Origin of the sequence: Allobosea sp. OK403, assembly GCF_900113835.1 — a bacterium.
Taxonomy (GTDB): domain Bacteria; phylum Pseudomonadota; class Alphaproteobacteria; order Rhizobiales; family Beijerinckiaceae; genus Allobosea.
The window spans coordinates 112,924-168,992 of sequence record NZ_FOQV01000003.1 but is presented as its reverse complement, the minus strand read 5'-3'; the positions used below and the strand labels follow the sequence as shown (position 1 = coordinate 168,992).

The 56,069-nt window shown below is 65.8% G+C and carries 52 protein-coding genes and 1 tRNA gene (2 of these 53 only partly in view); 29 read left to right on the top strand and 24 right to left on the bottom strand.

From position 1 onward, the window contains the following. On the bottom strand, positions 1–3,030 hold the 5' portion of the coding sequence (locus BMZ97_RS12140; RefSeq protein WP_092169440.1) for an ATP-binding protein. Its footprint begins 108 nt before the window's first position; 3,030 of the gene's 3,138 nt are visible here — the first part of the coding sequence; the start codon lies at positions 3,028–3,030; its stop codon lies off the left edge, out of view. Positions 3,031–3,261: 231 nt separating this feature from the next. Between BMZ97_RS12140 and BMZ97_RS12135 the strand changes: the two genes are divergently transcribed. From BMZ97_RS12135 to BMZ97_RS12110, 5 genes are all read left to right on the top strand, one after another. Beyond that, positions 3,262–3,657, top strand: a complete 396-nt coding sequence (locus tag BMZ97_RS12135) for a phasin (RefSeq protein ID WP_092169438.1) — start codon at positions 3,262–3,264, stop codon at positions 3,655–3,657. Positions 3,658–3,819: 162 nt separating this feature from the next. Continuing rightward, a complete protein-coding gene (locus BMZ97_RS31225) occupies positions 3,820–4,998 on the top strand; it encodes a hypothetical protein (RefSeq protein ID WP_175525532.1) in 1,179 nt (392 codons plus the stop codon). A gap of 149 nt (positions 4,999–5,147) precedes the next feature. Then, a tRNA-His gene (locus BMZ97_RS12120) sits at positions 5,148–5,224 on the top strand. 180 nt (positions 5,225–5,404) lie between these two features. Then, the gene (locus tag BMZ97_RS12115; protein WP_092169430.1) at positions 5,405–5,833 is read left to right on the top strand and encodes an Hsp20 family protein; all 429 of its coding nucleotides are present in this window, start codon (positions 5,405–5,407) and stop codon (positions 5,831–5,833) included. A 94-nt stretch (positions 5,834–5,927) separates the two neighbouring features. After that, a complete protein-coding gene (locus tag BMZ97_RS12110) occupies positions 5,928–6,194 on the top strand; it encodes a BQ00720 family protein (protein ID WP_244546373.1) in 267 nt (88 codons plus the stop codon). Between the two features lie 89 nt (positions 6,195–6,283). Here the strand turns inward: BMZ97_RS12110 and BMZ97_RS12105 are convergent, their stop codons facing one another. Next, complete coding sequence (locus BMZ97_RS12105; RefSeq protein WP_244546372.1) at positions 6,284–7,060, bottom strand: alpha/beta hydrolase; 777 nt, start codon at positions 7,058–7,060, stop codon at positions 6,284–6,286. 109 nt (positions 7,061–7,169) lie between these two features. On the opposite strand from BMZ97_RS12105, the gene BMZ97_RS12100 reads away from it, so the two are divergent. The 3 genes from BMZ97_RS12100 (at position 7,170) to BMZ97_RS12090 (ending at position 9,950) form a co-directional block, all read left to right on the top strand. After that, complete coding sequence (locus tag BMZ97_RS12100) at positions 7,170–8,387, top strand: glycosyltransferase family 4 protein (protein WP_092169427.1); 1,218 nt, start codon at positions 7,170–7,172, stop codon at positions 8,385–8,387. A 140-nt stretch (positions 8,388–8,527) separates the two neighbouring features. Beyond that, positions 8,528–9,070 carry a translation initiation factor IF-3 gene (gene infC / locus BMZ97_RS12095; protein ID WP_092171296.1) on the top strand — a complete coding sequence of 181 codons (543 nt, stop codon included), beginning with the start codon at positions 8,528–8,530 and terminating at the stop codon, positions 9,068–9,070. 133 nt (positions 9,071–9,203) lie between these two features. After that, complete coding sequence (locus BMZ97_RS12090; protein WP_210188247.1) at positions 9,204–9,950, top strand: aldolase; 747 nt, start codon at positions 9,204–9,206, stop codon at positions 9,948–9,950. A gap of 52 nt (positions 9,951–10,002) precedes the next feature. On the opposite strand, the gene BMZ97_RS12085 is transcribed toward BMZ97_RS12090, so the two are convergent. The 6 genes from BMZ97_RS12085 to BMZ97_RS12060 all read right to left on the bottom strand — a co-directional run bounded on the left by BMZ97_RS12085 (position 10,003) and on the right by BMZ97_RS12060 (position 15,689). Continuing rightward, positions 10,003–10,662 carry an aspartate/glutamate racemase family protein gene (locus BMZ97_RS12085; RefSeq protein WP_092169424.1) on the bottom strand — a complete coding sequence of 220 codons (660 nt, stop codon included), beginning with the start codon at positions 10,660–10,662 and terminating at the stop codon, positions 10,003–10,005. A 20-nt stretch (positions 10,663–10,682) separates the two neighbouring features. Next, positions 10,683–11,705, bottom strand: a complete 1,023-nt coding sequence (locus BMZ97_RS12080) for an amino acid ABC transporter substrate-binding protein (RefSeq protein ID WP_092169422.1) — start codon at positions 11,703–11,705, stop codon at positions 10,683–10,685. A gap of 35 nt (positions 11,706–11,740) precedes the next feature. Further along, complete coding sequence (locus tag BMZ97_RS12075; RefSeq protein ID WP_092169419.1) at positions 11,741–12,673, bottom strand: LysR family transcriptional regulator; 933 nt, start codon at positions 12,671–12,673, stop codon at positions 11,741–11,743. Position 12,674: 1 nt separating this feature from the next. Beyond that, positions 12,675–13,388 (bottom strand): cysteate racemase, encoded by a 714-nt coding sequence (locus tag BMZ97_RS12070; protein ID WP_244546371.1) that lies wholly within the window; start codon positions 13,386–13,388, stop codon positions 12,675–12,677. 61 nt (positions 13,389–13,449) lie between these two features. Next, a complete protein-coding gene (locus BMZ97_RS12065; RefSeq protein WP_092169416.1) occupies positions 13,450–14,799 on the bottom strand; it encodes an aspartate aminotransferase family protein in 1,350 nt (449 codons plus the stop codon). Continuing rightward, positions 14,796–15,689, bottom strand: a complete 894-nt coding sequence (locus BMZ97_RS12060; RefSeq protein ID WP_092169413.1) for a MurR/RpiR family transcriptional regulator — start codon at positions 15,687–15,689, stop codon at positions 14,796–14,798. Before BMZ97_RS12060 ends, BMZ97_RS12065 begins: the two co-directional genes overlap by 4 nt. 376 nt (positions 15,690–16,065) lie before the next feature. On the opposite strand from BMZ97_RS12060, the gene BMZ97_RS12055 reads away from it, so the two are divergent. Further along, complete coding sequence (locus BMZ97_RS12055) at positions 16,066–18,660, top strand: chemotaxis protein CheW (protein ID WP_092169410.1); 2,595 nt, start codon at positions 16,066–16,068, stop codon at positions 18,658–18,660. Positions 18,661–18,867: 207 nt separating this feature from the next. Here the strand turns inward: BMZ97_RS12055 and BMZ97_RS12050 are convergent, their stop codons facing one another. Together BMZ97_RS12050 and BMZ97_RS12045 are read right to left on the bottom strand one after the other, a co-directional pair. Further along, complete coding sequence (locus tag BMZ97_RS12050; protein WP_092171287.1) at positions 18,868–19,695, bottom strand: 3-oxoadipate:acetyl-CoA acetyltransferase; 828 nt, start codon at positions 19,693–19,695, stop codon at positions 18,868–18,870. A 117-nt stretch (positions 19,696–19,812) separates the two neighbouring features. Then, on the bottom strand, positions 19,813–20,808 hold the full coding sequence (locus tag BMZ97_RS12045) for an aldo/keto reductase (protein ID WP_092169407.1): 996 nt from the start codon (positions 20,806–20,808) through the stop codon (positions 19,813–19,815). A gap of 96 nt (positions 20,809–20,904) precedes the next feature. Here BMZ97_RS12045 and BMZ97_RS12040 point away from each other — a divergent pair, with 96 nt between their 5' ends. Next, complete coding sequence (locus BMZ97_RS12040) at positions 20,905–21,789, top strand: LysR family transcriptional regulator (RefSeq protein WP_092169404.1); 885 nt, start codon at positions 20,905–20,907, stop codon at positions 21,787–21,789. Between the two features lie 126 nt (positions 21,790–21,915). Then, positions 21,916–22,065 carry a hypothetical protein gene (locus BMZ97_RS31220; protein WP_175525531.1) on the top strand — a complete coding sequence of 50 codons (150 nt, stop codon included), beginning with the start codon at positions 21,916–21,918 and terminating at the stop codon, positions 22,063–22,065. Between the two features lie 82 nt (positions 22,066–22,147). Here the strand turns inward: BMZ97_RS31220 and BMZ97_RS12030 are convergent, their stop codons facing one another. Next, on the bottom strand, positions 22,148–23,176 hold the full coding sequence (locus BMZ97_RS12030) for an amino acid ABC transporter substrate-binding protein (RefSeq protein WP_244546430.1): 1,029 nt from the start codon (positions 23,174–23,176) through the stop codon (positions 22,148–22,150). A gap of 275 nt (positions 23,177–23,451) precedes the next feature. On the opposite strand from BMZ97_RS12030, the gene rpmI reads away from it, so the two are divergent. The 4 genes from rpmI (at position 23,452) to BMZ97_RS12010 (ending at position 25,987) form a co-directional block, all read left to right on the top strand. Then, positions 23,452–23,652 carry a 50S ribosomal protein L35 gene (gene rpmI, locus BMZ97_RS12025; protein WP_066609790.1) on the top strand — a complete coding sequence of 67 codons (201 nt, stop codon included), beginning with the start codon at positions 23,452–23,454 and terminating at the stop codon, positions 23,650–23,652. A gap of 28 nt (positions 23,653–23,680) precedes the next feature. Next, positions 23,681–24,058 (top strand): 50S ribosomal protein L20, encoded by a 378-nt coding sequence (gene rplT, locus BMZ97_RS12020; protein WP_092169395.1) that lies wholly within the window; start codon positions 23,681–23,683, stop codon positions 24,056–24,058. 234 nt (positions 24,059–24,292) lie between these two features. Further along, positions 24,293–25,522: a M20/M25/M40 family metallo-hydrolase gene (locus BMZ97_RS12015; protein ID WP_092169392.1), complete on the top strand. Its 1,230-nt coding sequence runs from the start codon at positions 24,293–24,295 to the stop codon at positions 25,520–25,522. A 105-nt stretch (positions 25,523–25,627) separates the two neighbouring features. After that, positions 25,628–25,987, top strand: coding sequence for a hypothetical protein (locus BMZ97_RS12010; protein WP_092169389.1), 360 nt, complete (start codon positions 25,628–25,630; stop codon positions 25,985–25,987). A 519-nt stretch (positions 25,988–26,506) separates the two neighbouring features. On the opposite strand, the gene BMZ97_RS12000 is transcribed toward BMZ97_RS12010, so the two are convergent. The 4 genes from BMZ97_RS12000 to BMZ97_RS11990 are packed head-to-tail and all read right to left on the bottom strand — an operon-like array spanning position 26,507 to position 28,908. Beyond that, entirely contained in the window at positions 26,507–27,268 is a 762-nt protein-coding gene (locus BMZ97_RS12000; protein ID WP_210188246.1) for an LOG family protein, read from the bottom strand. A 55-nt stretch (positions 27,269–27,323) separates the two neighbouring features. Beyond that, complete coding sequence (locus BMZ97_RS11995) at positions 27,324–27,932, bottom strand: SCO family protein (RefSeq protein ID WP_175525530.1); 609 nt, start codon at positions 27,930–27,932, stop codon at positions 27,324–27,326. 10 nt (positions 27,933–27,942) lie between these two features. Beyond that, positions 27,943–28,467, bottom strand: a complete 525-nt coding sequence (locus tag BMZ97_RS31215; protein WP_175525529.1) for a hypothetical protein — start codon at positions 28,465–28,467, stop codon at positions 27,943–27,945. 3 nt (positions 28,468–28,470) lie between these two features. Next, positions 28,471–28,908 (bottom strand): type 1 fimbrial protein, encoded by a 438-nt coding sequence (locus BMZ97_RS11990; protein WP_092169377.1) that lies wholly within the window; start codon positions 28,906–28,908, stop codon positions 28,471–28,473. Positions 28,909–29,036: 128 nt separating this feature from the next. On the opposite strand from BMZ97_RS11990, the gene pheS reads away from it, so the two are divergent. Genes pheS through pheT form a run of 3 tightly spaced genes read left to right on the top strand, consistent with a single transcriptional unit; the run spans position 29,037 to position 33,770 of the window. After that, positions 29,037–30,119 carry a phenylalanine--tRNA ligase subunit alpha gene (pheS, locus tag BMZ97_RS11985; protein WP_092169374.1) on the top strand — a complete coding sequence of 361 codons (1,083 nt, stop codon included), beginning with the start codon at positions 29,037–29,039 and terminating at the stop codon, positions 30,117–30,119. Positions 30,120–30,147: 28 nt separating this feature from the next. Continuing rightward, positions 30,148–31,335 (top strand): ceramide glucosyltransferase, encoded by a 1,188-nt coding sequence (locus tag BMZ97_RS11980; protein ID WP_244546370.1) that lies wholly within the window; start codon positions 30,148–30,150, stop codon positions 31,333–31,335. Further along, on the top strand, positions 31,332–33,770 hold the full coding sequence (pheT, locus tag BMZ97_RS11975; RefSeq protein ID WP_092169371.1) for a phenylalanine--tRNA ligase subunit beta: 2,439 nt from the start codon (positions 31,332–31,334) through the stop codon (positions 33,768–33,770). Before BMZ97_RS11980 ends, pheT begins: the two co-directional genes overlap by 4 nt. Before the next feature lie 268 nt (positions 33,771–34,038). On the opposite strand, the gene BMZ97_RS11970 is transcribed toward pheT, so the two are convergent. After that, positions 34,039–34,632 carry a hypothetical protein gene (locus BMZ97_RS11970; protein ID WP_092169368.1) on the bottom strand — a complete coding sequence of 198 codons (594 nt, stop codon included), beginning with the start codon at positions 34,630–34,632 and terminating at the stop codon, positions 34,039–34,041. A 126-nt stretch (positions 34,633–34,758) separates the two neighbouring features. On the opposite strand from BMZ97_RS11970, the gene BMZ97_RS11965 reads away from it, so the two are divergent. From BMZ97_RS11965 to BMZ97_RS11950, 4 genes are all read left to right on the top strand, one after another. Beyond that, a complete protein-coding gene (locus BMZ97_RS11965) occupies positions 34,759–35,670 on the top strand; it encodes an alpha/beta fold hydrolase (RefSeq protein WP_092169365.1) in 912 nt (303 codons plus the stop codon). A gap of 19 nt (positions 35,671–35,689) precedes the next feature. Beyond that, complete coding sequence (locus tag BMZ97_RS11960) at positions 35,690–36,769, top strand: tartrate dehydrogenase (protein WP_092169362.1); 1,080 nt, start codon at positions 35,690–35,692, stop codon at positions 36,767–36,769. Between the two features lie 191 nt (positions 36,770–36,960). Further along, entirely contained in the window at positions 36,961–37,665 is a 705-nt protein-coding gene (locus BMZ97_RS11955) for a TerC family protein (protein ID WP_092169359.1), read from the top strand. Positions 37,666–37,684: 19 nt separating this feature from the next. Then, a complete protein-coding gene (locus BMZ97_RS11950) occupies positions 37,685–38,425 on the top strand; it encodes a TerC family protein (protein ID WP_092169356.1) in 741 nt (246 codons plus the stop codon). An 8-nt stretch (positions 38,426–38,433) separates the two neighbouring features. On the opposite strand, the gene BMZ97_RS11945 is transcribed toward BMZ97_RS11950, so the two are convergent. Continuing rightward, positions 38,434–39,039, bottom strand: a complete 606-nt coding sequence (locus tag BMZ97_RS11945) for a 4'-phosphopantetheinyl transferase family protein (RefSeq protein WP_092169353.1) — start codon at positions 39,037–39,039, stop codon at positions 38,434–38,436. A 419-nt stretch (positions 39,040–39,458) separates the two neighbouring features. Here BMZ97_RS11945 and BMZ97_RS11940 point away from each other — a divergent pair, with 419 nt between their 5' ends. The 3 genes from BMZ97_RS11940 (at position 39,459) to BMZ97_RS11930 (ending at position 41,590) form a co-directional block, all read left to right on the top strand. Further along, complete coding sequence (locus BMZ97_RS11940; RefSeq protein ID WP_244546369.1) at positions 39,459–40,190, top strand: AzlC family ABC transporter permease; 732 nt, start codon at positions 39,459–39,461, stop codon at positions 40,188–40,190. Then, entirely contained in the window at positions 40,177–40,494 is a 318-nt protein-coding gene (locus tag BMZ97_RS11935; protein WP_092169350.1) for an AzlD family protein, read from the top strand. Before BMZ97_RS11940 ends, BMZ97_RS11935 begins: the two co-directional genes overlap by 14 nt. A 229-nt stretch (positions 40,495–40,723) precedes the next feature. Continuing rightward, on the top strand, positions 40,724–41,590 hold the full coding sequence (locus BMZ97_RS11930) for a branched-chain amino acid aminotransferase (protein ID WP_092169347.1): 867 nt from the start codon (positions 40,724–40,726) through the stop codon (positions 41,588–41,590). 188 nt (positions 41,591–41,778) lie between these two features. Here BMZ97_RS11930 and murJ read toward each other — a convergent pair whose 3' ends face one another. Continuing rightward, positions 41,779–43,305, bottom strand: a complete 1,527-nt coding sequence (murJ, locus tag BMZ97_RS11925) for a murein biosynthesis integral membrane protein MurJ (RefSeq protein ID WP_092169344.1) — start codon at positions 43,303–43,305, stop codon at positions 41,779–41,781. A 99-nt stretch (positions 43,306–43,404) separates the two neighbouring features. Next, positions 43,405–44,439 (bottom strand): glycosyltransferase family 2 protein, encoded by a 1,035-nt coding sequence (locus BMZ97_RS11920; protein WP_244546368.1) that lies wholly within the window; start codon positions 44,437–44,439, stop codon positions 43,405–43,407. A gap of 225 nt (positions 44,440–44,664) precedes the next feature. On the opposite strand from BMZ97_RS11920, the gene BMZ97_RS11915 reads away from it, so the two are divergent. Both BMZ97_RS11915 and BMZ97_RS11910 read left to right on the top strand, forming a co-directional pair. Next, a complete protein-coding gene (locus BMZ97_RS11915) occupies positions 44,665–45,540 on the top strand; it encodes a ChbG/HpnK family deacetylase (RefSeq protein ID WP_244546367.1) in 876 nt (291 codons plus the stop codon). 147 nt (positions 45,541–45,687) lie between these two features. Next, a complete protein-coding gene (locus tag BMZ97_RS11910) occupies positions 45,688–47,382 on the top strand; it encodes a methyl-accepting chemotaxis protein (protein ID WP_175525528.1) in 1,695 nt (564 codons plus the stop codon). A gap of 301 nt (positions 47,383–47,683) precedes the next feature. On the opposite strand, the gene BMZ97_RS11905 is transcribed toward BMZ97_RS11910, so the two are convergent. After that, positions 47,684–48,283 carry a superoxide dismutase gene (locus tag BMZ97_RS11905; RefSeq protein WP_069690232.1) on the bottom strand — a complete coding sequence of 200 codons (600 nt, stop codon included), beginning with the start codon at positions 48,281–48,283 and terminating at the stop codon, positions 47,684–47,686. Between the two features lie 308 nt (positions 48,284–48,591). On the opposite strand from BMZ97_RS11905, the gene BMZ97_RS11900 reads away from it, so the two are divergent. Beyond that, on the top strand, positions 48,592–49,995 hold the full coding sequence (locus tag BMZ97_RS11900) for a hypothetical protein (protein WP_092169338.1): 1,404 nt from the start codon (positions 48,592–48,594) through the stop codon (positions 49,993–49,995). On the opposite strand, the gene BMZ97_RS11895 is transcribed toward BMZ97_RS11900, so the two are convergent. Further along, the gene (locus tag BMZ97_RS11895; RefSeq protein WP_092169335.1) at positions 49,996–52,107 is read right to left on the bottom strand and encodes a S9 family peptidase; all 2,112 of its coding nucleotides are present in this window, start codon (positions 52,105–52,107) and stop codon (positions 49,996–49,998) included. A 405-nt stretch (positions 52,108–52,512) separates the two neighbouring features. Here BMZ97_RS11895 and BMZ97_RS11890 point away from each other — a divergent pair, with 405 nt between their 5' ends. Further along, positions 52,513–52,929, top strand: a complete 417-nt coding sequence (locus BMZ97_RS11890) for a Ros/MucR family transcriptional regulator (protein ID WP_092169332.1) — start codon at positions 52,513–52,515, stop codon at positions 52,927–52,929. Positions 52,930–53,058: 129 nt separating this feature from the next. On the opposite strand, the gene BMZ97_RS11885 is transcribed toward BMZ97_RS11890, so the two are convergent. From BMZ97_RS11885 to BMZ97_RS11875, 3 genes are all read right to left on the bottom strand, one after another. Next, positions 53,059–53,550 (bottom strand): SRPBCC family protein, encoded by a 492-nt coding sequence (locus BMZ97_RS11885; protein WP_092169329.1) that lies wholly within the window; start codon positions 53,548–53,550, stop codon positions 53,059–53,061. 119 nt (positions 53,551–53,669) lie between these two features. Beyond that, entirely contained in the window at positions 53,670–54,959 is a 1,290-nt protein-coding gene (locus BMZ97_RS11880) for an NAD(P)/FAD-dependent oxidoreductase (RefSeq protein WP_092169326.1), read from the bottom strand. Positions 54,960–55,345: 386 nt separating this feature from the next. Further along, positions 55,346–56,069 carry the 3' portion of an ArsR/SmtB family transcription factor gene (locus BMZ97_RS11875; protein WP_092169323.1) on the bottom strand. The gene runs 308 nt beyond the window's last position, so 724 of the gene's 1,032 nt are visible here — the last part of the coding sequence; its start codon lies beyond the right edge, outside the window — the gene reads right to left on this strand; it ends in the stop codon at positions 55,346–55,348.

The following is a 56,069-nucleotide window of genomic DNA, read 5'->3' as shown; positions in this document are numbered from 1 at the left end:
GGTCAGCGGCAGCCCCAGGCCGGTGCCGCCCTTGCGGCGCGTTGTCGGCACCTGGCGGAAGGGTTCGAGCGCGAGCGCGAGCTCGTTGTCGTCCATGCCGATGCCGGTATCGCGCACCCGCAGGATCGCCTCGCCCTGGTCGCCCAGCGCCGTCGAGACGATGACCTGGCCGCCGGCATCGGTGAACTTCACCGCGTTGGAGAGCAGGTTGATCACGATCTGGCGAATCGAGCGCTGGTCGGCGACGACCGGCGGCAGCTTCGGCGCGAGGCCCGAACGCAGCACCACGCGGCCGCGCTGCGCCTCGGGCTGCAGCAGGGCGACCGTCGAGAGGGCGATCTCGTTCAGATTGACGCTGACGAAGTCGAGGTCGAGCTTGCCGGCCTCGATCTTGGCGAGGTCGAGCAGGTCGTTGACCAGGCTGATGACGTAGCCGCCCGACTGATGGATGTCGCGCAGATATTCCTTGTAGCGGTCGTTGCCGATCGGCCCGAAGCGCTCCTCCGCCATCACCTCGGCGAAGCCGATGATGGCGTTGAGCGGCGTGCGGATCTCGTGGCTGATTTTGGCGAGCACATCGGATTTCTGGGCGCTGGCTTTCTCGGCCGCCTTGCGCGCCTCGACCAGCTCGCCCTCGGTCTTCTTCCAGGCGGTGATGTCGCGCAGCACGGCGCAGAAGCGGCGCTCTGAGCCTTCCGTGATCTGGCCCATGGTCATGAACAGCGGGATCTTGCCGCCCTGCCGCACCCGGCCGACGACCTCGCGCCCGTCATTCATCACCGAGGCGACGCCGCCGCCCTTCAGCCCTTCGAGATAGTCGAGCGCCGGAGCATGGCTCTCGGCCGCGAAGAGCAGCGTGAACAATTCGCCGGTGACCTCGCGCTGGTCGTAGCCGAACAGCGCCTCGGCGGTCTTGTTGAGCGACAGCACGCGGCCGCGCTCATCGACGGTGACGACGCCGTCGGTTGCCGTGTCGAGCATCGCGACGAGTTCGCTGATGCGCGATTCACGAGCATCGACATCGAGCCGCAGGGCGTTGACGCGGGCGGCACTCTCCTCGTCCTCGGCCGCGAACTCCGCCGCGAGCTCGGCTTCCTCGGCCTCCTCCGGCGTCAGCACCTTGACCTCGCCGCCGCCATCCGCGTGACGGAATGCCATCAGGGTCGCCGCTTCGCCCAGCCAGGACACGCTCGAGAGCACGGCGTTGACGCTGATGAGATGGTTGAGCCGGTCGATCAGGATCATCGCGCCGCCATCGGTGCGGGAGGCCTCCTTGATCAGGCGGCTGACATTGCCGCCGGCCTTGAGATCATCGAGATCGGCATAGTCGAGCAGGTCGAGCAGCGTGCGGTTGGCGTAGAGCGCCTCGTCGCCGCGATTGACCAGAACCGCGATCGGCAATTTGTCGAGCACGTCGGCATGGGAGTTGGGCTGCCGCTGCCGCGCGGTCTCGGAGCTGGACTCCGCTGCGGGCTCGGTCGGTGCGGCCTCAGTCGGCGCACGCGTCGGGGCAGGCAGGACGGCCGGCGCCAATTCGGCCAGGTGGCGGCCAAGGGCGGCGTCCTGATCCCGCGGCTCCACGGCAGGCGCGAGCGGCTGCTCGCCGCTCTCCTTCAGCCGCAACGGCGCGACGGGGGGCAGGCGCGGGCTGGTTTCGTCGTCGCCGGCGATGCGCGCGCCCAGCGCCTTGGCGATCTCGCGGAAGGCGTTGCGCTCGGCCGAGCTGAGATTGGGTTTCGAGGGCTCCAGCACCGGCCGGACGCTGGCGAGGTGACCGTTGCGCAACGGCACGATATTGCCGCCGGGGGCGGGACCCTCGGATACGGCCGGGGCGGCGGCTTCGGGAGCCTTGGTGTCTTCTGGAACCTTGGTGGCGTCCTCGGCTGCGGGAACCGGTTCGGGCGCCTCTTCTGCGGCCTCGTTGTCTTCGCCTTCAAGCGCCGCCTCGTCCGCCTCCAGCGCGGAGCCGAACTCGGTCTCCGCCAGCTCGGTGGCCGGCGCTTCGATCTCTTCCACAGCCTCAGCGACGGGCAGGGCAGGGGCCTCGACCGTCACGGGCTCCGTGGCCGCCGGGAGCTCCGCCGCGACGACGGGGTTTTGCTCGGCTTCAGGCCCAGCGTTCGCAGCCTCGGCCGTAACCGGCTCGATTGCGTCTGCGGGTGCGTGCGTGATCGCCGTATCAGGAAACGGCTCGCGTTCCGTCAGGCGCGCGAGGCCGAAGCCGCGGAAACCGGCGAACTGGCGTGCCGCGTCCAGGAAGGGCGCGCCCGACAATTCGACGCGCGCCCCCTCCTGCGGCAGCTCGGTGCGCCACAGCACATGGTGGCCGCTCCAGGTCGTGCCGCTGGCGAGACGCTGGGCAAGGCCGCCATCCCTGTCGATCAGGTCGTGGCCGATGATCTGCGCCCAGTTCCGGCCGGGCAGAGCGGCCGCGGCCTGCGGCCCGGCGAGCTCGGCGAAATCGGGAGAGACGCTGGTCAGGCGCCCGGCGGCATCGCTGTTCCAGAGAAAGCGCAGCAGGGCGCGGCGCGGCGCGGCCGGCACGGGAGCCGGGGCAATGAAAGCTGGGGCAGGGGTGGCGGTCGTCACGGCCGATTCGGCGGCGGGTATGGCTTGTGTCTGGTGCGAGCTCGCGGCCGCAGGCACGGCTACGCCGAGCCGTCGCATCTCGCCCACCGGGATGGCGATCGCCAGCACCTCGCCCCCATCCGCTCCTGTCAGCAGCCGGCAGCCGCAGGTGATCATGGTCGCGGAGAAGCCCGAGGTCAGTCGCAGCCGCTCGAGCCTGATGCCGTCGCGCGGCGCAAGGCCTCCAGCCAGCAAAGCGAGCCTCTGCCGCGTCGGCGCCGGCAGATTCGCGGAAAGGCCGTCGCCGCCCAGTAGCGCCTGGGCTCCGGCATCGGCGAAACCCGGCCGGCCGGCCTTGGCATCCCATAGCAGCACGGCCCCGCCGTTCGCGAAGGACACAAGCCCGGCGTCCTGCGCCGCCGCAGCGCCTAGTCGCGCCCAGTCCTGTCCGGCTTCGCTCATGCTTGCCTGCTCGTTTCAGTCCACGCCTTTATGGCTAACAAACCTTTAATAGCGCCCAAATGATAGCAAAGCCATGGAACTGAGACGGGCTCTCCCGCGTCTCGTACAAACAGCGTTAACGTGAGCGGGTGGGCAGAGCCGCGTGCCGTTGTCATTGCGGCGCAACAATGATATTGCACTGCACAATGACCGCGTCTGCTCATGAGTCATTGCAACAGGAGGATGCCCCCGATGAACGGCAAGACACCTTACGAAGTGCCGACTGAAATGCGTGAGTTCGCCGAGAAGAGCGTCGACCAGGCCCGCAAGGCTTTCGACGGTTTCATCGGCGCGGCTCAGAAGGCCGTGGATACCGCTCACGGTTCGGCCGAGTCGGCCCGCGCCAATGCGCAGGACGTGACCCGCAAGGCGATGAGCTATGCCGAGACCAATGTCGCGGCCGCCTTCGACCTCGCCCAGAAGCTGGTGAAGTCCAAGGACCTGACCGAGGTCATGCAGCACCAGTCCGAGTTCCTGAAGTCGCAGATGGCTGCGCTCCAGAGCCAGCTCAAGGAGATGGGCTCGGCGGCGCAGGATGTCGCGAACAAGGTCGCCGAAACGGCCGCCAAGGCGACGAAGGCCAAGTGAAGGCCCAAGTAAGGGCCTGACTAAGGCCCGACCGAGTCGCGACGGGCGCCCTGGCCGCGCCCGGAAGCGGACGAGATGAAGACAGAGCGGCCGGGCGATGAGCCCGGCATGCGTCGTTTTAGCGTTTGCGCGCGTTGTTTTCTCTTTTGATGGAGGATCGCGATGGTCAAATCCACCCCGACCAAGCCTACCCAGGTGAAGACGACTGCCCCGACAAAGACGACTGCCAAGCCGCCGATCAGCCTGGCGCCGGTGAAGGCGTTGCCCCCTATCCCCGAGACGCCGGCTCCCGTCATTGCCAAACCGGTCGAGGCCAAACCGGTCGAGGCCAAGCCGGTCGAGGCCACGCCGGTCGCAGCCGTCGCTCCGGCGATGCCGCCCGCCGCGCCAAAGGTCGAGGCGCCCAAGGAGGCGCCCAAGCTGGTGGCGAGCGCATCTGCCATCATGCGGAAGCCGGAAGCTCCCAAGGTGGTAGAGGCTCCCAAGGCTGCCACTCCCAAGGTCGAGGCTCCCAAGCTCGCCGACAGCAAGGTTGAAGCTCCCAAGGCCGAGATGCCCAAGGCCGAGACGCCCAAGGTTGCGGCTCCCGAGGTTGCGGCTCCCGAGGTTGCTGCTCCCAAGCCGATCGCTCCGCCGGTGAAGGCCCCAGAGCCCGCCGCCAAGGCTGCGCCCAGCCCGGCTCCCGCAATGAAAACGGTCGCCCCGGCGAAGCCGGCCGCGAAGGTGACGAAGCCGGCTGCAACCCGCATCCCGCCGGCCAAGACACGTATCGAGAAGACGCCCGCGATCAAGGCTGCGGCCAAGAGCGCCGCCAAGGCCGGAGCCAAGGTCGTGAGCCCGGTTGCGCCTGTCGCTCCTCCCAAGGCCGTGGCCCCCAAGGCTGTGGCCTCCGCGGTTGTGGCCCCCAAGGTTGCGGCCCCCAAGCCTGCAGCCCCGAAGATCGTCGAGGCGGTGAAGCCGGCTGTCGCCAAATCGGCCGAGATCGTGACGTTCACGGGCAAGACTGCACCTACTCCCGCGACTGCGCCCGCTCCCGTGACCGCGCTGGTTCCCAAGCTGATCCCGAAGCCGCCGGAATTCGCCACCGTCACTGCGGCTACCGTGGTGACGCAGACGCTGGCTCTGGCGCGCACCTTCGGGGCGCTGCAGGCCCGCATGCTGGATTATGCCTGCGCGGAGTTGAAGGCGACGCTGGGCGAGGCCGAGACGCTGGCGCGCACCGACAGCGCGGCCGACGCCGTTGTGCTTCAGACCAAGGCCATCCGCCGTGGCTATGAGGCCTATTCGGCCCATCTCAACGACCTCGCACAGATCGCGAGCACACCCCTGCGCAGGGGTTGAGGGCGAGGGCTGAGGGGAGTGCGAAGCGCCGCTCCAAAATCCGTTGGGCGCGGCGTGAATTCGACGGTTGCAATCGGCTGGCGACCGCACTAGGTTCCGCGCCGCCGCCGATCGTGACTTTTCGACCGATCGCCAAGCGCCGGGTGCGGGCAGCCATAGCTCAGTTGGTTAGAGCGCTAGATTGTGGATCTAGAGGTCCCCCGTTCAAGCCGGGGTGGCTGTACCACCCGCACCATTGTCGAAGTCCGGTTTTACCACCGCACTTCGGACGCGCCGCCCGGCAGGCTCTTGAACCGGTCCGTTTCTCTCGCCATATCTTGATGGATGGGAGGGTTCGCCTCCCACCGGTGGGGTGCTGCGACCAGCGGGCCCCGCATGATCCGAGAGGGCGCCTTTCGAGGGCCGTATGACGCGTACGCCAAGTCTGTCGCATCCGTTCCTGCTTGGGTTCGATGATATCGAACGCGCGCTCGACCGGGTGACGAAGGGGGGCAGCGAAGGCTACCCGCCCTATAACATCGAGCGCATGCCACGCTGCGACGACGAGCCTGACCGGCTCCGAATCACATTGGCGGTAGCGGGTTTCGCCCGCGAGCAGCTTGAGATCACGCTGGAAGAGAACCAGCTCACCATCCGGGGTCGCCAGAGCGACGACAAAAGCCGGCAGTTCCTTCATCGCGGCATCGCGGCGCGCCAGTTTCAGCGCTGCTTCCTGCTGGCGGACGGAATGCAGGTGATGGGAGCCGATCTCTCCAACGGACTTCTCGCGATCGACTTGGTGAGGCCGGAACCTGAGCGTCTCATCCGGCGTATCGATATCGTGAGCCGGGATTGACCGGCAGAACAGGTGCAGCGCGGTTTTTGCATCTGTTCATAATCTGAGGCGTATTCTGAAAGCCGCTACTCGCACTGCTCTGAAGGAGGGCGCGATGAACGAAGATAGAACGATGATCCAGACCACTCCTCTGACCCAGGCCGAATTCGCGGCGCTTGGTACGGGCGAGGTCGCCTATCTGAAGCCGATGACCTCGGACGAGCTCCTGCGCATCTTTCCGCAGGCGCCCGAGATCCAGCCCGGCCTGCAGCTCTTCGCACTGCTCTCGGCCGATGGCGCGCCGATCCTGGTGACCGATTCGCGCGATGCCGCGACCGCCAATGCCTGGGAGCACGATCTCAGGATGGTCAGCGTCCATTGACGCCAGAGCAGGATGCGAAAAAGTGGGAACCGGTTTTTCGCAAAAAATCCTGCTCTCGCTCTCGGGTCTGCTTCAGGCCGGACGCTGCCTCAGGCCGGGGCGGTGATCCCGGCGACTGCTGACGTCAGCCGGGCGATGTCGCCCGGCGTCGAGAGACGATGATCGCCATCCTTGATCAGCGTCAGCAGGACGGGATCGCCGGCGAGATGCTCGACGAGCTTGACCGCTTGCCGCCACGGCACATCGGGATCGGCCATTCCTTGCAGGATATGCACCGGGCAGCCGGTCCTGATCTCGCTCCCGAACATCAGATGCCTGCGGCCGTCCTCGATCAGCGCGCGCGTGATCGGTGTCGGATCGGGCGAATATTCGGACGGCCTCAGCCAGACGCCGTCGCGCAGGATGGTCTGCCGGATCGCCTCCGGCATCTGCGCCCACATCAGATCCTCGGAGAAATCGACGGCCGGCGCGATCAGCACCAGCCCGGCCGGCGCGAGCGCCGTGCCCAGCAGCTTGCGGGCGGCGAGCAAGGCGATCCAGCCGCCCATCGACGAGCCGACCAGGACCGGCGGCCGGCCGCAGCGGGCCGCGATCATCGCAAGCGCGTCCTCGAGCCAATGCGACAAGGTCCAGCGCGCGAAATCGCCGCCGGTCTCGCCATGGCCGGCATAATCGAAGCGCAGGAAGGCGCGTCCCGCCAGCCGCGCCCATTGCGCCAGCGCCTCGGCCTTGGTCGCGCGCATGTCGGAGCGGAAGCCGCCGAGCCAGAGCACGGGTGCGCCATCGCCGGGCTGCGCGAGATAGGCGAGCTTGCGCCGGTCAGCGCCTTCGCCGAGGTCCAGCCATTGCGGCGCGTCTCGCTCCACGTCAAATCTCCTGTGACGAATCTGCCTTGCGAGGCGAATATAGGCTGCGCTCGCGCGGCGCACGTGGTCGTATCGCCGTTTGTAGAAAGAGTTCTCTGAAACTGTGAGCATGTCCTTCCAGCCCGGCGCGCATCTGTCGCTGCCTTCGACCGAGACGCACCCGCTCAGCGGCCGCACCATCCTGCAGATCATTCCCGATCTCGAGGCGGGTGGGGCCGAGCGGACGGCCGTCGATATCGCCAAGGGCCTGACCGATGTCGGCGCGCGCGCGCTCGTCGCGACCGAGGGTGGCCGCCTCGTCGCCGAATTGCAGGCCAAGGGCGGCGTCTGGCTACCCTTTCCCGCCGCCACGAAGAACCCCTTCGCCATGGCGCTGAATGTCCGCCGCCTGGCGCTGCTCTGCCGGCATGAGGGCGTCGAGCTGATCCATGCCCGTTCGCGTGCGCCGGCCTGGGTCGCGCTCGCGGCGGCTCGTTCGCTGAAACTGCCTTTCGTCACGACCTATCACGGCTCCTATGCCAGCCGCTCGGTGGTGAAGACGCTCTATAATTCGGTGATGGCGCGCGGCGACGTGGTGATCGCGAATTCCGGCTATACGGCCGATCTGATCCTGGCCAAGCATGGCTTTGCGCGTGACCGCATCCGGGTCGTCCATCGCGGCACCAATTTCTCGGCCTTCTCGCCGGCCGCCGTCGGGACGGAGCGCATCCAGGCCCTGCGCGCGGCCTGGAAGGTCGAGCCGCATCAGCGCATCGTGCTGCTGCCCGGCCGGCTGACCGGCTGGAAGGGGCATCGCGTCCTGATCGAGGCCGCCCGCATCTTGCGCGATGGCGGCGATGCCGAGACCGCCTTCATCCTGGCCGGCGACCCGCAGGGCCGCGACGGCTATGTCAAGGAACTCGACCAACTCATCGCCAAGGCGGGGCTGGAAGGCCGCGTCAAGCGCGTCGGCCATTGCACGGACATGCCGGCGGCGCTGCTCGCGGCGGCCGTGGTCACCGTGCCCTCGACCGAGCCCGAGGCCTTCGGGCGCGTCGCGGTCGAGGCGCAGGCGATGGGCGCGCCCGTCGTTGTGGCCGATCTCGGTGCTGTGCCCGAGACAGTCCTGGCTCCGCCGCAGGTCACGCCGGCCGAACGCACCGGCTGGCGCGTGCCGCCGGGCGATGCCGCGGCGCTCGCTGCCAGCCTCGCCGAGGCGCTGACCCTGCGCCCTTCCGCGCGCGATGCCCTGGCACGGCGTGCGCGCCAGCATGTCGAGCGGCATTTCTCGCTGGAGACGATGGTGGCGGAGACGCTCGACGTCTATTGCGCGCTGTTGGGCCGGTAAATGCATAACAGGGGGGTGGAATGCGGTAGGCGTATGCCTATTGCTGCGTCATTCCCCGCCTCCCACATTGACATCGCGCATCTTTGTGCAATGTGTCTGCTCAGCGGCGCTGCTCGCGCCTGAAACAGGAGAATACCCCCATTCGTCGTCCTTTCCGCGCTGCCCCGACCCCGACCAAAGACGGCCCGCGTTCGAACCGCGACATTCGCGGTGTCCGCGATGTCCAGCTCATCGACGATACCGGCGCCAATCGTGGCGTGGTGTCGTTCTTCGAGGCCTTGAAGATTGCCGAGGATGCCGGTCTCGACCTGGTCGAGATCGCCCCCAACTCCGAGCCCCCGGTCTGTAAGATCCTCGACTATGGCCGCTTCCGCTTTCTCGAGCAGAAGAAGGCGGCCGAGGCGCGCAAGAAGCAGCGCACCATCGAGATCAAGGAGATCAAGCTCCGGCCGGGCATCGACAAGCACGATTACGACGTCAAGATGAAGGCCATGCACGGCTTCTTCGATGAGGGAGACAAGGTCAAGGTGACCCTGCGCTTCCGCGGCCGTGAGATGGCTCACCAGGATCTCGGCGTGAAGGTGCTCGAGCGCGTCAAGGTCGACCTAGTCGACGTCGCCAAGGTCGAGAGCGACTGGCAGCTCGAAGGCCGCCAGATGGTCATGGTGCTCGCGCCCAAATAACGGGCGGTGTCCGTTATGCGATTTGGCTCAGGCCCGGCCCAGCCTTGTCATGTCAGGCTGGCCGGGCCTTGTCATATCCGGTGCTGCGATGTTTCGATCCGGTTCGCTTCCGATAATCGAGAGACCCTGCTCCATGTCCTTGCCCATGTCCTCCCTGCCCAGCATCACGAACCAGCGCCGCGACCTTGCTGCCGCGCTCCGCCTCGCCGCGAAGTTCGAGCTGAACGAGGGCATCTGCAATCATTTCTCGGTCGCCTTGCCGAACGGTCCCGACGGCAAGCCGCGCTACCTGATCAACCCCTATGGCATGCACTGGTCGGAGATGAAGCCCTCCGACCTGCTCTTGATCGACGACAAGGGCGAGGTGCTGGAAGGCGAGGGCGAGGTCGAGGCCACCGCCCGCAACATCCATGTCGCCGCGCACAAGGCCAATCTGCGCCATGTCGCGGTGCTGCATGTCCACATGCCCTACGCCACCGCTTTGACCATGGTCGAGGGCGGTAGGCTTGAGATGGCGCATCAGACCGCCTGCCGCTTCCATGGCCGCACGCATTATGTCGACCATTTCGGCGGGCTCGCGCTCGATGCGAGCGAGGGCGAGGCCATCATCGCCGCCAGCAAGGCTTACGAGCATGTCGACATCACCTTCCTCGCCCATCACGGCGTGACCATCGGCGGCCCCTCCGTGGCGGTCGCCTTCGACGATCTCTACTTCCTGGAGCGCGCCTGCCGGCAGCAGGTGCTGGCGATGTCGACCGGCCGGCCGCTGAAGCTCATCCCGCAGCAGCAGATCGAGGCAACCGCGCGCGATTGGCGCGATGTGCTGGTGTTTCAGTCGGAGAAGCATTTCGAGGCGCTGCGGCGCATCGAAGGGGCCTGACCGGCGCTCACGCCAGAGCAGGATGCGAAAAAGTGGGAACCGGTTTTTCGCATCAATCCTGCTCTAACTCTTTGATATCATCCGGCTCTAGCAGGCGCCTCAGCTTCCTCACTGCGCTCTGCGGCGTCGTCAGCACCGGCTTGCCGGTCGCGGCCATGACCGCGGGCGCTGATCGCGCCAGGCTGAACTGGGCGAGCGCAATCACGTCGCAACCGGTGAGATCGCGCGCGGCCTCTGCGGCGAGCCGATCGTGCTCGGCGCCGTCGCCACGGTCGAGGGCGGCGAGCGCCCCTTCCGCCAGCTTCGGCATGATCGTCAATGCAGGGGGAAACTCCGGAGGCATCGAGGCCAGCGTCGGCGCGAAGCTGGCAAGAAGCCCGATGCGCGCGCCAGCCTTTTCGGCCTCCTCGATCATCGCCTCGTTCGGCTTCAGCACCGGCAGCGGTGCGAGCTCGCGCTGCACCGCCTCGATGCAGGGTCCGAAGGCCGAGCAGGTGAACAGGATACCGTCGGCGCCGGTCGCCTTCGCATAGCGCGCGAGTTCCAGGAAGCGCCCTGTCATCGCCTCCGTGATCGTGCCGTCGCGGGCGAGATCGGATGAGAGGCTGTCGTCGAGCAGGTTCATCAGCCTGACTTGGGGCCAGAGCTCGGCGAACGCCGCCTCGATCGGAGGCGGCGAATGGCGCAGCGCATGGATCAGCGCGATCCGCATGGGTGGGTCTCCTTCCAGCGTCAGCGTACCGGATGCGGATATTGCAGCCCGCCCTGCGAGGCCAGCGCGTTGAGGCCGCGCTTGAGCTGCAGTTTCGAGCCCATGCCGACATTGCGCTCGAAGCTCTCGCCGTAATTGCCGATATGCTTGACGATGCGATAGGCCCAGTCATTGGTCAGGCCGAGGCCCTCGCCGAACTTGCCCTCGACGCCGAGCAGGCGCTTGATCTCGGGGTTCGAGGATTTCAGCATCTCGTCGACATTGGCCTTGGTCACGCCGAACTCCTCGGCATTGAGCATGGCGTAGTGCACCCATTTCACCAGCGCGACCCAGCTCTCGTCGCCACGCTTGACGGCGGGGCCGAGCGGCTCGCGCGAGATCAGCGTCGGCAGGATGACGAAATCGTCCGGCTTTGAGAATTTCAGGCGCTCGGCGGCAAGCCCCGAGGAATCGGTGGTGAAGGCGTCGCAGCGCCCGGCCTCCAGCGCCTTGACGCCCTCTTCATTGGTGGAGAAGCCGATGATCTCGTATTTCAGGTTATTGGCGCGGAAGAAGTCGGCGAGGTTGAGCTCGGTCGTCGTGCCTTGCGTCACGCAGATCGAGGCGCCGTTCAGCCCCTTCGCCTCGGTGACACCGAGCGCCTTCTTCACCATGAAGCCCTGGCCGTCGAAATAATTGATGATCGGCCAGGACATGCCCTGCGAGGTGTCGCGCGACATCGTGTAGGTGGCGTTGCGGGCGAGCATGTCGACCTCGCCGGCCTGCACCACGACGAAGCGCATCTGCGGCGTCGTCGGCACGAAGCGAACCTTGTTGGGGTCGTTGAAGATCGCCGCCGCGACGGCGCGGCAGAGGTCAATGTCGAGCCCGTCCCAGCGCCCGTCCGGCCCCTGCAGGCCGAAGCCGGGCAGGGCGATATGGTTGCCGCAGATCAATTCGCCGCGCGCCTTGACCCGCTCCAGCGTGCTGGTCTGAGCGAAAGCGGCGGTCGCTGTGCCGGCCAAAGCGAGGCCGGTCGCGAGCAGGCGTTTGAAGATTGTCATCGTAGTTCCCCTGTTTTTTGAGTGCTTGGTTCTGATCAGGCGCCTTTGGCGCTCGCTGGGGCGGCTTGATTCTGCCGCTCTTCATGGTCTCCGGCGAGACCGGCCCAGAGCCGGTGCAGCGCAGGTTTGCGGTTGCTGCTGTCGCGATAGGCGACGAGCGAGAGCGGCATGGCCCAAGTCTCTCCGCCTGCCGGGACCAGCTTCGGCCCCACTGCCTCCGCGGCGCATTCCGGCAGCCAGGCGATGCCGTAGCCGGCGACGGCCATGTCGCGCAGGACATCGGCCATGTCGCTCTCGACCAGGCGATGGCCGGCCAGCGGCTCCGGAGCGGCTTCGATGATGAGATCCACCATGCGCCCTAGATAGGCGCCGGCGGAATACATCAGCAGCGGCAGTGGCGCCTTGGCCTTGCCAGGCAGCCGCCAGCGTTCGGCGTGTTCGGCGGCAACATAGGGGCGCAGATGCTCGACCCCGATCACCAGCCGGTCGTAGCGCTCGGCGTCGAGATGGATCGGCTGCTGCGCATGGTGGAAGCAGACCAGGAGGTCGACCGCGCCGGAGACCAGTGCCGTCACGGTGTCGTGGACATTGCCGGGTGCGACCTTGCAGCTCAGCGCACGCCCCTGCGACCAGCTCGCCCACCAGCCGGGCAGGCGGCCCGTCGCCAGCGCATGCGGCAATGCGATCACGACCTGGTCGCGTTTCGCCGTAGGTTGGCCTGACAGGCCGGTCTTGGCATCGAGCAACTGATGCAGCGTCTCGGCCGCGGTTTCCCTGAAGCGTTCGCCTTCGGGCGTCAGGCGCGTCGGAAACACGCTGCGGTCGATCAGGGTGACGCCGAGCCAGGTTTCGAGCGCCTGGATCCGGCGGCTGAAGGCGGCTTGCGAGGCGTTTCGCTCTTCGGCGGCGCGGGTGAAGTTGCCACGCTCGGCGACGGTGAGGAAATCCTGGAGCCAGCGTATGTCCATCTCAGCGCGCCTCGCCGAGCGAAGCGTTGATGCAGGCCCGCGCCAGGGCTTCGGTCGGGTCGATGCCGAGCGGCAGGAACGCACTCTCCGCAAAAGCCAGGGGCAGTTCGGTGCAGGCCAGCAGCAGCCGCTCCGCGCCGGCGTCGAGAAGGCGCTGGCTCGCCTCCTCGGCATGTCGAAGAGCGAGCGGGCGCTGGCCGGCTTTCGTCGCGGCGATGGCACGGTCGATCAGGGCCTGCGCCGGCTCATCGGGCAGAATGAGACGGGGCCCCTTGGTGCCGAAGCGCGACTGGTAGAGTCCGGCTGCGATGGTACCGCGCGTCGCCATCAGGGCGACTGCGCCGACAGGTGGTTCGATCTCCGCGATCATCGCCATGACCGCGTCGGCGATGTGCAGCAGCGGCACGCGGCTGCCGCGCGCCAGGCGTTCATGCCAGTAATGCGCGGTGTTGCAGGGGATGGCGATGAACTCCGCCCCGGCGCGCTCCAGCTGCATGATTCCCGCCGCCATCGGCAGGAAGGGCGCATCGCTGCCCGCGGCGATCGCAGCCGAGCGATCGGGAATCTGCGGCACGCCATGGACGAGCAGCGGCACATGGTCCTGATCGTGCTGCGCCGGGGTCAGCATCACCACCTTCGCCATGAAGTCGATCGTCGCGGCCGGCCCCATGCCGCCGAGAACGCCGATGAGCCGCCGATGTGGAATGTGCTGCATGGCGCATCTGTGCCGGCTCGCATGGCGCATGGCCAATGCAAATTTTGCATCGACAATTCGGTCAATGTCCGGCGCTATCGTGCAAGGCGCCGGCGATCGCGGCATCGACGGCTTCTCCGAGCCGTTCGACGATCATGTCCATCACCGCTGCGTCGGCGATGAAGGGCGGAGCCAGCAACACGTGGTCGCCGGATGTTCCATCGGCGGTTCCTCCCATCGGATAGACCATCAGGCCGCGCGCCATCGCCGCCTGCTTGACCCTGGCGTTGAGCTTGAGGCTGGCCTCGAAGGGCGTCTTCGAGGCGCGGTCGGCGACGAGTTCGATGCCCCAGAAATGGCCGCGCCCGCGCACATCGCCGACATGGTGGTGGTTGCCGAAGCGCTCCTTCAACCGGCGCTCGAGATGGGCGCCCTGGAGACGGACATTGGCGAGCAGGTCGTCGCGCTCGATCACCGTCTGCACCGCGAGCGCAGTCGCGCAGGCGAGCGGGTGGCCGTTATAGGTCTGGCTGTGCGGAAAGGCGCCGGAGCCCTGCCGGATCGCCGCGACGATCTTGCCCGAGGCCAGCATCGCGCCGATCGGCGCATAACCGGCGCCCAGCCCCTTGGCGATCGCCATCAGATCGGGCGCGACGCCTTCCTGCTCGCAGGCATGCAGCGTGCCGGTGCGGCCCATGCCGCACATCACCTCGTCGAGGATCAGCAGCACGCCATGGCGGTCGCAGATCTCGCGGATGCGCTTGAAATAGCCGGGCGCGGGCGTGGCGGCCCCGAGCGTCGCGCCGACGACTGTCTCGGCGACGAAGGCCGCGACGGTGTCGGGCCCGAGCTCCAGGATCTTGGCCTCGAGCTCGTCGGCGACGCGCAGCCCGTATTGCTCGGGCGTCTCCTCAGTGCGCTGGTCGCGATAGGCATAGCAGGGCGCGATATGGTGGCCGGTGAGCAGCATCTCCTTGAACGGCGCGCGGTCCTTCATGCGGCCGCCGACCGAGAGTGCTCCGACTGTGATGCCGTGATAGCTCTGCCGGCGCGAGATGAAGTTGGTCCGCCGACTCTCGCCCTTTTCGATGAAATAATGCCGCGCCAGCTTCAGGCAGGCCTCGATCGCCTCGGAGCCGCTGCTGCAGATGAAGACATTGCTCAGCCCCTTAGGCGCGCGGGCGATGAGATGCTCCGCCAGCTCCTCGGCCGGCTCCGAGGTGAAGAAGCTGGTATGGGCATAGGCCAGCTTGTCGATCTGGGCATGCATCGCGGCAACGATGTCGGGATGGCCATGGCCGAGGCAGGAGACAGCCGCGCCGCCGCTGGCGTCGATATAACTCTTGCCCTCGGCGTCGAAGAGCAAGACGCCCTTGCCGCCAACGGCGACGGGATAGGCGCCGTTGACGCTGCGGTGAAGCAGATGGCTCATGATGGTCTCCGTTTGGCGCGGCGAGGGGTCTCGAAGGTGGAGAAGGCGTCGAGTTGGGCCTCGGAGGCGGCGATGGCGTCGAGCGCCGGCTTGCCGCGCCGCGCCGTCATCAGCGCCGCCAGGCATTCCACCGCAGCAAAAGCCGGCGTCATGCTGTGGAAGAAGGAGGGCGTCTCGGTGCGCACCAGCACGGTCTCGTCGGCGAGTGCGGCAAGCGGTGAATGCGCACTGTCGGTCAGGACGACGATCGAGGCGCCCTTGTCGCGCGCATAGGCGGCGGCCTGGAGCGTCAGGCGCGTATAGGGCGAGACCGAGATGGCAAAGAGCACGTCGCCCGGGCCGATCCGGCGCAAGGCATCGATGCCGCGCCCGCCGGCTGTGTCGGCGAGGACCGACTCCGCGCCGATCAGCGTGCGGATATAGTCGAGCATATAGACCGCCGGAAAGGCGGAGCGCAGCCCGAAGCAGAAGACGCTGCGCGCATTCGCCAGCAATGCGGCCGCGCGCTCGAGGCAGGCGACGGATTGAGGCTCCCGCAAGGCCCGGACATGTTCGGCCAAGGCCGCGAACATGTCCTGCGCGATGGCGCTGTCGCCCTCGTCACCATGGCGTTCGAGCAATTCGGTTGCGCGGTTGGCGAAGCCGTCGGGCCGCTGGCGCAGCGAGGCCGCATAAGCCGTTCGCAGGGCGTCGTAACCGGGAAGGCCAAGGCGTTGCGCCAGCCGCGTGAAGGTCGCGGGCGCAAGCCCGGCACGCCGCGCCTGCTCGCGCGTGGTCAGCAAGGCGACATCGGCGGGGTGGTCGAGCACCCAGCGCGCGACCGCGCGCAGCTGCGGAGGCAGCTCATCGAATTGCGCATCCAGGGCGGTGGCGACGCCGATCTGATCCATGGCGGGATCATAGAGGGACTCGCGATAGAATGAAACAGATGATCCTTAAATTATCCTATGAAACGAATGGCGCATTTCGATGCAGGTCGCGGCGCATTTTTGACCTGGGGCGAGAGCAGCTCTGCGTTGGCTGCACAAAGCGCAGCGCGAGGCGGCTTTCCGGCGTCGCGGCGCGCTTTGCGCCCGGCCAATCCTGGGCCCTGTGAATGATCGTTACATTTGCCGTAAATTTGAGCGCTGCGGGCAGGGTGACCTTGGTGCGAATCGGCCGCTCAGATGATTTGGTTCGATTTGGAACGGTTGCGTTGAGTTCAGTCTTTTCTCGGCCGCCGGGCCTCGTCCAGGCGGCTATTGGCGCGAATGGAAGAGCCCAGCCTTGCAGACGCTTCACAAGGGAATCGCGATCGATCCTTCGCTGGCGGGCATCATCCGCCATATGCATGCGATCGACGACTATCGGCAGGTCTTCGATCGCTTGCAGGCGTCGTGGGATACGCTGACCCTGCTCGGCCAGCTCTCGGGCAACGCCACCGAGATGTCGGGCACACGTTCCGCCTTCGAGGAATTGACGGGGAGCCTGCTCAACCATCTCGCCATCGAGACGCGCGACAAGGTCGTCAGCGATCTCAGGACCAAGGCGCAGAACGCCATCGATGTGCTGGTGCGCAATCTCTTCGAGCGCACCGCCGATATCGGCTTCCTCGCCGCCGACACCGACATCCGCGAGATGTTGGAGGAGGCGACGCCGACGCCCGCCGCCCGCGCGGCGATCGAGGCGCGCTTCCGCGACTATGTCGCGAAATATTCGGTCTATTCCGACATCGTCCTGGTCGATCGCGAGGGCGCGGTCCGGGCGAGGCTCCAGGCCCATCCGGCTGAGACGGCGCGGCACGCCATCATCCAGGAGGCGCTGAGTTCGAGCGGCGCCTATGTCGAGCATTACGGCGTGGTCGATTTCGTCTCGGAAGCGCAGTCGCTGGTCTATGCCTGGCGCGTTGAGGATCGCGCCAAGCGCCCGCTCGGCGTGCTCGTGCTGGTCTTCCGCCTCGCCGACGAGATGGCGGGGATCTTCCGCAAGCTGCTGCCGGAGGATGACTGGACGATCCTGGGCTGCGCCACGCCGCAGGGCGAGGTCATCGCCGGCTCCTGCGCCATTCAACTGCCGGCGGGGCTTGCCCTGTCGCCGTCAGCGCTCCAGGGCCGCGACCCCGTGCTCAAGCTCGGCGGCCGGCAATATCTCGCTGTTGCCTGCCGCAGCTCCGGCTATCAGGGCTATATGGGGCCGGGCTGGATCGGGCTCGGCCTGCTGCCGCTGGAGGCTGCTTTCGCTCAGGGCGACGGCGCGCTCGGCGCGCGGATCGACGCTGGCCTGCTCGCGGCGGTGACCGGCCATTCCGAGCTGTTCTCTGAAGACCTGCTGACGGTCTCGCGCCAGGCCGCGATGATCCAGCGCGATCTCAACCGCTCGGTCTGGAACGGCTCGATCCGCCAGGCCGGGTCGACGGCGGCCAATGCCGCCTTCTCCAAGATACTGCTCTGGGAAATCTCCAATGCCGGTCGCAGGACGCAGGCCGTCTTCGACGCCTCGATCGGCGACCTCCACCGTACCGTGGTCGCGGCGATCATGGAGAAATGCCGGTCGCGCGCGGCCTTCGCCATCGACGTCATGGATCGCAATCTCTATGAGCGCGCCAATGATTGCCGCTGGTGGGCGCTGAACGCGACCTTCGCGCGGGTGCTCTCGGAGCCGACGCCGGAGGGCGCGCGGCATTGCAGCGAGATCCTGGCGACGATCAATTCGCTCTATACGGTCTATAGCAACCTGATCCTGTTCGACGCCAAGGGCGTCGTCGTCGCGGTTTCGCAGCCGGCCGAGGCGCATCTGGTCGGCGAGACGCTCGCGGTGGAATGGGTGCAGCGGACCCTGGCGCTGCGCTCGGACCAGCATTATGCGGTGTCGGGCTTCGAGCCTTCGCCGCTTTATGGGGAGGCATCGACCCTGATCTATACGGCCGCCGTCCAGGCCCCGGCTGGGGGCAAGGTGGTTGGCGGCAAGGCGGTCGGCGGCATCGCGATCATCTTCGACTCGACGCCGCAATTCGGTGCGATCCTGCAGGATTCCCTGCCGGCTGATGAAGCCGGCGCGGCGCTGCCCGGCGCTTTCACGCTGCTCGTCGCGGGCGATGGCCGCATCATCTCCTCGACCGAGCCGCGCTTCGCTGTGGGCGCGCCGAGCCCGATTGTCATCGACCCGCAGGGGTTGGCCAATGCCGGCGACCTCGCCGGCATCCGCGCATTCGAGGGCAGGCATGTCGCGGTCGGCGCGGCACTGTCCAAGGGCTATCGCGAATACAAGACCAGCGATGGGCACCATGCCGATGTGGTGGCGCTCTGCGTCGTGCCGCTTGGCGATATCGCCACTGATGCCGGGGCGCGGCCGCCGAGCGCGGCGGCCAACGCCATCGCGGCGCGCAGGCTGCCTGACGGCGTCGAGGCCTTCGAGGCCGCGACCTTCCATATCGGCCGGCACTGGCTCGGCGTGAAGGCGCGCGACGTCGTCGAGGCCGTCGATCTTGCCGGCCTGAAGCCGTCGGCCAAGCAGGCGGGAGACGGTCTGCTCGCCGGCTACAAGCTGCATCAGGGTGACCCCGTGCCGGTGCTGCGCCTGGCGCGGCTGCTCGGCATTCCCGATGGCCTGGCTGAGGATCAGCAGATCGTCATCGTGCGCGAGGCCGGCCGGACGCTCGGGCTCGTCGTCGATTCGCTCGGCCCGATACCGGAAATCCCGGTCTCGGAACTGCAGCCCTTGCGGGATCTGACCGCGAAGCTGGAAGTCCCGGCGCTCGGCGTCGTCGCCGCGCGCGATGCGCAAGGCGCGCCGGCGGGCATGCTGATGCTGCTCGATGTCGACAGGCTCGGCGCGCGGCTCGACGGCGAGCCGGCTGCGCCGCTGCTGCGCGCTGCCGAATAGCTGCGGGGTTTAAACACGCCGTCATTCCGGGGCGATCCGAAGGATCGAGCCCGGAACCCAGAACCGATGCCGCTGCTTGGGAAGGCGTCGGTCGCCGCTCCGCGTCACGAGGACGCGCATCGGTTCTGGGTTCCGGGCTCTCGCCTTCGGCGTGCCCCGGAATGACGGAGAGCCTCAGCCTTAAGTCGGTGTAAAAGCCCGTTGCTGTCAGGCGGCGAGCCCGAGCAGGGCGCGCGCCTCGGCGGCTGTTGCCGGACGACGGCCATAGTCGGAGCAGAGATCGACCACACGCTTCACCAAAGCGGCGTTGGACGGCGCGAGCGTGTCGCGGTCGAGCCGGACATTGTCCTCCAGCCCGGTGCGGCAATGGCCGCCGAGTTCGAGCGACCAGCGGTTGAGGGTGATCTGGTCGCGGCCGATGCCGGCGCCGGTCCAGGTCGCATCGGGCGCGAGCCGCTTCAGCGTCGCGATGTAGAATTCGAAGGCGGCGCGGTCGACCGGCATGGCGTTCTTTACGCCCATGACGAACTGCACATGCAGCGGCCCCTTGATCGCACCCGCAACCCCCATCTCGACCGCCTTGAAGATCATCGAAAGGTCGAAGGCCTCGATCTCCGGCTTGACGCCGTAGCTCAGCATCTCGCTCGCCAGCCAGTCGACCAGCTCGGGGCTGTTTTCGTAGACCCGCGTCGGAAAATTGCAGGAGCCGGTCGAGAGCGAGGCCATGTCGGGCTTCAGCGAGAGCATGCCGCCGCGCTCGCGCCCCGCACCGGAGCGCCCACCGGTCGAGAACTGCACGATCATGCCGGGGCAATGCTGGCGCAGCCCCTCCAGCAAACGGCCGAAGCGCTCGGGATCGGAGCTCGGCGTGCCCTCGTCGCTGCGGACATGGCAATGCGCCAGGGTCGCGCCGGCCTCGAAAGCGGCCTGCGTGGATTCGACCTGTTCGGAAATCGAGATCGGCACGGCCGGGTTGTCGCGCTTGGTCGGCAGCGAGCCGGTGATGGCGACGGTGATGATGCAGGGCGTGGTCATGGGCGGGCAAGGCTCGCGCGGCGTGATCAGGATCGCGATAAAGCCTGCAGGGCTTGTCGGACGCAAGTCGGGCGGGAGCGAACGCGCAGCCATGCGCCGCTCCCGCCATTGTCTTTATCAGCCGTCGACGAGTGCCAGTGCCGCTTCCGTGTAGCGCTTGCCGATGACGCGCTCGGGCGAGACGGCTTCATGGATCGCGGCGAGGTCCGCCTCAGTCAGGACGATCTGCGCAGCGGCCGCATTCTGCTCCAGATTTGTGATCTTCCGCGCGCCGGGGATCGGTACGATGAAGTCGCCCTGGTGCAGCACCCAGGCCAGCGCCAGCTGCGCCGTCGTCACGCCCTTGCGGGCAGCGATCGCGGCCAGCTCATCGACGATGGCCGCATTGGCCGCCATCGCCTCGGCCTGGAAGCGGGGCAAAGTGTGGCGCCAGTCATCGGCGCCCAACTGGTCGGGCTTGCTGATCGCGCCCGTCAGCAGGCCGCGCCCGAGCGGGCTGTAGGGCACGAAGCCGATGCCGAGCTCCCGGCAGGCCTTGAACACATCGGCCTCCGGCTCGCGGCTCCACAGCGAATATTCGCTCTGCACGGCGGCGATCGGGTGCACAGCATGTGCCCGCCGGATCGTTGCGGCGCTCGCTTCCGACAGCCCGAGCGCGCGGACCTTGCCCTCGCGGACAAGTTCCGCCATCGCGCCGACCGTCTCCTCGATCGGCACCGCAGGGTCGACGCGGTGCTGGTAGTAGAGGTCGATGACATCGATGCCGAGCCGCTTCAGCGAGGCTTCGGCGACGGCCTTGACGTGCTCTGGCCGGCTGTCGAGGCCGGTCATGCGTGCCGGTCCCTCGCCATCCCGGCTGATCCTGAAGCCGAACTTCGTGGCGATCACGACCTTGTCGCGGACGGGTTTCAGCGCCTTGCCGAGCAGGATCTCGTTGTCGTAGGGGCCATAGACCTCGGCTGTGTCGAACAGCGTCACGCCAAGATCGACGGCGCGGCGCAAAGTGGCGATGGCTGCGCTCTCTTCCTGGCCGCCATAGGCGAAGCTCATTCCCATGCAGCCCAGGCCGACGGGATAGACACTCAGTTCAGTTCCAAGCTTGCGGGTTTTCATCACCGGCTCCTCTGCTGTGATGAGGCTCAGATAGCGCCGCTGGTGTCGTTCGATAATCGGCTTGAATTTGCACGGCTTGATCGATTAAATAGAGCAATGAGCCGCAGCCATCTCTCGCAATTGGCCGTCCTGGCGGCGGTTGCCCGCAATGGCGGCTTTCGCGACGCGGCGAAGGAACTCGGCATTGCGCCCTCCGCCGTCAGCCACGCTGTATCGGCGCTCGAGACTGGCCTGGGCGTTCGCTTGCTGGCACGCAGCACCCGCAGCGTCGCACCCACGGAAGCCGGTGCCCAGTTGCTGGAGCGGCTGCGCCCGGCGCTGCTGGAAATCGATCTTGCGCTGGAAGCGGCGGTCGCGTCCCGAGACGAGCCCGCCGGCAATCTCCGGCTGACCGTGCCGCGCACGGCGGCTCATACCGTGCTGGAGCCGAAGCTCGGCGCCTTCGCCGCAGCCTTTCCCGAGATCGTGCTTGAGATCGTGATCGAGGACCGGTTTTCCGACGTCGTCGAGGGTGGTTTCGATGCCGGCATCAGGCTCGGCGAAAGCCTGCAGCGCGATATGATCGCCGTTCGCATCGGGCCTTCGATGCGGGGCGCGGCGGTCGCTGCCCCCTCCTATTTCGAAGGCAGGCCCCGGCCGGAGCGGCCGCAGGACCTGTCCGCTCATCGCTGCATCCGCTTCCGCTTCTCCAGCGGCGTGATCTATCGCTGGGAGTTCGAGAAGGAGGGCGTCGCCATCGAGCCGCCGGTCGAGGGGCCTTTGATCCTGGGCGAGGATCGCCTGATCGCGCAGGCCGCGATCGATGGCGCCGGCATCGCTTTCCTGTTTGAGGAGTATGTCAGCGAGGCGCTCGCCGACGGCCGGCTGGTGCGCGTGCTGGAAGATTGGTGCCCGCCTTTCGACGGCTTCCACATCTACTATCCCAGCCGCCGCCAGATGCGGCCGGCGCTCAGGGCTTTCATCGACTTCTTCCGGGTCTAGAGCCACTGAGAAATCTGGAATAAAACCAAAGATTTCAATGGCTTCATTCAAGCCAGTCTTCTCAGGATGAGGTCTGTGGTCCGGGCGGCTGCGGCACCGGCCGCCCACCCCGTCATTGCGAGGAGCGTGAGCGACGAAGCAATCCAGGAGGGCTCGCTCTACGCCTTCCTGGATTGCTTCGCTGCGCTCGCAATGACGGCTCTGGCTGTGTGGACGGCGCTCCAGCGCCCTTCCGAACCATCCTTCGAGACGCCGCTTCGCGGCTCCTCAGGATGAGGGCTCGAATGATCAAACTGTCTTTGAAGGGCAGAAGGGGCGGGGCGATACTGGACCTCCCCACCCCCTTGCCATCGTGCTGTCAGCGGATCGGCGGTGCGAATTGCAGCCCGCCCTGGGTCCACAGCTTGTTGGCGCCGCGCGGCAGCGGGTTATTGGTGTTGGCGCCGAAGTTCCGTTCGAAGCTCTCGCCGTAATTGCCGACGGCTTTAATGATCCGCACGACCCAATCGTTGCTGAGGCCGAGCGACTCGCCGAACTTGCCCTCGGCGCCGAGCAGGCGGCGGATCTCGGGGTTCGTCGAGGTCTTCACCATCTCGTCGACATTGGCTTTGGTGACGCCGAATTCCTCCGCGTTGATCAGTGCGAACACGGTCCAGCGCACGAGATCGAACCAGGCCGCGTCGTTCTTGCGGACCCAGGGGCCGAGCGGCTCCTTGGAGATGACCTGTTGCAGCAGGACATGCTCCTCGGGGGCCTTAAGCTTGCTGCGCGTGCCGGCGAGCGAGGAAAGGTCGGTGGTGTAGGCGTCGCAGCGGCCGGCCTCATAGGCCTGCACGGTGTCTTCGAGCGTCGCGAAGGCGACGGTCTCGAACTTGATGCCGTTGGTCCGGCCGTAATCGGCGAGGTTGAGCTCCGTGGTCGTGCCTTGTGCGACGCAGATCGAGGCGCCGTCGAGTTCCTTGACGCTGTTCACATTGAGCTTTTTGCGGACGATGAAGCCTTGGCCGTCGTAATAGTTGACCGCCGTGAAGCTGACGCCCTGGCCGATATCGCGGCCAAGGGTCCAGGTCGTCGTGCGCGCCAGCACGTCGATCTCGCCGCTCTGCAGCGCGACCAGCCGGTTCTTGCTCGAGAGCGAGAGATAGGAGGCTTTGTCGGGGTCGTTGAAGATGGCAGCCGAGAGCGCGCGGCAGATATCGGTATCGAAGCCCTTCCAGGCGCCGTTGGCGTCCTGCAGGGAAAAGCCGGGAACGCCTTCGCTGGTGCCGCAGATGATCTGGCCGCGTTGCTTGATCTTGTCGAGCGTCGACTGGGCGAGGGCAGGCGCGCTGGCCACTGCGCTCAGGACGATGCCGGCAAGGAATCCGGCCACTGAAATTCGCATGATGTTTCCTCTCTGGTAGCGTGGGCTTCTTGTGAGCCCTGTGAGACGTTGTCGTGACGTGTTGACGCTCCTTCCACGGATCTCGTCAAGCGGCTTGTCGCGGAGCCCTCGTCCCGCGCTTGCCATGCCCGCCCTTTTCTGTCATACGCGCGGCCTTCGATCGCCCGGCTGATAAGGGCTGCCGTGGCGGTCGATCTTTGCTTCCCCAAGAGCACTTCTTGAACAAGCAAAACTGAAAGCGGCGCAATTCGCGCGTCCGCGACCAATGAGGAGCTGAAATGCCCAAGATCAAGACGAAGTCGAGCGCCAAGAAGCGCTTCAAGATCACCGGAACCGGCAAGGTGCTCTACGCCCAGGCCGGAAAGCGTCACGGGATGATCAAGCGGACCAACAAGCAGCTCCGCAATCACCGGGGTACGAACGTTCTTTTCGAGGGCGACGCCGCCAACGTGAAGAAATACTTCCTCCCCAACGGCTGACGCCCCCTAACCTTCCGGAGATCATCACATGGCTCGCGTGAAACGGGGCGTAACGTCCCATGCCAAGCACAAGAAGACACTCAAGGCTGCCAAGGGTTTCTATGGCCGCCGCAAGAATACGATCCGCGCTGCCAAGGCGGCCGTCGATCGCTCGATGCAGTACGCCTATCGCGACCGCAAGAACCGGAAGCGCTCGTTCCGCGCGCTCTGGATCCAGCGCCTGAACGCTGCGGTGCGTGAGCACGGCCTGGTCTACTCGATGTTCATCAACGGCCTGCACAAGGCCGGTCTCGAGCTCGACCGCAAGACCCTGTCGGCCATGGCCATCGACGACGCAGCGGCCTTCGCTGCCGTGGTCGAGACGGTCAAGGGCGCGCTCGCCGCCGCCGAGCCCAAGGCTGCCTGATAATCAAGGCTGCTTGAGCGGTTTTGCTTTCATTGAATGAGGAAAAGGCCGGCAGCGATGCCGGCCTTTTTCTTTGCTTCGTGATGAGCCCCGGAAGCCGAACGACGAGCGCGCATGATCGGCTCTCCGGTCGCCACAAAAGCAGATCGGATGTTCGCTAGGAGCCCTTGCGCCGCACTAAGGCTGGCGGCACAGCTTGCGCCGTAGCAAGGCCACCGACCGCATGATGGGGAAATGCCAGTGCAGCGCGACCACGCCTCCGAAATCGCCGCGATCACCAGCCATCCGACATTCAAGGTCGCGGTCGAAAAGCTCGACGCCGACCACGATCGCACCGTTGCCGACATTGTCACCCTGACCGAGATTCCATCGCCTCCTTTCAAGGAGGAGCGGCGCGCCGCAGCCTATCTCGAGATGCTGCGTGCGCATGGTCTCGAGGATGTCGAGCAGGACGAGATCGGCAATGTCATGGGCGTCAGGCGCGGCACCGGCAATGGCGGGCTGATCGTGGTCGCCGCGCATCTCGATACTGTCTTCCCGGAAGGAATCGACGTCACCGTTCGCCGCGAGGGCACCAAGCTCTATGCGCCGGGAATTGGCGACGACACCCGCAGCCTTGCCGTCCTGCTCGCCTTCATTCGCGCGCTGGACGCCGCCTCCATCCGAACCCGCAACGATATTCTATTCGTCGGCGATGTCGGCGAAGAAGGGCTCGGCGACCTGCGTGGCGTCCGCCATCTCTTCACCAAGGGGCGGTATCGCGACCAGATCGAAGCCTTCATCACCGTCGACAGTCCGCAGGTGGACAAGATCGTGGTCGGCGGCGTCGGCTCGAAACGCTACTCCGTCCGCTTCAATGGGCCGGGCGGGCACAGCTTCAAGGCATTCGGGATCGTGAACCCGATCTATGCCATGGCGCAGGCGGTCGTCGAACTCGGCCGCATCGAGGTGCCGGAAACACCTCGCACCACGTTCTGCGCCTCCGTCGTCGGCGGCGGCACATCGGTGAACGCGATTCCCGAGGAGGCGTGGATCGACATCGACCTCAGGTCGGAATCGGCGGAGCAGCTCGCCAGGCTGGACGCGCAATGCCGCGCGATCGTGGCCGCGGCCGTGGAACAGGAGAACGCGATCCGCTCGACCAGCGAAGGAGCGATCACCGTCGATATCAGGACGCTGGGCGATCGCCCCGCCGGCAACACGGCCATGGACACCGATATCGTCCAGTTCGCCACCGCAGCGCTTCAGGCACATGGCTTTGCGCCCAAGCACGAGGCGTCCTCGACCGACGCGAATATTCCGATGAGCCTCGGCATACCCGCGATCAAGATCGGTTCGGGCGGCACCGGCGGCCGGGCGCATTCTCTCGCCGAGTGGATCGATGCCGAGAAGACCGCCAGCGTATCCGGCATGACGGCCAGCCTTACGACCATCCTCGCCGTGGCTGGCTTCGTCGGCGCATAAACGGTCTATCGGCCGGTGGTGCCCATTGCTTGCGACCGACGCCGGCCGATTTCCGCTCTGGGTGGGAAGCGGACACGTTCCGACAGGAAGAGGGCTGTGCGCGGGATGAGATATGACATCACAGTTGAGCCGGGCGACATCATCGTTGGGGTCGCCGCGTCCGCCGTTCTGGTCTGCCTTGTCGAGCGAGTCTCTGGCTATGAGGCGAGCGGTCGCCGGATGTTGACTGGCGGAAGATGGTCACTAGACCGGAAAAGTAGCCTTCTTAGTTGGACGCTTGGCGACAGTGAGATGAAGGATGTTCCTGTCATCATTCCCGAACTGCCACCAGCCATTGATCTGACGCTCCGTTCCCTGGACAACCGCTTGAGGGCAGGAGGAAACGCGCTTTTGAGCGAAGACGAAAAAGTTGCATTGATGTTCGTCAGCTCGATCCGCCAGCGGTTGCGCCCTCACGGTGGATGACCGCTAAGGGGCGATTGTTGGCATTGAACTCGAGTTTATCAGCCAGGGAATCGCTGCTCGCATGCTCTGACGAAATTAGCGATCAGCTGCGGTTCTCTAGCGGCTAACTCGATCGTGAGATCAATATGCTTCTGCATATAATTTTCAGCGTCTTGCTGGGTTCGACCCCGTCTAGCGAACTCCGCTTGGGCCAGTAGCTCAAGTTTTTTAGCTCTCTCGCTGAATTTTGTCGCCTCGCTAACGTTCGCAGCGTCAGAGTAGGCGCGACCGATGATCCCGAAAACTGCACCGCATTGAAAGGGATAATCATCGGGCCGAAGCTTACCGCTTTGCACGTCTGCCCGGCAAACAGTCGCCGTCGCGACTATGCAGACTACGATACAAACCAGCCTCATAGGTCCTCCACAGGGATCGACGCTATAATACAGGTGGGCGCGCAAGTCCCCAACGGGTCGGAACCGGCGCCCAAACCGACCGATTACCGAATGACGGTGGTGCATCGCGACCAATCGCGCGCCTCTACGTCTGCACACTGTCCTTTGCCGCCGGCTCCCAGGCGTCGCCGGCGCCCGCGACGATACGGGCATAGGCCTCGTCGGGCGTGTCGGCAAAGGCAAACAGCGACAGGTCCTCCGGGCGGATGAAGCCGGCTTCGCGCAGCGTGTCGAAATTGACCAAACTTTTCCAGAAGGCGCTGTCATAGAGCACGATCGGCACCGGCGGCATCTTGGCGGTCTGGACTAGCGTCATCACCTCGAACAATTCGTCCAGCGTGCCAAACCCGCCGGGGAAGGCGACGAGTGCGGCCGCCCGCATGGCGAAATGCATCTTGCGCATCGCGAAATAATGGAAGCGGAAGGTCAGGTCCGGGGTCGACCAGGCATTGGGCTCCTGCTCATGCGGCAAGGTGATGTTGAGGCCGATCGAGAGCGCCCCGGCCTCCGTCGCGCCGCGATTGGCCGCCTCCATGATGCCAGGCCCGCCGCCGGTGGCGATGACATGCCGGTGCTCATTGCCAGCCTGAGCCAGAGCGCCGCCGCGCTCAGAGGCGAGCCGCGCGAAAGCCCGCGCCGCCTCGTACCAGGGATTGCCCTCGCGCACCCGCGCCGAGCCGAAGACGACGATGGTCGAGGCGATGCCGCGCGCCCGCAGGCTGTCCTCGGCCTTCTGGTATTCGAGCATGAAGCGTGTCCCGCGCGTGGAATCGCCGAGGATGAAGTCGGGATCGAGCGCGGCCAGGCGATAGGAGGGCGAGGTCTTCTGGGCTGTGTTGTCGGCCATGGCATCGGTCCTGTGGGGTATGCCCTGCATAGCCACACAGACGCGGCCTGTCGCCTCAGGCGAGATATTTCCGCAGGATCGCGGCCAGCCGCTCGGCTCCCGAATTATGCGGCAGCAACGTCATGAAGCGCCCGTCCGGCCCCATCAGATAGGTCAGCGAGCCATGGTCGACCGCATATTCGCCCGCGCCATGGTGAGGCTGTGTCAGCTTGCGGCGATGCACCTTGTAGGCTTTGGCCGTTGCCGCGATCTCCGCTTCGCTGCCGGTGAGCCCGATCAGGCGCGGGTGGAAGGCAGCGACATAGGTCGCCATGACCGGCGGCGTATCGTTGCCGGGGTCGACCGTGATGAAGAGCGGCACGAGCTTGTCCGCGAGCGGGCCGACCGCATCGAGCGCCTGCGCGATGACCGGCAGATCAACCGGACAGGTATCGGTGCAGCGTGTGAAGCCGAAATAGATCAGCATGAAGCGGCCACGAAAATCGCCGTTGCTGACGCGCCTGCCCGTGTGATCGGTGAGGGTAAAAGCTCCGCCGAACTGCGCCGTGAGCCGATCATGCTGGAGGCTGCCCTGATGGCTGGCCTGATCCTGTGCGACGGCGCGTCCTGTGGCGAAAGCGGCGAGGCCGGCCAGCACGCCCCTGCGCGCGATCATGTCGGTCATCGCGGGGGCCTCAGGGCTTTGGCTTGGGCACCAGGCCCTTGATGCCGAGCGGGCCATCCGCAGCGATGATTCGGTTCGCTTCCGGGTCGGCGCGCCACCACTCTTCGGCCTTGCCGTTGCGCGTCTCCCAATCCGCCTTGAAGCGCTCGGCCGGGATGAAGGATCCAGCCGCATCGGTCCTGATACCCTGCACGAAGAACAAGGTTATGGCCGGGTTCTCGATCAGGAGCCCGTCGGCCTCAATCTCCTTGCCGCAGAAGCCGATCAGATCGGGGATCGATCCGGCGAAATCGATGTTGGACTTGGCCACGAGCCGGAACGTGCCATCCGTCAGCAGCAAGCCGAGCTGCCGCTTGCCGCCGCCGCAATCGGGCGCGCAGCGGCCCTTGAGCTGGCACAGCGCGTCGACGACGCGTCCCTTCAGGACGACTGCCCTCTCATGCGGGATATTCCAGGCTTCGGCGGCCAGGGAGGAGGTGGCGCCGGACACTGTAAAAATCATCAGCGCGAGGCGTATCGTGGAGAGCGCCTGCATCGCTCAGTTCCCGAACGGCTGGATGCCGTATTCCTCATGCGTCATGGTGATGACGCCCTTGTCGTCGGCGATACGGTCGACGAGCAGGTAGTTCACCCCGTCGCGCTCCAGCAATTCGCCATCGACGCTGACCTCGTGCGTCGCCATGCGCGCGACCCTGGGATTGGACGCGCTGTCGTCGTCGTCGCCGATCTTCAGGATGAGGTAGAGATTGCCCTTCGCATCGCGGATGCTGACGGGAATGCCGCCAAGCGCGCACCAGATGGCGCATTGATGGTGAGCCGTTCCCTTGGCGAACATCAGCCCGCTGATCGTGCACCAGGTGTCGCTGATCTCGCCGGTGATGGTAACGCGCCTGCCGTCCTGCGCCGCTGCCGGTATGGCCAGGCCAATGAACGAACTCACGACCAGTGCCGCCCGCCATTGAGACATGATTGTCATGTGGCTGCCCTCATCGAGGTGAAACGGTCTGGATTTGCCGCCGCAGCGATGCTTTGCCAGCATGATTGCCTCTAGCCTCGCCGCTGGCGACACCCTAGAAGATGCCTCGCAAATGGACCAGAGCAGGCATGAACGAGATCGATAACTTGGGCGCGAGCCTCCTTGCCGACATCGCCGGCGCGCAGGACGAGACCGCCCTGGAGCAGGTCAGGATCGCAGCGCTGGGCAAGGCCGGCTCGATCTCGGCGCTGCTCAAGACGCTGGGCGCGATGACGCCCGAGGAGCGCAAGGACAAGGGGCCGCTGATCAACGGCCTGCGCGACAAGGTGCAAGGCGCGCTCTCCGCCCGCAAGGAGGCGCTGGGCGAGGCTGCGCTCGACGCCAGGCTCGCCTCCGAGACTGTTGACATCACCTTGCCGGTTCGCGAGGGGCCCGAGGCACGCGGCCGCATCCATCCGATCAGCCAGGTCATCGACGAGATCACCGCGATCTTCGGCGATATGGGGTTCTCGGTGGCGGAAGGCCCGGACGTCGAGACCGACGACCTCAACTTCACCAAGCTGAACTTCCCCGTCGGCCATCCCGCCCGCGAGATGCACGACACCTTCTTCTTCGCGCCCGATGCGAATGGCGAGCGCAAGCTGCTGCGCACCCACACCTCGCCGGTCCAGGTCCGCACCATGATGGCGCAGGAGCCGCCGATCCGGGTGATCTGCCCTGGTCGCACCTACCGGATGGATTCCGACCAGACCCACACCCCGATGTTCCATCAGGTCGAGGGGCTCGTCATCGATAAGAAGGCCCATATGGGCCACATGAAATGGGTGCTTGAGGAGTTCTGCAAGGCGTTCTTCGAGATCGACAACGTCAAGATGCGCTTCCGCCCCTCCTTCTTTCCCTTCACCGAGCCTTCGGTCGAGGTCGATATCCAATGCTCGCGCAAGGGCGGCGAGATCCGCTTCGGCGAGGGCGAGGATTGGCTCGAGATCCTGGGCTGCGGCATGGTCCACCCCAATGTGCTGCGCAATTGCGGGCTCGATCCGGATGTCTACCAGGGCTTCGCATGGGGCATGGGCATCGACCGTATCGCCATGCTGAAATACGGCATGCCGGATCTGCGCCCCTTCTTCGAGGCGGATCTGCGCTGGCTCGCCCATTACGGCTTCCGGCCGCTCGACCTGCCGACCTTGACGGGCGGGCTGTCGTCGTGAGCACGTCGCGGCATCAGGGGAGGCTGCGGTGAGCCTGGCTGCATCAGCTGGCCTGTTCGCGGCGCTCGCCGTCGCGACCAATCTGCTCTGCCAGGCGATCGCCTTCGTGCGCCTGCGCCGCAAGGATGCCGGCTGCGCTCTGCTCGACGCGCAGCCCCCGGTGACGATCGTGCGGCCGGTGCGCGGCATCGAGGCCTTCAGCAGGGAGACGGCGACGTCTGGCCTCCTGCTCGACTATCCCCGCTATCAGACGATCTTCTGCGTCGCCGATGCCGATGATCCGATCGTGCCGCTGATCGAGGAATTGATCGGCCGCTTCGGCGCGGAGCGGGTCAGCCTGATCACAGGCGATGTCGCCGTCAGCGCCAATCCCAAGCTCAACAACTGCGTCAAGGGCTGGGAGGCGGCGACGACCGAATGGGTCATCCTGGCCGATTCCAACGTGCTGATGCCGAGGGACTACATCCAGCGCATGCTGGCCTCCTGGCGGCCCGACACCGGGCTCGTCTGCTCGACACCGGCAGGCTCGCGTCCGCAGGGCTTCTGGGCCGAGCTCGAATGCGCCTTCCTCAACACCTTCCAGGCGCGCTGGCAATATGCCGGCGAGGCGCTCGGCTTCGGCTTCGCGCAGGGCAAGTCGATGCTCTGGAACAAGCCCTTCCTCGACGCCAATGGCGGCATTGCCGTGCTGGGCGAGGAAATCGCCGAGGATGCCGCCGCCACCAAGCTGGTGCGCCGGGCCGGCAAGCATGTCCATCTCGTCGGCCAGCCCTTCGAGCAGCCCTTGGGAGAGCGCTCCTTATATGACGTCGTGCAGCGGCAGTTCCGCTGGGCGCGTCTGCGCCGGGTGACGTTCCTGCCCTTCTTCGCGCCCGAGATCCTGTCCGGCCCGCTGCTGCCGGCGCTGTGTGCGGCCTTCGCTGCGCTGGCCTACGGATATTCCGCATGGCTTGGTCCAGCACTCGTGCTGCTGCCCTGGTATGTGGCGGAGATGGCGCTGGCCTATGGCGTCGGCTGGTATCTCTCCTGGCGCATGCCGCTGGCGCTGTTGCTGCGGGATCTGATCTTTCCCGGCGTCTGGGCCTATGCCTTCATCGCCGGTGAGGTCACCTGGCGCGGCAATTCCATGAAGATCCGGACGGATGGGGACGACCAGCTCAACGCTGCGTCGCCCGCGATGTCCCATGCCAATCTGAGAAGTGACGGACACTCATGAAGTTCACTCTGTCTTGGTTGAAGGACCATCTCGACACCACGGATTCGCTCGACACCGTCACCGAGACGCTGACCCGCGTCGGCCTCGAGGTCGAGGCCGTCGAGGATAAGGCGAAGGCTCTCCAGGCCTTCACCATCGCCTATGTGATCGAGGCCAAGCAGCACCCGAACGCCGACCGGCTGCGCGTCTGCATGGTCGATACCGGCGCGGGCGAGCCTGTGCAGGTCGTCTGCGGCGCGCCCAATGCCCGCACCGGCATGAAGAGCGTCTTCTCCCCGCCCGGCACCTATATCCCCGGCAAGGACATCACGCTCGGCAAGGGCGTCATTCGCGGCGTCGAGTCGAATGGCATGCTCTGCTCGGCCGCCGAGTTGCAGCTCTCCGAGGATCATGACGGCATCATCGACCTGCCGGAGGATGCGCCTGTCGGCCAGCCCTATGCCACCTATGTCGGGCTCGACGACGCCGTGATCGAGATCGCGGTGACGCCCAACCGCGCCGATGCGCTCGGCGTTGCCGGCGTCGCGCGTGACCTCGCCGCCGCCGGGCTCGGTGGCCTCAAGACGCCGCAGGTCCTGCCTGTGCGCGGGGCCTATCCCTGCCCGGTCAAGGTGACGCTCGATTTCGCCGAGGCGGACAAGCACCTCTGCCCGGCCTTCGCCTTGCGGCTGGTGCGCGGCGTCAAGAACGAGCCTTCGCCGGAATGGCTGCAGGCGAGGCTGCGCGCCATCGGGCTCAGGCCGATCAACGCGCTGGTCGACATCACCAATTTCATGACCTTCGACCGCAACCGGCCGCTGCACGTCTTCGACGCCGCCAAGGTCAAGGGCGATCTCACGGTGCGCCGGGCCAGGGACGGCGAGACGATCCTGGCGCTCGACGGCAAGAGCTACACGCTGACCAGCGAGCAGGTCGTCATCGCCGATGCGCATGGCGTCGAGTCGCTTGCCGGCATCATGGGCGGCGAGGCCTCCGGCTGCGACGAGACCACCACCGACGTGCTGGTCGAGAGCGCGCTCTGGGACCCGCTCAACATTGCTCGCTCCGGCCGCGCGCTCGGCATCAACTCCGATGCACGCTATCGCTTCGAGCGCGGCGTCGATCCTGATTTCACCCGCCCGGGCCTCGATCTCGCCACCGCGATGATCCTCGATCTCTGCGGCGGCGAGGCCTCCGAGATAATCTTCGAGGGCGATCTGCCCGAGAGCGCCTCTGCCATCGATTTCCCCTGGTCCGAGGTCAAGCGCCTGACCGGGCTCGATCTGCCGCAGATCGAGATGAAGCTCGCGCTGACCTCGCTCGGCTTCCACGTCTCGGGCGCCGGCGAGCGCGTCAAGGTCGCCGCTCCGTCCTGGCGTGGTGATGTCGCTGGAAAGGCCGATCTCGTTGAGGAGATCGTGCGCATCGCCGGCCTCGACCGTGTCGTCTCGACGCCGTTGCCGCGGATCAAGGGCGAGGTGGTGAAGCCGGTCCTCACCGTGCTGCAGAAGCGCACTCGCGCCGCCAAGCGCCTGCTCGCCAGCCGCGGCCTCGTCGAGGCGGTGACATGGTCCTTCATCTCGCATGACGCCGCGACTTTGTTCGGCGGCGGCTCGCGCCAGCTCGTGCTCGCCAATCCGATCGCGGCCGATCTTTCCGACATGCGCCCCTCGCTGCTGCCGGGGCTGATCCGCGCAGGCCAGCTCAATGCCGATCGCGGCCTCGGCGACGTCGCGCTGTTCGAGGTCGGGCAGGTCTTCAAGGATGATACGCCCGAGGGGCAGTTCATCGCCGCCGCCGGCCTGCGCCGCGGCACGGCGAGGCTGGAAGGCGTTGGCCGCCATTGGGACGGTGCCGCCAAGCCCGTCGATGTCTTCGACGCCAAGGCCGATCTGATGGGCCTGCTGACGGGGCTTGGCGTTCCGGTCGGCGGCCTGCAGATCGTCGCGGGCGGCAGTTCTGCTGGTGGTCCTGCTTGGGCGCATCCCGGCCGTTCGGCCACGCTCCGGTTCGGCCCTAAGGGCGTCATCGGCGCCTTCGGCGAGGTGCATCCCAAGGTGCTGAAGGCGCTAGACGTCAAGGGCCCGCTCGTCGCCTTCGAGATCCATCTCGATGCGCTGCCGCTGCCGAAGTACAAGCCGACCAAGGTTAAGTCGAAGCTGGCGCTCTCGGGCTTCCAGCCGGTGACGCGCGATTTCGCTTTCATCGTCGAAAAGACGGTCGCGGCCGGCGAGATGATGAAGACCGCGCAGAACACCGACCGGGCTTTGATCGCGGATGTCGCGGTTTTCGACCTCTATGAAGGGCAAGGCGTGGAGGCCGGCAAGAAGTCGGTCGCGCTGGCTGTGACCCTGCAGCCGGTCGACAAGACGCTGACCGAGGCCGAGATCGAGGCGGTCGGCGCCAAGATCGTGGCCGAGATGGCCAAGCGCTATGGGGCGGCGCTGCGGGGGTAGGGCGCGGGGAACCCCTCTCCTGTAAGGAGAGGGGCAGGGGTGAGGTGTAGGCCCCTGGACCAGTTAGACGCCAACCTCACAGCGAGGCAGCGGTGAGGTCGCGACCAAAGCGTCGAACGGCCTACCCCTCACCCTGCCCTCTCCCTACGGGAGAGGGTTCCCCGCGCAGGCTGGTCTTCGAGCAGAGCCACCTCGCTTCTTCCATCCGGGAGAAGGAGAGAGGACGTGGCGCGTGCTCTCTCCCCGCCGCAGGCGGGGGGAGTAGCGTTCAGGCGACTATGCCGATGGCGCCCGACGGCAATGGTAACCAGACTTCCTCGCCGGAGCTCGCATTCTCCGCCGACCAGCTGTATCGGCCATCCTTGCGATAGGCGAAGATGTAGCTGGACCTGCGCTGCAGCGACCATTGTTCGTCGAGGTCTTCGTCCTCGTAGGGCCATGTCTCCAGCACGGTGTCGAGGTCGAAGACAAAGCGGGATGTCCCCTTGAGGGGATCTACGCTGATAGACAACAGGCATTGCCCGTCGAGTTCGCGTACAGCGGTGCCGATCCGCTTGCTTGTCGATTCCGAATGCGCGGTTTCGCGACCGCGCACGATGCACCGCCAGTTGCAGCAATAAATCCACAACCACCACTCGCCGATTGGCTTGACGGTACGGCGGCGGCGCCACGCGACGATTTTTGCGCTCGCGGCCTCCTTCGACTCTATCGGCTCGCGAATATACAGAGATGGATTGCCGAATTCGAAGGTGAGCATGCTGCCTTGGCCCTTTTGCACGCTCCACGCCGGCAATCCCAGCACCGGCGCGAACACGCTCTGAACCGGATCATTCTCGTCGATGAGGGGGGCCTGGCCGTCCATGAGGGCTATCGGATTCTCACATTGTCGATCATGCGGTTATTGATCGTGATTGTGTAATAATCCATCGGCGTAATCGCCCGGGATTCAGGGTAATCGCTCCCGATTGCTTCACCTCAACAGCACCGAATGACCATCACCGAAATCCCCGTCCAGGACAGCCTCTTCCCTGGCTTCCGTCTGCTCGATGTCGCGACATCGGGTGCGCGCATCCGTGTCCGGACGGGCGGGAAGGGGCCGCCGCTCCTGCTGCTCCATGGCTACCCGCAGACGCATGCGCTCTGGCACAAGCTCGCCGCGCACTTGCGGGACCGCTTCACTTTGGTCTGCGCCGATCTGCGCGGCTATGGCGACAGCGACAAGCCGGCAAGCGATGCCGAGCATTTCCCCTATTCCAAGCGCGCCATGGCGCTCGACATGGCGCAGGTGATGACGGCGCTCGGGCATCAGCTCTTCTTCGTCGGCGCACATGATCGCGGCGCGCGCGTCGCCCATCGCCTGGCGCTCGACCATGCCGAGCGCGTCACCAAGCTCGCGACGCTGGACATCGCGCCGACCCGCGAGATGTACGCCAACACCAGCGACGCCTTTGCGCGAGCCTATTGGCACTGGTTCTTCCTGATCCAGCCCGCGCCCTTCCCGGAGCGGATGATCGGGGCCGATCCCGAGGCCTACTGGCGCAAGAAATGCGGCTCCGGCTCGGCCGGGCTGACGCCCTTCGCGCCCGAGGCTCTCGCCCATTATCTGCGCTGCTTCAGCGATCCGCAGACCATCCATGCGAGTTGCGAGGATTATCGCGCCGCCGCCACCATCGATATCCGCCATGACGATGAGGATGGCGGTCGCAAGCTGACCCAGCCCTTGCTCGCGCTCTGGGGCGGCAACGGCATCATCGGCAAATGTTTCGAGCCGCTTGCGCTGTGGCGGCAGCGCGCTGAGAACGTCCAAGGCCGTGCCTTGCCAGGCGGGCATTATCTGGCGGAGGAGATTCCCGATCTCGTCGCCGCCGAATTCACGGCCTTCTTTGGAGAAAACCCATGAGCTTGTTTGGACAAAAACTATGAGTGGGACCAATCGCGTCTATCGTATCGCCGTCATCGCCGGGGACGGCATCGGCAAGGAAGTCATGCCCGAGGGCCTGCGCGTGCTCGAGGCAGCTTCCAAGAAATACGGCTTCGAACTGCGCTTCGACGAGTTCGATTTCTCGTCCTGCGATTATTACGAGAAGCACGGCAAGATGCTTCCCGACGACTGGAAGGAAAAGATCGGCGGCCATGACGCGATCTATTTCGGCGCGGTCGGCATGCCGGCGCAGGTGCCCGACCACATCTCGCTCTGGGGCTCGCTGCTGCTCTTCCGGCGTGAATTCGACCAGTATGTGAACCTGCGCCCGGTGCGCCTGATGCCGGGCGTTCCTGGCCCGCTCGTCGGCCGCAAGCCCGGCGATATCGACTTCTTCGTCGTGCGCGAGAACACCGAGGGCGAATACTCCTCGGTCGGCGGCAAGATGTTCGCCGGCACCGAGCGCGAGATCGTCATGCAGGAGACGGTGATGAGCCGTGTCGGCGTCGACCGCGTGCTGAAATACGCTTTCGAACTGGCGATGCGCCGTCCGCGGAAAAAGCTGACCTCGGCAACCAAGTCGAATGGCATCTCGATCACCATGCCGTATTGGGACGAGCGGGTGAAGGAGATGGCCAAGAACTATCCCGGCGTCGCCGTCGACCAGTACCATATCGACATCCTGACAGCGCATTTCGTGCTGAATCCGGACCGTTTCGACGTGGTCGTGGCTTCCAACCTGTTCGGCGACATCCTGTCGGATCTGGGCCCGGCCTGCACCGGCACGATCGGCATCGCGCCGTCGGGCAACATCAACCCGACCGGCGATCATCCCTCGCTGTTCGAGCCGGTCCATGGCTCGGCGCCCGACATAGCGGGCAAGGGCATCGCCAACCCGATCGGCCAGATCTGGTCGGGCGCGATGATGCTGGATCATCTCGGCGAGACCGAAGCCGCCAAGGGCATCGAGGCCGCAATCGAGCGCGCGCTCGGCGACGCCCGCACCCGCACCCGCGATCTCGGCGGGACGCTGGATACCGAAGCCGCGGGCAAGGCGGTCGAGCAGGCGCTGGGCTAAAGGCCCGGCAGGCCGGATCCCGAGGCGCGATAAGCGCTGCTGGATTGACTGAAGCGTTTTGGAGCGGCGTGAACTGCGGTTCGCCTGAAGAAAACGCGTTGAAACAAAGAACTGGAGCGGCTGAGCGACCCTGACCGGGTTGCTCAGCCGCTCCAAGTCTCGAATTGCCGTTTCTGGAAGGGCTTGTCTTGATGGATCTCTCTTCGCTTTCCTTCGTTGATCCTCTGATCTGGGGGAAGCTGGCCGAGATCATCGCGCTCAACATCGTCCTCTCCGGCGATAATGCGGTAGTGATCGCGCTCGCCTGCCGGGCACTGTCGCCCGCGCAGCGAACCAAGGGGATTGCGCTCGGAGCGGGCGTCGCCGTGGTTCTGCGCGTCGTCTTCACGGTGCTGATCGCCTCGCTGCTCAACGCGCCCTTCCTGCATATCGTTGGCGCGCTGCTGCTGATCTGGATCGCGGTGAAGCTGATCATCGAGGATGGCGAGAGCGACGAGGATTCGATCACGGCCAGCAGCAAGCTCTGGAAGGCGGTCCAGACGGTCGCGATCGCCGACATCGTCATGAGCCTCGACAACGTGTTGGCCATCGCCGCCGTCGCCAAGGATTCGATTCCGCTCCTGATCGCCGGGCTGGTGATCTCGATCCCGCTGATCGTGCTCGGAGCATCCTTGATCACGAACCTGCTGACGCGCTTTCCGATCCTGGTCTGGGCCGGGGCGGCGCTGCTCGGCTGGGTCGCTGGCGAGATGTTCGACAGCGATCCCTGGCTCATCACTCATTTCGGCGCGGATGCGTTGCACCGTCTCGAATATCCGGCGGCTTTGCTGGGGGCGCTTCTCGTCCTCGGTCTTGGCTACTGGTTGAAACCTCGCCGGCCAGATCCGGCCCTCTGATACAGGGACTGACCGACCTATGGACTTTTCATCATCCCAATTCTGGGTGTCGTTGCTCCAGATTATCTGGATCGACCTGCTTCTTTCCGGCGACAACGCGGTCGTCATCGCGCTTGCCTGCCGCTCGCTGCCGGAAAACCGGCGCAAGATCGGCATCTGGCTCGGCGCCGGCGCCGCGGTCGGCCTGCGTATCGTCTTCGCGCTGGTGGTCAGCTATCTGCTGAACGTGCCCTTCCTGAAGGTGGTCGGCGGCGTCCTGCTGTTCTGGATCGCGATCAAGCTCGCCATGGGCGAGGAGGAAGCCCATAGCGACATTGAGGCGAGCGACAATCTCTGGCGGGCCGTGCGCACCATCGCGATCGCTGACGCCGTGATGAGCCTCGACAACGTCATCGCGATCGCGGCGGCCTCGCGCGGACATCCCGAGCTGTTCATCTTCGGCCTGCTGCTCTCGATCCCGCTGATCATTATGGGCGCGCAGCTCCTGACCTCGATCATCGAGCGCTTCCCGATCCTGGTCTGGCTCGGTGCGGCCCTGCTCGGCTGGATCGCGGCGGAGATGATCATCGGCGACATCGCGGTGCTGCAATGGCTCCAGGTCAATATGCCGAGCTGGGTCACCCCTGTGTCGAAAGATGTCAGCGCGCTCGGAATCGGTCCGGCCGCCATGCCCCACTACGTCTCCTCAGCGATCGGCGCTGCGCTCGTTTGCCTCGTCGCCTACGTGCTGAAGAAGAAGCCGGCAGACCAGCCAGGCTGAGATCTCGCTCAGCCGAGCACCACGATCGCGGCGGCCAGGCTCCCCTGGTCGCCGTTTTTCATGATGCGGCTCGTGCCCAGACACGGGGCCGATCGCTCGGGATCGCTGACGCTGAAGGTTTCCAGCGAAGCAAACGTGATTGCGAAACTCTCCGGCGCGCGGGCAAAGCCTGTTCCGAGCGCCTTCACATAGGCCTCCTTGGCCGCCCAGAGTTGTGCGAAGGCCAGCGGCCGCGCCTGCTCGGGCAGGGCGAGCAGCGCCTCCCGCTCCAGCGGATGCAAGGTCGCGAGCGGCGGCGTGGCCAGGGGCTCGACCCGCTCGACATCGACGCCGACAGGAGCCTGCGCCAGCGCCAGCGCGACGAAGCCCGCCCGCGTCGCGAGCGAGAGATGCAGTCCCGTCGCGACCGGCTGAGCCAGCAAGGGCCGGCCTCGTTGGTCATGCCCGATCGCGATGACCTCGATCGGCAGGCTAAGCTGAGCAGCGATGATCGTCCGCGCCGTCTCGCGCCGCAAGGCCGAGCGCTCGGCGAGGTTGGCCGGGCTCGCGCCGGTCGCGATCAGCCAGGTCGCGGGCAGGGCAGGGGCGGCGATGGGAGAGGTCAGCCAGTGCATGGCGTAAGGCTAGAGCATCGGCCCGAAAAGTGGGAACCGGTTTTCGGGGCGAGCCGATGCAGATCAACGCTCTACAGCATCGGTCCGAATGCGGGCTTCGGTCTGATGCTGTAAAGTGTGACGGCTTGATTTGGAACCGCGCCGTCATTCCGGGGCGATCCGAAGGATCGAGCCCGGAACCCAGAACCGCAGGTGACGACGAGATAGGCGGGGCCGATGACGACGCTTGCTTTCCAGTTTCATCGGTTCTGGGTTCCAGGCTCTACGCTTCGCGTAGCCCCGGAATGACGCCGAGGTTCCGAGCCAAGATGGTTTGCACCTGGCACGGGACCGGCTCTTGTCCCGCCCTGCGCAGGCCTCATGCGCGGCCGGTGCTGCCATCTGTTGACGGTATGATGCGTTAGCGCTCTTGAAGAGCCATGATCGCTTCGCCCGAACCGACCTCGGAGTCTGCCCGCCCGTTGCTCACCATGCAGGGCGTGCGCCTGGGCGTTCGCAGGGTTTCCGTGCTGCTGCCGGGCATTGTCGTCTTCGCGGTCGCCTTCGGTGCGGCGGCCGCGGCCAAGGGGCTGAGCCTGCTGGAAACCGTGCTGATGAGCGCGCTGGTCTATGCTGGCGTGGCGCAGCTGGTAGCGATGGAGCTGTGGCGGCCGGAATGGAGCTGGGGGGCGATTGCGGGGCTTGCCGTCGTCACCGCGACGGTGAATGCGCGCATGGTGCTCCAGGGGGCTTCGCTGCAGCCCTGGTTCGCGCCTTATCCCAAGGCGCTCAACGCCGCCCATCTCTTCCTCTTCACCGATGCGAGCTGGCTGGTTGGCGCACGCTATCATGGCGAGGGCGGGCGTGATCTGGGCGTGATCATCGGCGCCGGCGTCATGCTCTGGGTCGTCTGGGTTGCGACGACGATCCCGGGATATCTGCTCGGCGCGCTGGTGGCCGATCCGCGCCAATACGGCATCGATTTGGTCATGCCGATCTTCTTCGCCGCGATGATCGTGCCGCTCTGGCGCGGCAGGCGGGCGGCCGTGCCCTGGGTCGTCGCAGGGCTTGTGGCCTTGGTCACGGCGAAGCTGATCGACGGCTACGCTTTCATCATCGTCGGCTCGCTTGCCGGCGCGCTCACGGGGGCGTTCAGCGATGACCCTGCCTGATCCCGGCCCATGGGGCGCGGCCTTCGTCATCCTCGCCATGATGCTGGCGACCTATCTCTGCCGCATCTCCGGCGTGATCATGATGGGCTTCATTCCGCTGACGCCGCGCGTCCGGTGTGGGCTTGCGGCGCTGCCGGGCTCGATCGTGGTCGCGACCGTGCTGCCGCTGATCGAGCGGCTGGGGTTCGCCGCCGCACTCGCACTCATCGCGGCGATCGGCAGCATGGTGCTGCGGCGCAGCGAGTTGCTGGCCTTGGCGGTCGGCATGGCGACGGTCTCGGCGGCGCGCGCGCTCGGCTTCTAGAGCAATTTCCGATCCGATCGGATCGTTCAATTGCTCCAGATCTTTGTTTTTAACGCGTTTTCTTCACACGAACCGGTATCCACTTCGCTTGAAAACGCTCTAACCGATCACCGCTTCCGATCGCTTCCATCACATCCCGTCATCGCTTGGCGGCCTGCGCCATGTTGACGCCGACGATCTCTGGGCAGACGGTGTCTGTCAGTAAAACTGACCAAATTGGAGCGCCGCTATGGCATGGTATTCTCAGACGTGGAGCTGGTTCGACGGTGCCTGGCACGAAGGTAACCCCGGCCTGGTGGGTCCACGCAGCCATGCGCTCTGGCAGGCCTCTTCGGTCTTCGACGGCGGCCGCTATTTTGATGGCGTCGCGCCCGATCTCGCCGCCCATGCCGCCCGCGTCAACCGCTCGGCCGTGGCGCTCGGCCTCAAGGCCACGGTGACGCAGGACTTCATCATCGAGAAGACGCATGAAGGCGTGAAGAAATTCGCCCCCGGCACGGCGCTCTACGTCAAGCCGATGTATTGGGGCGAGGCCGACGGGCCCTCGACCATCATGCCCGATCCGGATTCGACGCAGTTCTGCCTCTGCCTGTTCGAGGCGCCGATGCCGCAGCCGACCAACGGCTTCTCGGTGACGCAAGGCGCGTTCCGCCGTCCGACCATGGAGACGATGCCGACCGACGCCAAGGCCGGCTGCCTCTATCCCAACAACGCCCGCATCCTGCGCGCTGCCAAGGCCGCCGGCTTCGACAATGCTCTGGTGCTCGACATGCTGGGCAACGTCGCCGAGACCGCAACCTCGAACATCTTCCTGGCCAAGGACGGCGTCGTCAGGACGCCGGCTCCCAACGGCACCTTCCTGAACGGCATCACCCGCCAGCGCGTCATCGGCCTGCTCAGGCAGGACGGCATCCCCGTCGAGGAGATGAGCCTGCGCTATAGCGACTTCGAGCAGGCCGACGAGATATTCATCTCGGGCAACTATTCCAAATGCATGCCGGTCACCCGCATCGACAACATGACGCTGCAGCCCGGCCCGATGTTCCGCCGCGCTCGCGAACTCTACATGGACTTCGCCCACACAAAGGCGGCGTGAAGCCGACGCCTGCGGACTTGCTCAGGGATCCAGGGCGTCATTCTCGGGCTTGCCCCGAGAATCTTGTGACCAGAGTGCTCTGGTTTACGAGGTGGTCGGGTCGAGCCCGACCATGACGCGCTTCGGATACCGGGACGACCTCCGGTCGCCCAGGGCGACGGTGGTCTTTCCAGGCGAAACCGGCAAAGCTAGCGCAGTAGCCTCGCCAGTCTGCTGAGCTTGAGCCCGAGCGCGGCGATCGCGAGATAGATCGCCGCGGCCACGGCTCCGACGCAGGCGAGCGCCGCGAGCCGGGGCTGCAGCGGAAACCACGCCGTCGCAGCAAGTAGGGAGGGGGCGGCAAAGCGCGCCGCCAGGCCAGCCAGAACCGCCGCCAGCACGACGATGGCGGCAAAGCCCGACAGCCCCCGCGCCGGCCGTGTCCAGCCACGCTGCACGCCCAGGACGAACAGCGCACCGACATTGATCCAGGCGCCCGCCGCGGTCGCCAGCGCAAGGCCCGGCGCGCCCCAGTCGCGCCAGAGCAGCAATTTCAGCGCGACATTCGCGGCAATGGCCGCCAGCGAGACCAGCATCGGCGTCGTCGTGTCGCCGCGCGCCTGGAAGCTCGAAACCTGGGTGCGGATCATCACGATGGCCGGCAGCCCGATTGCGTAGGCGAAGAGTACGGCCGCCGCCGCCTGGCTCGCGGCAGCGTCGAAACGCCCGCGCTCGAACAGGGCTGAGACGATCAGGTCGGGAACGGCAAGGAATGCGGCTGCGAAAGGGGCGGCCGCGATCAGCGTCAGCGCGACGGCCCGGTTCTGCGCCTTATCGGAGCCGGCGACGTCGCCTGCCGCGAGCAGGCGGCTCATCGTCGGCAACAGGACCGTTCCGACGCCGATGGCGATGACCCCGATCGGCAATTGGTAGAGCCCGCCTGCGTAGTAGAGCGCGGAATAGGCGCCGGCCGGCAGCAGCGAGGCGATGATCGTGTCGGCGAAAAGCGCGATCTGGACACCGGCCGAGCCGATGACGGCCGGCCCGAACGCCTTCAGGAAGGCCTTGACGTCGAGATCGACGCGCGGCCGCACCACGGCCGTCGCGACATTCGCCCGGCGCGCCGCGAGCGCCAGCACGAGCCATTGCAGGAAGCCGGAGACCACCACGCCCCAGGCGGCGGCATAGGCCGCATTGGGGAACAGGAACGCAACGGCGAGCGCCGCGATCAGGCAGAGATTGAGCAGGATCGGCGCCGCCGCCGCCGCCGCGAATTTGTCGACGGCGTTGAGATTGGCCGAGAGCAGCGTCACCAGCGTGATGAAGAGCAGGTAGGGAAAGGTGATCCGCGTCAGCGCAACCGCGAGTTCGAAGCGCTGCGGATCATGCGCGAAGCCGGGCGCGAGCAGGCGCACGACCTCGGGCATGAAGGGCAGGGCGAGCCCGAGCAGGACGATCTGGACGATCAGGTTCAGGGTGAAGACCCGGTCGGCGAAGAGCGTGGCGGCGGCCTCTCCGGCCTGCTGCCTGATCCGGGCATAGGCGGGGATATAGGCCTGGTTGAAGGCGCCTTCGCCGAAGATCGCGCGGAAATGGTTGGGCAGGCGCAGCGCGACCGAAAACGCATCCATCAGCGGGCCGGCGCCGAGCACGGCCGCCAGCACGATGTCGCGCACGAAGCCCGAGAGGCGCGAGAGCAGCGTGAAGCCGCCGACGGAGAGGATTTTTCTGAACATTGCGTGCCTTGGGGCGGCCTGGAACCTCAGCCCTCATCCTGAGAAGCCGCATAGCGGCGTCTCGAAGGATGGTCCAGTGCGGCCATGCAGCTTCGCCGTCTACCGGATCAAGGGCGGCAGGGCATCGCCGCGCGGATGGTCGACGGTGCGGGCGTCGAAACCGACGCGCTCGCCGATCAGATAAAGCGGCCGGCGCTTCACCTCGGCGAAGATGCGCCCGACATATTCGCCGATCATGCCCAGCGAGATCAGCTGGATGCCGGAAAAGAACATGATCGAGACGATCAGCGAGGGGAAGCCGGGCAGGTCGGTGCCGAAGAAGACCGTGCGCAGCAGGAAGAAGGCGGCCGAAAGCGTCGAGATGACGGCGATCACGACGCCGGCCCAGGTCGCGATCTTCAAGGGCACGGTCGAGAAGGACGACAATCCGTCGAAGGCGAAGCTGAACAGCTTGCCGAAGCGGAACTTGGTCTCGCCATGCTGGCGCTCGGCGACCTCGAAGGTCACGCCGGTTGAGGGGAAGCCGACCCAGGCATAGAGCCCCTTGGAGAAGCGCGCCCGTTCCGGCAGGGCACGCAGCGCGTCGACCACCTTGCGGTCGAGCAGGCGAAAATCGCCGGCGCCTTCAGGCAGTTCGGTTTCGCCGAAGCTCGCAAACAGCTTGTAGAACGCCCTGGCGAGATTGCGCTTGAGGGCGCCCTCGCCGGCCCGGCTGGCGCGCTGGCCGTAGATGTTCAGGAAGCCGCCGCGCCATTTCTCCAGGAAGACCAGGATCGTCTCCGGCGGATGCTGCAGATCGGCATCCATGATCACGACCGCATCGCCCGAGGCATGGTCGAGCCCGGCCGCGATGGCGATCTCCTTGCCGAAATTGCGGCTGAACGAGACGGCGCTGATCCGGGGATCGCTGGCACTCAGCAGCTTCAGCACGGACAGCGTGCCATCGCGGCTGCCGTCATCGACGCAGACCAGCTCCCAGGACGAGACCGCGCCCGCCAGCACCGTCTTGAGCCGTTCGACCAGGATCGGCAGATTGTCAGCCTCGTCATGGACGGGCACGACGATTGACAATTCCGGCCGGCCGGCCCGGGCGCGCGGGGTTTCCGAAGGAGGGATGGGCGACGTCTCGGACACGAACAGAACCTCTCAGGCGCAGATCTGGATAGGCGCTTGCTCGACAAGGGCTTGCGCGACGAGGCCTTGCGGCTCGCTGCGCGACGAGGGATGACGCTTTCCGCACAGAACCGTAAAGCTGGCGCGCTCACAAGGGCGGTGAGAGCGAGGCCTGCCGGCCTGCGACCCGATTATTCCGGGCCGGCTCGCCGCTGCGGCCACTATCCGATCGCAGATGAACCAGGGATGACAGACGAGATGACGACCGGCTTCATTCTCTGCGCCGACGATTTCGCCCTGACGGAGGGGGTCAGCCGCTCGATCCTGTCCTTGCTCGAAGCCGGCAAGCTCTCGGCGGCGGGCGCGATGACCAACCGCCCGCATTGGAAGTCCTTCGCCGGCGCCTTTGCGGCGCAAGCGGGCAGGGCGGATCTCGGGCTGCATCTGAACCTGACCTGTGCCGCTCCGCTCGGCGCGATGCAGCGCCTGGCCGCCAATGGCGTCCTGCCGAAGCTGGGCGACCTGGCGCGGGCCGCGCTCCTGTCCGGCGCGGCGCGCGCGGAGATTGCCGCCGAGATCGCGCGCCAGCTTGACGCCTTCGAGGATGCGATGGGGCGTGCGCCGGATTTCCTCGACGGACACCAGCATGTCCATGTCCTGCCCGGCGTGCGCGGCGCGGTGCTGGCGGCGCTGCAGGGGCGCTATCGGGAGGGCGCGGTCTATCTGCGCGATCCCGCCGACACGACCGCCGCGATCCGCCGGCGCGGCGTCGCCATCGGCAAGGCGCTGGTCATCGCCGGCCTGGCGTGGGGCTTGCGCGGATCGGCCCTGAGGCGCGGTATTCCGGTCAATCGCGGCTTTTCCGGCGTCTCGCCCTTCGATCCCGCTCGCGATTTCCGGGCCGATCTCGCGCGCTTCCTGGTCGCGCCGGGGCCGGCTCATCTCGTCATGTGCCATCCGGGCTTCATCGACGAGGAGTTGATGGGGCTCGACCCGGTCGTCGCGACGCGGCCATTGGAGCATGCGGCGCTGATGAGCTTCGTGCCGCCTCAGGGCCTGGCCATGGTCCGTTTCGCGGAACTGGGCCTTGCGCCGCGCTCGCATCCTGCTCTCGCTCTTTGACGAGAGCCGGTTCGGCCAGCGAACAGCGTTAAACCGCTGCTTCACGCAAGCTATTCTTTACCTCGTTCCTTCATGTTGCGTGTTCGGGGATCGCAGTCGATTGCGCGCCTAGCATTCTGCACGCGACAGCGGGGAGACATCTGCGCAATGAAGTGGTTCAGGCGGGCCGGCAAGGCAGCGACCTCTGCCCAGGCGCTCGCGACCAGGGAAGGCGTCACCCAGTCGCTGGGCAGCCAGATCGCCGGCGCGGCGGTGGCTCTCGTCGCGATCGCCATTGTTTTCGTCGTGGTTGCCGTCGCGCGCTATAACGACGCCAAGACGCGCGGCGACCTGGAACAGAAGATGACGGCGCTGACCACCATGGTCGTCAACGCCTCGCCGGCACTGATCCTGGCGCGCGATACCACCACGCTGGGCTACATCCTGGAATCCCTGCGGCGCGATCCCGATTTCGATTCCGGCATCGTGGCCGACGATCTTTCGATCCTGGCGGGCGCTGGCCGCACCGAAGAGGCGCGCCTCTCCCTGACACCGCGTGCGCTGACGGCTGCGCTCGGCCGCGCGCCCTGGGACGTCATGGCGGGCGTGACCTCGACCGAGATCGAGGATCAGACCTATGTCACGAAGCTGCATGTGGTGAAGATCGGCGGAATCCAGAAGCAGATCGGCTATATCGCGATCCGCTTCGACAAGACGCGTCTGGTCGCGAGATCCAACTGGGAACAGGTCGCGACGATCGGCTTCGGTATCGCCATCCTGCTGGTCCTGGGGCCTCTGCTCTGGATCTCGCTCTCGCGCACCATGAAGCCGCTGAAAAGCATGACGCAGGCGATCGTCAGCATCTCCGACGGCAAGCTCGACACGCCCATCGACGCACTCGGCCGGCGTGACGAGATCGGCGCCATCGCCCATGCGCTCGGCATCCTCAAGGTCCGGCTCGGCGAGCGCGCGGTCCTGCAGGAGAAGCAGCATGTTTCGGAAACGGAGCGACGCCAGCACCAGCAGCGGGTCGATGAGGCGATCGCGCTGTTCCGCGCCGAGGTCGGCGTCGCGCTGGAAGCCTTCAAGAGCAATGCCGACCGGATGAGCGAGGCCTCTGACGGCCTTGCCCGCGTGGCGGCGGAATCCTCGGGCCGTGCGGCGCGTGCGGCGAAGAACTCGCAAGGGGCGTCCGTCAATGTGGAGAACGCCGCCCAGGCGGCAGAGGAGATGGGTGCGGCCATTCGCGAGGTCGAGTTCCAGGTCCGGCGCGTCCGCGCCGAGATTGTCGAGGCGGCCTCCGTCTCGCGCGATACGGCAAGCTCGGTGCGTGCGCTCGACGAGACGGCGCGCGCCATCGGCGAGGTGGTGAACCTGATCCGTGACATTGCGGCCCAGACCAATCTCCTGGCGCTGAACGCGACCATCGAAGCGGCCCGCGCCGGCGAGGCCGGGCGCGGCTTTGCGGTCGTCGCCGCCGAGGTCAAGAGCCTGGCTTCGCAGACGGCTGATGCGACCGACCGCATCGTCGCCCAGGTCGGTGCCATCCAGGGCGCGACCGGCGAGGTCGTCGGTGCGATCCAGAACATCGCCGAACGCATGGGCGCGATCGAGAGCTTCGCCAATTCGGTCGCGGCCTCGATCGAGCAGCAGGCTATCGCGACGGGCGAGATCGCCAGCGGCGTCGCCATGGCGAGCTCCTCGGCCCTGTCGGTGTCGAGCGATCTGAGCGTGCTTGCCGACAGCGTCGAGGAAACCGGGCAGTCGGCGGAGCAGGTCAGGGGCGCGGCAGGAGAGGTCGCGGCCCAGGCTCTGCGCCTGCGCGCCACGGTCGACCAGTTCCTGCACAGCGTCGCCGCCTAGAGCATTTCCGCGTTTCTCCGAAACGCGAAAATCCTCTATCTCCTTGTTTTATCGCATTTTCTTCACGCGAACCGGTGTCCATTTCGCTCGAAAATGCTCTAGAGCCGGATGATTTCAGGCGGGATCATCAAGTGATCCCATCTGACATCTGAATCCGTCTCTCATCTAAAAGTGAGAGCAGGATCGAAGCGAAAAACCGGCTCCCACTTTTTCGCATCCTGTTCTGGCAGATCGCTCGCGCCAACGCGAAACGGGGCCCGCGAGGGCCCCGTTTGCATATCTGTCTCAGGCTTCGAAGGCTTCAGGCCTTGGCGCCGTCATAGAGCTCGGCGACGTAGTCCCAGTTCACCAGGCTCTCGAGGAAAGCCTTGAGATAGTCGGGACGGCGGTTGCGGTAATCGATGTAGTAGGAGTGCTCCCAGACGTCGACGCCCAGGATCGGGGTCGCGCCATGGACCAGCGGGCTCTCGCCATTCGGGGTCTTGGAGATGGCGAGCTTGCCGCCCTTCACTTCCAGCCAGGCCCAGCCCGAGCCGAACTGGCCGACGCCGGCGGCGACGAAGTCTTCCTTGAACTTCTCGACCGAGCCGAAGGAGTCGACGATCGCCTTCTCCAGCGCGCCCGGCAGCTTGCCGCCGCCATTGGGCTTCATCCACTTCCAGAAGTGCAGATGGTTGTAGTGCTGGCCGGCATTGTTGAACACGGCCGGGTTCTTGCCAAACGAGGCCTTGACGATCTCCTCGAGCGACTTGCCCTCGAATTCGGTGCCCTTGATCGCGTTGTTGCCGTTGGTGACATAGGCGAGATGATGCTTGTCGTGGTGGAATTCCAGCGTTTCCTTCGACATGAAGGGCTGAAGCGCGTCATGGGCGTAGGGCAGATCGGGAAGGGTAAAGGACATTGTTGCCTCTCCTTGGGCTGTCAAATCGCTTGAACTGAGAATGGCTTTCCGGTGAACGGTTCGAGCCGGGTCGCCTTGGGGGAGCGGCCCGCCACTCCATACGCTAGTTAAGCCTCCACCTCGCCATGGGCAACCGCTTCAGCGGGGGGCTGGGCCATGTCTTGAGAACGGGCGCGCCTCATTGACGCCCGATTCATCGTCCTATCCGGGCGCGTTATCGAAACGCTCTCTTATTCAATGTGTTAGAAGATGGCTGGAATGCCTGTGCCATCGTCGGCCATTTCGGCCGTCTTGTCAGGAACGCTGCATTGATCACGATCTTCATCTTGCTGGGCCTTGCTTTCCTCGGTGGCGGCGCTGCGGCCATCGTCGATGGCTGGCCCTATCTGGTGCTCGAGCGCGGTTTCACCGAAGTGATCATCGGTGCGATCGCCGCGACGGCCGGCCTGCTCATGCTGATGCTGTCTTATGTATTGGTCGAGATCCGCCGCGTCAGGACGAACCTTTCCAACGCCGTGCTGGCAGCATCGCTCGCTTCGATGGCCGGCGGCGAGCCGGTTCCCGCTGAAGGCGCTGCCCATCGGGGCCAAGGGACTGCGGGGATGACTGCGGGGGCGGTTGCGGGGCTTGGCCTGGCGGCAGGAGCCGGCGCAGCCGTGATTGCCGGCAGCGCGGCGCATGCGGCGCAGTCGGGCGTCTCGCCTGAGGCGGAGCCGGCTGCCGAGCATGAGCCTGATTTCTTCGGCGAGCTGCTCGCGCATGAGGAAGCATCGTCGACGGCGGCGGCAGCGGCTGCAAGCTCGGCTCCATTTGACGCACCGAAAGCGGCCGAGCCGTCGGAAGCGGAGCCCGCTGCGGCTGAGGAGCAAGCGAAGGAGTTCACTCCCGAGGCGGCGGATGGGGACAAGGCCGTGTCGATCGCTGAAGCTGAGCCGTTGCAGGCCAAGGCTTCGACCGAGGCCGAACCGCACGGTTCCGCGCAGAGCGATCTCGAAGGCTCTTTCGAGGAGTTGTTGCGCTGGCCGGAGCCGGAGCCCGAGCCGCGATCCCGCGAATCTGCCGCTTCGAGCATGACGGGGCTCGATGACGAGTTCGGCGCCTTGCGTGACAGCCTGTCCAAGCGCTTGCAGTTCGGCGAGCCAGGCGCGGCCTCCGCATCGGCCGAGACGGAGACCCCGCTATCGGCAGTTCGCGATCCAGAGGCGATCGAATCCGCTGCCGCCTGGATGGCGCCGCCCTCGCGAAAGCACGATTCCTGGTTCCCCGATGATGGCGATGCCCATGATCATGCGCAGGGTTCAGCCCCCGCTCCCGCCGAGGCTCCGCAGAGCGAGGCCGAGCTGCCGCCATGGCCGCCTGTGACGCATGGTGTCGACGTGCCGGCGCAAGAGCACGGGCATGAGCACGAGGCCGAGCCGGCTGCGGCGAGCGAGCAGCTCGAAGACGAGGCGGGCGAAGATGATGCCGCGTCGGCCAAACCCGGCGAGGAAGCTCCCGGCGAGGAAGTTCCTGACGCGGAAGCTTCCGCTGCCGCGCCACCGGCGGCCTCGGATGAGGGCATCGTCGGCGCCTATCAGGTCGGCGACGCGCATTTCACCATCTTCGCCGATGGCTCGATCAAGGCGCGCACGCCCGATGGCGACTACAAATTCGCCTCGATGGACGAGCTGAAGATCTATCTCGCCAGCGAGAAGAGCCGCCTCGGCGTCTGATCAGGCTTCCGGCCCACCCGATTTGGGCCAGCCTTCTCCGACGGCCTGGATCGCGAAAGCATAGGAGAGGGCGGTTTCCTTCAGCGAATCGAAGCGCCCGGCCGAACCGCCATGGCCGGCCTCCATATTGGTGTGGAGCATGACCGGGCCGCCCCCGGTCATGGTCGCGCGCAGCCGCGCCACCCATTTCGCCGGCTCCCAATAGGTCACGCGCGGATCGGTGAGGCCGCCCATCGCCAGGATAGGCGGATAGGCCTGGGCCTTGACGTTGTCATAGGGCGAATAGCTGCGGATCGTCTCGAAGGCTGCGACATCGCGGATCGGATCGCCCCATTCCGGCCATTCCGGCGGGGTCAGAGGCAAGGTGTCGTCGAGGATCGTGTTGAGCACGTCGACGAAGGGCACCTCGGCGAGGATGCCGGCGAAGAGGCTCGGGGCCATGTTGGCGACGGCGCCCATCAGCATCCCGCCGGCGCTGCCGCCCTGCGCCACGATGCGCCCGCGCGCCGTGAAGCCCGCCTCGGTGAGCGCCTCGGCGGCGGCGATGAAATCGGTGAAGGTGTTGGTCTTCTTGTCGCGCTTGCCGTCGAGATACCAGCGCCAGCCCTTGTCGGTGCCGCCGCGCACATGGGCGATGGCGTAGACGAAGCCGCGATCGACCAGGCTCAGGGGCCGTGTCCGGAACGAGGCCGACATCGCCGAGCCATAGGAGCCATAGCCGTAGAGCAGGCAGGGCGCCGAGCCGTCGAGCTTCGTATCCGCCCGGTGCAGCAGGGAGATCGGCACCTTGGCGCCGTCCTTGGCTGTCGCGAAGATGCGGCGCACGCGATAGGCCGCCGGGTCATGGCCGGACGGCACCTCCTGCCGTTTCAGCAGGGTGCGCTCTGCGGTCGCCATGTCGTAATCATAGGTCTCGGCCGGCCGCGCCATCGAGGCGTAGATGAAGCGCAGGCTGTCGGTCTGGAATTCATAGCCGGCGTCGAGGCCCAGGCCATAGGCCTCCTCATCGAAGGCGATCTGGCTCTCGCTGCCGCAGGCAAGGTCGCGGATCACGATGCGCGGCAGGCCGTCCTCGCGCTCAAGCCGGATCAATCGGCCCGCGAGACAGAGATGGCTGAGGATCAGCGTTCCCTGCCGATGCGGCACGAGATCGCGCCATTGCTCGGGCCCGGGCGAGGCGAGGGGGACGGTGACGATCTTGAAGTCCTCGGCGCCGTCAGTATTGGTCAGGATCAGGAACGCATCGCCGTGATGCTCGACACTGTATTGGCGGCCCAGCAGGCGCGGGGCGATCGTCACCGGCCGCGAATCGGGCAAAGCGAGATCGACGACCCGGATCTCCGAGGTCTCGTGATCGCCGATCGAGATCAGCAGGAAGCGGCCCGACTGGGTTTCGTCGATGTCGACGAACATGCCGGCATCGCTTTCGTCATGCAGCAATTCATCGCTCGCAGCATCAGTTCCGAGACGGTGCCGGAAGACCTTGGACGGCCTGTGGTCGGCATCGAGCCGGACATAGGCGAAGGAGCGTGAATCGCGCGCCCAGACCATCTCTCCGGTTGTATCGTCGATACGGTCTTCCAGATCCTGGCCGGTGGCGAGATCGCGGATCCGGATGCTGTGCAATTCCGAGCCGGCCTCGTCGGCGCTCCAGGCGAGCAGGCTGTGGTCGGGGCTGTGGCTGGCGTCGCCGAGGTCGAAGAAATCCTTGCCTTCGGAGAGGGCGTCGGCGTCGAGCATGATCTGCTCGCGCGGCTTGCTCCCGGCTTTGGCGTTGCGCGGCTTGCGGCAGATCAGGGGATGTTCGCCGCCCTTGCGGTAGCGCGAATAATACAGAAACGGACCGTCGGGCTGCGGCACGCTGGCGTCGTCTTCCTTGATACGCCCGCGCATTTCCTTGACGAGCGCGCGCTGCAGCGGGCGCGTCGGGGCCATCAGCGTCTTGCAATAGCTGTTTTCGGCTTCGAGATAGTCTCGAATGTCCTTCGGCAGCGCGTCCGGGTCACGCAGCACATCTTTCCAGTTGGAGGCGCGCAGCCAGCCATAGTCGTCGCGAAGTTCCACGCCATGGACGGTCTTCGTCTGCGTGCGGATCTCGGCCCGCGGAGGCATGATTCTCCGGCGCGATGAAGACGTTAAAATGTTTTCTGAATATTTCGCTGCGCTCATTGAAGGCACCATGATCCTCTGTCGCCGATGACTGGTAGAGATGGTTGTCATATCTGACAAGACAACCATGGCGAGCGCTAATGCACGTACCTGCATAGTGCCGAGCGCCACTGCATTTAGGCCCGCTGCGATATTGCTTGCCCGCGATCGTATTCGTGCCGCTTCATTCACTTGCGGTGTCGTTGAGTATCGACTACATGACTATCTGGTCGATCCGCTTGGGATGATTCTATGGCTGCAGGTTCTTGACCAACCGCAGGCCGTTATCAGCGTAGGCATCAGCGCCTTGACCGGCGTGGGCGATCAGGCAAGGCCTTGGTCCAAGAACACAAAAGGAGTGATGCTATTATGACTGATAATGACGGTTCGGATTTCATCGAGCTGACGGCTGACATCGTGTCGGCCTATGTCTCGAACAATTCTGTTCCTGTGTCCGAATTGCCTGCTCTGATCAGTGATGTGCATGCTGCGCTGAGCCGCGTTGTCGGGGGAGCCGCTCCGATCCTGCCGGCGGAGGCGCCCAAGCCCGCGATTCCGGTCAAGAAGTCGATCACGGCCGATTACCTGATCTGCCTTGAGGACGGAAAGAAGTTCAAGTCGCTGAAGCGCCATCTGCGGACGCAATACAACATGTCTCCGGAGCAGTACCGCGAGAAGTGGGGCCTGCCGCCCGATTATCCGATGGTCGCCCCCAACTACGCTGAAGCGCGCTCGCAGCTCGCCAAGAAGATGGGCCTCGGCCAGCAGCGCCGCAAGCGCCGCTGAGACGACGGCGCCTCGGCGGCCGGCTGCGCCCGGGTGCAGCGCGCTCGTCCTGGAGTTCAGAAGGCCGCCGGCTTGCCGGCGGCCTTCTGCATGCCGGCATTGGCGAGGCGAGCACGGTGAAGATGAGAGTTATAGTGCAGCGTCTTGTTCCACGACGCGTTTCAAGATCGGCAATGTCGAGCGCCAATAGAACTCGACATGCCTGAAACCCGTTTCAGGCCCGATGGACCAGTCCTTGCCCTGACGAAGCGGCGACGGCGGTACGTCCTGCTCGACCTCCAGCAGAACCTGGTCGCCTTCCGGTATGATCTTGAACGTGACCGTGGAGTAGGATGACGGAACATCCGGAAGGCCGGAGATGCGTGACCAATAGGCGTATTGCAGCAGGTCGTATGGCTCGGCGCGGATGACGCGCCCTTTGTCCCTATAGCGCTTTTCCCCGATCCTCGCCGTTATCGCGATCGGGCTGCCGATTTGCCAGTCGGTCTCGAAGTCGGCGTTGCGCCATGTCTCCCCGGCCCAGGAAGCAACCAGGGCAGCCCAGACCTTCCGAGGGGCCGCGGTGATGCGGATCGATTGATGAACCGTGTGACGATTTCTTTGGGGGGCGTCTTCGGCCATGGCTTGGGGATGCTTCGTAGGCGTGAGCTCATAGAGGTCGGCATATGTCGAGAGAATGGCCGGATCGACCCTGGCGATCGATACACGGCCTCATCGGCGCTCGGCTCGAACGGATCGATTCAGGGTGTCCGTCGCTCGCGCCACCAGTCGGCGAACTGATAGCTCCAATAGGTTGCCTGTACGGCGGCCGTACCGAAAGGGCCGCCGTTCCAGACGAGGCCGAAGGGCTCGAACAGGGTGTGGCGGTCGCTTGTGCCCAGAATGCCCTCTGCGACGACGCGCCCGCCGATTGCCGTCGTATTGAGGCCGTGCCCACCGAAGCCCATGCAATGCCAGACACCGGGCCCGAGCCGGCCGATCTGCGGCATCAGATGCCGCGCATAGGACATCAGGCCCGACCAAGCCATCTCGATCTTCAGCTCCGCAAGCTGCGGATAAGTCGCGATCATCGTCCGGCGTAGCAGCGCTGCGAGATCGCGCGGCTCGCTGGTCCGGGTGGTGATGCGCCCGCCCCAGAGCAGGCGCTGTCCGTCCTCGACCAAGCGGTAGTAATCCCCGGCACGGCGGTCGTCGCTGACGGCGGCGCGCGTGCCGATGACCTGCGCCAGCGCATCGGGCGCGGCTTCGGTCGTCAGCACATAGGTTGCGATCGGCAAATGGCTGGCGCGCAGCTTCGGCACCAGCCCGTCGGTGTAGCCGCCGCAGGCAATCACGACATTCTTGGCCGTGACCGATCCGCCCTCCGTGGCGACACGCTTCTGCGCACCCGACAGATCGGCCGAGACGACGCGGGCATCCTCGATGACCAGCCCGCCCAGCGCCTCGATCGCGTCGGCGAGCGCGCGGGCATAGTTCAGCGGATGGATGTGAAAGGAATTGGGATCGAACAGGGCCTGATGATAGCTCGGCGAGCGCAGCACCTCGCGAACCTGGTCCCGGGGCCAGAATTCCACGTCGTAGCCGAAGTCGCGCGCCAGCCGCTCTGCCGTCCGCTGCAGCCTGTCGCCGGCGTCGTAACGTACGGCGGCGACCTTGCCCGGAAGGGGGGCGACGCTGTCCGTCACGCCGAGGTCACGGATCGTGTCGGCGACGATGCGCAGGCCCTCGATCGAAAGCCTGTGCAGAGCGCGGGCCTTGTCTTCGCCGATCGCGCCGGCGATCGAGGCGTAGCCGCGCGAATAGCCCGTGCCGACGAAGCCGCCATTGCGCCCCGACGCGCCCCAGCCGACGGCTTGCGCCTCCAGTACCGCGACCGAACGTCCGGCGCGGGCAAGTTCGTATGCGCAGGTCAGCCCGGCCAGCCCGCCGCCGACGATGCAGGTCTCGACCTCGACAGGTCCGCGCAGGGGAGGCCGGCCGTGCCTCGTCGCAATGGTGCGAGCATAGAAGGTGTCGGGATAGCTCGGCATGAGGGTGCCGGTGCTCCTGTCGCGGGAGGGGGGCCGCTCAGGCGGCCGGGCTGCGGTCGTTGTCGGTTTTGAGGCGGCACTCAAGGAAGCGGCTGTAGGAGCCCATGTCATGACTGAACACGGCATGGACCACCGCCGCGCAGGCATAGCATTCCATCGGACGCTCATATCGACGAAACGCTAGAGCAGGATGCGAAAAAGTGGGAACCGGTTTTTCGTATTGATCCGGCTCTAGTGACCGATTCCCGGCTGACGATCACGCGGATAAACTGATTGAATGGCGGTTTGTGAAATTCGATCCTCAAACACGCCCCCAAAAGCGTCGGGCAACGGCCGCTGCATAATCGGCGCAAAGCGAATTCTTCGTTTGTGCCGGCAATCGGGCCTCAGGTCGCGATGTGAGGCAGGGCGTTCGTACCGTGCAGATAGAGCCGCATTTTGATGTCCTGGTTGTGGTTGCCGAAGCCGCGGCCGAAAATGTTGACCCCTCCCGGCCGACCCTCCTTATCGTCGATGCCGATGCGCAGCCGGATTGAATGGTGGCGATCAAGGTCGAGATCGGTCGTCGCGATATCGCTGAGCTTGCGCTCGCCGAGGAAGGTGCCTTCTGCGGTGATACGCCAGGTCGTCAGGATGCCGTATTGGGAACCTTCCAGCTTCCACCAGGGCGGCGTATAGGTTCCGCGGCGATCGCCATAGTCCCCGGGACATGTCCAGGTGCCGACCTTGCGCTCGTTGATCCAGAGGCTGATGTCGGACGGCCAATCGGCATTGGTGCCGGGCACCTCCGACGACATCTCCATCTCGAATTCGAGTGCCGCGATCGCCCGATTCAGCACTTTGGCGTTGTTCGGGAATTTGTATTCGACATAGCCCCGGCCGAACCAGATCAGTGCGGCCTGCACCCGGCGCGGATCGAGGAACAGCTCCGGCACGTCGAGCACGCCGAGAATGCGCTCGGTCGAGCAGAGCCCGCAAGGCGCCGACACGTTGGAACTCGTATAGAGCCCGAGCGGCATTTCGACCTCGACGATGTTGTGGTCGCGGCTAGGGTCGTCGGGATCAAGATTGACGACGATCTCGGAATAGCGCGCGGCGCAAATCTTTTGC

Coding starts and splice junctions, on each gene's coding strand:
- BMZ97_RS12135 (WP_092169438.1), top strand. CDS start 3,262: ATGAACGGCAAGACACCTTACGAAGTGCCGACTGAAATGCGTGAGTTC.
- BMZ97_RS31225 (WP_175525532.1), top strand. CDS start 3,820: ATGGTCAAATCCACCCCGACCAAGCCTACCCAGGTGAAGACGACTGCC.
- BMZ97_RS12115 (WP_092169430.1), top strand. CDS start 5,405: ATGACGCGTACGCCAAGTCTGTCGCATCCGTTCCTGCTTGGGTTCGAT.
- BMZ97_RS12110 (WP_244546373.1), top strand. CDS start 5,928: ATGAACGAAGATAGAACGATGATCCAGACCACTCCTCTGACCCAGGCC.
- BMZ97_RS12100 (WP_092169427.1), top strand. CDS start 7,170: ATGTCCTTCCAGCCCGGCGCGCATCTGTCGCTGCCTTCGACCGAGACG.
- BMZ97_RS12090 (WP_210188247.1), top strand. CDS start 9,204: ATGTCCTTGCCCATGTCCTCCCTGCCCAGCATCACGAACCAGCGCCGC.
- BMZ97_RS12085 (WP_092169424.1), bottom strand. CDS start 10,662: ATGCGGATCGCGCTGATCCATGCGCTGCGCCATTCGCCGCCTCCGATC.
- BMZ97_RS12080 (WP_092169422.1), bottom strand. CDS start 11,705: ATGACAATCTTCAAACGCCTGCTCGCGACCGGCCTCGCTTTGGCCGGC.
- BMZ97_RS12075 (WP_092169419.1), bottom strand. CDS start 12,673: ATGGACATACGCTGGCTCCAGGATTTCCTCACCGTCGCCGAGCGTGGC.
- BMZ97_RS12070 (WP_244546371.1), bottom strand. CDS start 13,388: ATGCAGCACATTCCACATCGGCGGCTCATCGGCGTTCTCGGCGGCATG.
- BMZ97_RS12065 (WP_092169416.1), bottom strand. CDS start 14,799: ATGAGCCATCTGCTTCACCGCAGCGTCAACGGCGCCTATCCCGTCGCC.
- BMZ97_RS12060 (WP_092169413.1), bottom strand. CDS start 15,689: ATGGATCAGATCGGCGTCGCCACCGCCCTGGATGCGCAATTCGATGAG.
- BMZ97_RS12050 (WP_092171287.1), bottom strand. CDS start 19,695: ATGACCACGCCCTGCATCATCACCGTCGCCATCACCGGCTCGCTGCCG.
- BMZ97_RS12045 (WP_092169407.1), bottom strand. CDS start 20,808: ATGAAAACCCGCAAGCTTGGAACTGAACTGAGTGTCTATCCCGTCGGC.
- BMZ97_RS12040 (WP_092169404.1), top strand. CDS start 20,905: ATGAGCCGCAGCCATCTCTCGCAATTGGCCGTCCTGGCGGCGGTTGCC.
- rpmI (WP_066609790.1), top strand. CDS start 23,452: ATGCCCAAGATCAAGACGAAGTCGAGCGCCAAGAAGCGCTTCAAGATC.
- rplT (WP_092169395.1), top strand. CDS start 23,681: ATGGCTCGCGTGAAACGGGGCGTAACGTCCCATGCCAAGCACAAGAAG.
- BMZ97_RS12015 (WP_092169392.1), top strand. CDS start 24,293: ATGCCAGTGCAGCGCGACCACGCCTCCGAAATCGCCGCGATCACCAGC.
- BMZ97_RS12010 (WP_092169389.1), top strand. CDS start 25,628: ATGAGATATGACATCACAGTTGAGCCGGGCGACATCATCGTTGGGGTC.
- BMZ97_RS12000 (WP_210188246.1), bottom strand. CDS start 27,268: ATGGCCGACAACACAGCCCAGAAGACCTCGCCCTCCTATCGCCTGGCC.
- BMZ97_RS11995 (WP_175525530.1), bottom strand. CDS start 27,932: ATGACCGACATGATCGCGCGCAGGGGCGTGCTGGCCGGCCTCGCCGCT.
- BMZ97_RS31215 (WP_175525529.1), bottom strand. CDS start 28,467: ATGCAGGCGCTCTCCACGATACGCCTCGCGCTGATGATTTTTACAGTG.
- BMZ97_RS11990 (WP_092169377.1), bottom strand. CDS start 28,908: ATGACAATCATGTCTCAATGGCGGGCGGCACTGGTCGTGAGTTCGTTC.
- pheS (WP_092169374.1), top strand. CDS start 29,037: ATGAACGAGATCGATAACTTGGGCGCGAGCCTCCTTGCCGACATCGCC.
- pheT (WP_092169371.1), top strand. CDS start 31,332: ATGAAGTTCACTCTGTCTTGGTTGAAGGACCATCTCGACACCACGGAT.
- BMZ97_RS11970 (WP_092169368.1), bottom strand. CDS start 34,632: ATGGACGGCCAGGCCCCCCTCATCGACGAGAATGATCCGGTTCAGAGC.
- BMZ97_RS11965 (WP_092169365.1), top strand. CDS start 34,759: ATGACCATCACCGAAATCCCCGTCCAGGACAGCCTCTTCCCTGGCTTC.
- BMZ97_RS11960 (WP_092169362.1), top strand. CDS start 35,690: ATGAGTGGGACCAATCGCGTCTATCGTATCGCCGTCATCGCCGGGGAC.
- BMZ97_RS11955 (WP_092169359.1), top strand. CDS start 36,961: ATGGATCTCTCTTCGCTTTCCTTCGTTGATCCTCTGATCTGGGGGAAG.
- BMZ97_RS11950 (WP_092169356.1), top strand. CDS start 37,685: ATGGACTTTTCATCATCCCAATTCTGGGTGTCGTTGCTCCAGATTATC.
- BMZ97_RS11945 (WP_092169353.1), bottom strand. CDS start 39,039: ATGCACTGGCTGACCTCTCCCATCGCCGCCCCTGCCCTGCCCGCGACC.
- BMZ97_RS11940 (WP_244546369.1), top strand. CDS start 39,459: ATGATCGCTTCGCCCGAACCGACCTCGGAGTCTGCCCGCCCGTTGCTC.
- BMZ97_RS11935 (WP_092169350.1), top strand. CDS start 40,177: ATGACCCTGCCTGATCCCGGCCCATGGGGCGCGGCCTTCGTCATCCTC.
- BMZ97_RS11930 (WP_092169347.1), top strand. CDS start 40,724: ATGGCATGGTATTCTCAGACGTGGAGCTGGTTCGACGGTGCCTGGCAC.
- murJ (WP_092169344.1), bottom strand. CDS start 43,305: ATGTTCAGAAAAATCCTCTCCGTCGGCGGCTTCACGCTGCTCTCGCGC.
- BMZ97_RS11915 (WP_244546367.1), top strand. CDS start 44,665: ATGACAGACGAGATGACGACCGGCTTCATTCTCTGCGCCGACGATTTC.
- BMZ97_RS11910 (WP_175525528.1), top strand. CDS start 45,688: ATGAAGTGGTTCAGGCGGGCCGGCAAGGCAGCGACCTCTGCCCAGGCG.
- BMZ97_RS11905 (WP_069690232.1), bottom strand. CDS start 48,283: ATGTCCTTTACCCTTCCCGATCTGCCCTACGCCCATGACGCGCTTCAG.
- BMZ97_RS11895 (WP_092169335.1), bottom strand. CDS start 52,107: ATGCCTCCGCGGGCCGAGATCCGCACGCAGACGAAGACCGTCCATGGC.
- BMZ97_RS11890 (WP_092169332.1), top strand. CDS start 52,513: ATGACTGATAATGACGGTTCGGATTTCATCGAGCTGACGGCTGACATC.
- BMZ97_RS11885 (WP_092169329.1), bottom strand. CDS start 53,550: ATGGCCGAAGACGCCCCCCAAAGAAATCGTCACACGGTTCATCAATCG.
- BMZ97_RS11880 (WP_092169326.1), bottom strand. CDS start 54,959: ATGCCGAGCTATCCCGACACCTTCTATGCTCGCACCATTGCGACGAGG.